The following is a 54,461-nucleotide window of genomic DNA, read 5'->3' on the forward strand; positions in this document are numbered from 1 at the left end:
CCCGCGGCCTCCCCCTCGCCTGCAGCGAGCGCCTCACCCGCTCCTGCAGCCTCGCCACCGCCCGCCGCCAGCGCCTCGCCCAGCCCGCCGCCGGCCGCCGCCGCGACCCCCGCCCCGGTTCAGACCGCCGATCCCTTTGGCCTCGAGACCATGCTCGAGTCGAAGAAGGTCGTGATGGTCAAGGGCACCGCCAATTGGGACTCCGCCTTCGACACGCTGATCGACGCCTTCAAGGCGTTGAACACGCTGCTCGACAAGCAGGGCATCAAGCCATCGGGCAATTCGATGATCGTCTACACATCGACGGACGATACCGGCTTCACCTTTCTTGCCCAGATCCCGGTCGATCAGGACCCGAAGAACCTGTCCAAGGACATGAGCATCGGCAAATCGCCTGAAGGCAAGGCGCTGAAATTCGTCCATCGCGGCTCCTACGACAACATGGACAATACGTATGAGGCGATCACCAATCACCTCGACGACAAGAGGCTGGAAGCCAAGGACACCTTCATCGAGGAGTACCTCACCGATCCCCTAAAGACGTCCGAGGACAAGCTCGTGATCAATGTTTTCGTGCCACTGAAGTGAGACTGATGAAAAAGCCTGCCCTACTCGCCGCCGCCCTCGCCGCCACGCTACTCGCCGCGCCCGCGCGCGCCGAGGATTTTCCCTCCGCAATCTCGGTGAGCGGCGAAGCCTCCGTGTCCGCGGCGCCCGATCTCGCGCAAATCGATGCCGGCGTCGCCAACGACGCCAAGACAGCGAAAGAGGCCTCCGATGGCAACAACGCCGCGATGGGCAAGGTGCTGCTGGCGCTGAAGAGCGCAGGCATCGCCGAGAAGGATTACCAGACCTCGCGGCTGTCGCTGCAGCCGCAATACGGCCAGAACAAATCCACCGGCGCCTCGCCGGTGGTCGGCTTCCGCGCGAGCAACCGCGTCACCGTCAAGATCCGCGACGTGACCAAGGTGGCCGGCATCATCGACACGCTGGTCAGCGCCGGCGCCAACGACATCGGCAACATCTCCTTCGAGGTGACGCAGGCCTCGAAGCTGCTTGACGATGCGCGCGAGCAGGCGGTGGCCGACGCGCGGCGCAAGGCGGAGATTTACGCGAAGGCCGCCGGTGTGACGCTGGGCGCGCCGCTCAGCGTCACCGAGGGCGGCGGCCCGGTGCCGCTGTTCAAGGGCCGCATGGCCGAACGGATGGCCGCCGCCCCACAGGCCGCGGTCGCGCCGGGCGAGGAGACGCTGACGGTGACGGTGAATGTGAGCTGGGCGATCAAGCCGGGGCAGTAGCCGCTTTCGTAAGAGGCGCATCGTCGCAATACCAATGGGCCGACGACCCGATCATACGTGCGGCGGCAGGGATAGCATCGTTGCCCGATCAATCATTCACGCTGATATCAGTAAAAAGGAACCCCGCCGGCGTCTTGGTAAAGACGAAGATGAGCTCGCCGCAGAAGACGAAGTAACTGTCGTTCTTATAGTCATCGCGATCGTAGACGGCCTTGCCGCGCTGGATACACGCGCGATTTCTCGCCGTGAACGAGGTCCGATAGGTCTTGGCGCCAAATTGCGCGGCGTCGCGAATTGCGTTGTCGTTCATGAACGCAATCGTGTCATACCGGCGACGGCGGCGGAATCGTTTGCCTTCAGCGCCGCGCGAAACTTCTCGATGAAGCCATCGAATTCCTTCTGCAAGGCAGGAGAAGCGACGGCGTTCTTCGCCTGGGCGACGGCCGGAGCAAGGTTCACGAGAGCGGTTGCAAGCACAATTCTCAGCAAAAATCCCACAGGCCGGCTCCATCCATCGATTAATAAAGGTCTTCCGACCAAAAGAAATCCATGGTGCTTTGTTGCGTCATGGGCTTTCTGGTTCAACGGCGCAGAACCGCACGCACCTGCCGCAATGGGAGCAAAGCGGACATTGCTTTCGTCGCATCAAGCCGCCGGGTTTATGGATACACGACCTAAATCTCCACCACCTGCCCCGGCAGCATCGCCACGAATCTTTCCTGCGGAATCTTCGCGGCATCCAGCGCCTCGACCAGCGCTGTCGCCGGCGCGTCGATCGCTTCGTCCGTCAGTTGGAACGTGCCGTGGTGATGCCCGAGCGCTTGCTCGGCGCCGCAATCGGCCAGCGCCTTCACCGCATCTTCGGGGTTCATGTGCTGGTCGCGCATGAACCAGCGCGGCTCGTAGGCGCCGATCGGGAGGATCGCCAGGCGCAGCTTGCCGTGCTTCTCGGCGACGCGGCGGAAATGGCGGCCATCGCCGTAGCCGGAATCGCAGACCACGTAGATCTTCCCGGCCGGCGTCTCCAGGACAAAGCTCGCCCACAGCGCCTTGTTGCGGTCGAACAGGCCGCGCGCGGTCCAGTGCCTTGTCGGCACTAAATGCACCGCGACGCCTTCGCCGAGTTCGACGCGATCATGCCAGTCGAACGCCTCCACCTTGATGCCGGGATCCCAGCTGCGCATGGTGACGTCGTTGCCGAGCGGGGTGACCACGCGCGGGGCGAAATTCTTGGTGAGCCGCAACAGCGTCGCGATGTCGAGATGGTCGTAATGGCCGTGCGAGACCAGCACGACGTCGATCTTCGGCAGCTTCTGGAAGGCGATGCCGGGGTCGTTGTGCCGCTTCGGCCCGGCGAAGGCGACCGGCGAGACCCGCTCCGACCAGACCGGATCGACCAGGATGTTGAGGCCGCCGGCCTGGATCAGCCAGCTGGCATGACCGACGAAGGAGAGCCGCACCTTGTCGCCGTCAACGCGCGCCGGCGGGGTGTCGGCATGGGGACTGGGCGCCCAATCCGGCCAAGTCGCCCGCTGCCGCTTGCCGCCGAGCTGCCAGCGCAGCACCTCGCGCAGCGATTTCGGCGGCGCCCCGTCCGGATCGAAGAAGGTCAGGCCGTCGAAATGATCGGAGGCGGGGCCGTCATAGGTTTTCATGCTGGACATCCAGAGGGAGGGGACGCCGACCAGCGCACCGGTTCCGGCGAATAGTCCGAAAAGGCGGCGGCGGGTGATCGGCACGGCGGGCTTCTAGGGATGGTTGGAGGGGTAAGACATCACCGCCTATATGGGCGGGGCTGGCGGAAAAGGAACCTGCGACAAAAGGATCACGTTTTCAAAACCTTGGCTTACCGAGGGCGGGCCGACACCCTAAGTTTCCTTGACTTTTGAGCGGGAGCGGCGTTTAACCCGGCCACTTTCTCGGAAAGGCTTTCTTTTCGACCCGCCGACCGGCCTCGAGGCCGGAGGTCAACGCCCGACAGCGCTGTGCGCCCTCGGGCGCAAAGGTGTTTGGAAGATGCTTATCCAGGAAGGTGTCATCGCCCGACTTGATCGGGCGATCCAGTATCCCAGAGGCGGCTCGGCTTGAACTGAGGTGCTGCGGCGTACTGGATGCCCCGCCTTCGCGGGGCATGACAGCGGTGAGTTACGGAGCGCTCTTCCCATCGGGAAGACAGCAACAGGACAACGGCATTGTTCGACAATCTGTCGGAACGGCTTGGTGGCATTCTCGATCGTCTGACGGGGCGCGGTGCGCTGACCGAAAAGGACGTCGACGCCGCGATGCGCGAGGTGCGCCGCGCGCTGCTGGAGGCCGACGTCGCGCTGGAAGTCGTGCGCAGCTTCACCGAGCGCGTGCGCGAACAGGCGATCGGCGCCACAGTCGTCAAGTCGGTCACCCCCGGCCAGATGGTGGTGAAGATCGTCCATGACGAGCTGGTCAACACGCTGGGCGCAGAAGGCCAGACCATCGACGTCAATTCCGTGCCGCCGGTGCCGATCATGATGGTCGGCCTGCAGGGCTCCGGTAAGACCACCACCACCGCCAAGCTCGCCCGCCGCCTGGTCCAGCGCGACAAGCGCAAGGTCTTGATGGCCTCGCTCGACGTCTACCGTCCGGCGGCGATGGAGCAGCTGGCCGTGCTCGGCCGCGACCTCGACATTCCCACTTTGCCAATCGTTGCCGGCCAGCAGCCGCCGCAGATCGCCAAACGCGCGCTGGAAGCCGGCAAGCTCGGCGGCTACGACATCGTGCTGCTCGACACCGCCGGCCGCACCACGCTCGACGAAGAGATGATGGCAGAGGCGGCCGCGATCAAAGCCGCGGCCAATCCGCATGAAGTGCTGCTGGTTGCGGACTCGCTCACCGGCCAGGACGCCGTGAACCTCGCGCGCTCGTTCGATCAGCGCGTCGGCCTCACCGGCATCGTGCTCACACGCGTTGACGGCGACGGCCGCGGCGGCGCCGCGCTGTCGATGCGCGCCGTCACCGGCAAGCCGATCAAGCTGATCGGCACCGGCGAGAAGACCGACGCGCTGGAAGACTTCCACCCGGATCGTATCGCCGGCCGCATCCTCGGCATGGGCGACGTGGTGTCGCTGGTGGAGCGCGCCGCCGCCAATATCGACGCCGAGAAGGCCGCGCGCACCGCCGAGCGCATGCGCAAGGGTCAGTTCGACCTCAACGACATGCGCGAGCAGCTGCTTCAGATGGCCAATATGGGCGGCATCAGCGGGCTGATGGGCATGATGCCCGGCATCTCCAAGATGAAGAACCAGATCGCGGCCGCCGGCATCGACGACAAGATCCTGAAGCGTCAGGTCGCAATCATCGATTCCATGACGCGCGAGGAGCGGCGTCATCCGGACCTCTTGAAGGCCAGCCGCAAGAAGCGCATCGCGGCCGGCAGCGGCCAGAGCGTCGAGCACGTCAACAAGCTGCTGAAGATGCACCGGAACATGGCCGACGTGATGAAGGCCATGGGATCGGGCAAGCGCGGCCCGCTCGCCGGCATCGCGCAGGCGATGGGCTTCGGCGGCGGCATGAAGATGCCCTCGCCCGAAGAGATGAAGGCGCTGCAGGAGAAGATGCAAGGCGCGGGCGGCGGACAAGGCCTGCCGAATCTGCCGAAGGATCTGCCGCCTGGTCTTCGCTCGGGCCTACCGAATTTGCCGGGACTTACGGGTCTCAGCGGCAAGCCGACCCTTCCGGGTCTGGGCGGCTTTCCCGGCAAGAAGAAATGAGGAATTCGTCGCACGGGATCATCAGCATCTCGCGCGGCGCGGAAATACCAATCAACCGAACAAAACGTACTTTGCAAACCACACTTTCAAGGAGAACTGAATGTCCGTCGTTATCCGCCTCGCCCGTGCAGGCACCAAGAAGCGTCCCGTCTATCACGTCGTCGTCGCCGATTCGCGTTTTCCGCGCGATGGCCGCTTCATCGAGCGTCTCGGCCATTTCAATCCGCTGCTGCCGAAGGACAACGAGACCCGCCTCAAGCTCGACATGGACAAGGTGAAGGCCTGGCTCGCCAAGGGCGCGCAGCCGTCGGACCGCGTCGCGCGTTTCCTCGATGCCGCCGGCGTCAAGAAGCGCGAAGCGCGCAACAATCCTGAGAAGGCCGTGCCGCGCAAGGAGCGCAAGGCGCAGGCCGAAGCCGCCGCCAAGGCGTAAGGCCGGATCATGTCGGCGCTGGTCTGCGTCGCGCGGATCGGCGCCGCGCATGGTGTGCGCGGTGCGGTCAAGCTGTGGACCTTCACCGAGGATCCCTTCGCCGTCCGCCGCTACGGGCCGCTGTCGACCAAGGACGGCAGGCGCCAGTTCGAGATCGCACAGGTGCGCGAGGCCAAAGATCATCTGGTCGCGACGTTCAAGGGTGTCGCGACCCGCGATGAGGCCGAGCGCCTCAACGGTATCGAGCTCTACGTTGCGCGCGAGAAACTGCCCGCGACGGACGAGGACGAATATTACCACACCGATCTGATCGGGCTCGCCGCCGTCACAACTGATGGCGATGCGCTCGGTCGCGTGCTCGCGATCCATAATTTCGGCGCCGGCGACATCATCGAGATCGCGCCGCCCAAGGGCCCGACGATGCTGCTGCCGTTCTCCAACGCGGTGGTGCCGGAAGTCGACCTCAAAGGCGGCCGCGTCGTGATCGCGTTGCCGCAGGAGATCGAGGCGGAGGATCGTGACGAAGCTTCTTCCGCGAGTCGTCCCGGCGAAGGCCGGGACCCATAACCACAGGCCGGAATTTTTCGCTAAGCTGATCGCTCCAGCCATCGCAAAACGGGCTGCGGTGGTTATGGGTCCCGGGCTCGCGCTTCGCGCGCCGGGACGACGAGACTAGGATGCAATGACCAATCCCTCACCCTGGCGCGCGACGGTGCTGACGCTGTTTCCGGAGATGTTTCCGGGGCCGCTCGGCGTGAGCCTCGCCGGCCGGGCGCTCGCGTCCGGGCTCTGGCAGATCGAGGCTCGCGACATCCGGGCGTCCGCGACCGACCGCCACCGCAGCGTCGACGACACCCCGGCCGGCGGCGGGCCGGGCATGGTGCTTCGGGCGGACGTTCTGGCCGCGGCGATCGATGCTGCCGAAATCGGGCAAGACCCGTCAAAAGCGCGGCCCCGCCTGCTCATGAGCCCCCGGGGTCGGCCATTGACCCAGGCGCGCGTCACCGAGCTCGCCGAGGGCCCCGGCCCCCTGATCGTCTGCGGGCGGTTCGAGGGGGTGGACCAGCGGGTGATCGACGCTCGGGGCCTGGAGGAGGTCTCGATCGGCGATTACGTGCTCTCCGGGGGCGAAATCGCAGCTTTAGCCCTCATCGACGCCTGCGTCCGGCTGCTGCCGGGGGTGATGGGCAAGGAGGCCTCGGGAACTGAGGAAAGTTTTTCGGACGGCCTGCTGGAGTACCCCCAATACACCCGCCCGCAGCTGTTCGAGGGGGTTCCGATCCCTGCTGTCCTCACCTCCGGCGACCATGCCAAGGTGGCGGCCTGGCGGCGGGCCAAATCCGAGGCCCTGACGGCCGCCCGGCGCCCGGATTTGTGGGAAAAGGCCGCGAATCGGGGGAGCGGCCAAAAAACGCCAAAAACCAAGACAGACGGGTGACAAACGCTCCGGCTTGCCTTATAGGAGCGGCCAAATCCGCAATGGCTGGATAGACGAATTTTGCGCAGCCCCCCGTTTCCAGGGCTGGGCGCGCCGATGGAGATTTACCCATGAACCTGATCAAGCAGCTCGAGCAGGAGCAATTCGACAAGCTGTCGGCCGGCAAGGACATCCCGGAATTCGCCCCCGGCGACACCGTGATCGTCAACGTGAAGGTCGTCGAAGGCGACCGCACCCGCGTGCAGGCCTACGAGGGCGTCTGCATCGGCCGTTCCGGCGGTGGCCTCAACGAGAGCTTCACCGTGCGCAAGATCTCCTATGGCGAGGGCGTCGAGCGCGTGTTCCCGCTGCTCTCCCCGATGATCGACTCGATCAAGGTGGTGCGCCGCGGCAAGGTGCGTCGCGCCAAGCTCTATTATCTCCGCAATCTTCGCGGCAAGTCGGCCCGCATCGTCGAGAAGCAGGACCGCGCTGCTGCCGTCGGCGAGTAAGCTTTCGCCACCAGGCAGGTCTTTCGAAAGCGCGGGGCTCGGCTCCGCGCTTTTTTGTTGCGTCAGCCGTGCGCGTCAAAGCACTCGCGCTTCCAATTCGGCCTGCTATATATTCCTAGAATGTTTCCAGATCTAACCAGCTTCGCCCGCATCCAGCGCATCGTCATCGACGATCGCTCGCGGCTGCCTGGCCGGTTCTTCGGACGCTTCGCGACCTCGGCAACGTCAGAGCTTAGCCGCGCAGCCTGAAGGCTGCGCTGACGATTTTGTTGCCCGCGCGCTCTGCCGCGCTCATCGCTGACACACATTCTTTGGAGCTCGAGCTCATGTCCAAGCCGACCACCCTGTACGACAAGATCTGGAACGACCATCTGGTGCACGAAGCCGAGGACGGCACCTGCCTGCTCTACATCGACCGCCATCTGGTGCACGAGGTGACCTCGCCGCAGGCGTTCGAAGGCCTGCGCGCCACGGGGCGCAAGGTCCATGCGCCCGAGAAGACGCTCGCCGTCGTCGACCACAACGTGCCGACCACCGACCGCACCAAGCCGAATCCCGACCCTGAAAGCATCGAGCAGATCAAGGCGCTGGCCGAAAACGCCAAGGAGTTCGGCATCGAATATTACAACGAGTTCGACAAGCGCCAGGGCATCGTCCACGTCATCGGCCCCGAGCAGGGCTTTACGCTGCCCGGCACCACCATCGTCTGCGGTGACAGCCACACCTCGACGCATGGCGCGTTCGGCGCGCTCGCGCACGGCATCGGCACCAGTGAGGTCGAGCACGTGCTGGCGACGCAGACGCTGATCCAGAAGAAGGCCAAGAACATGCGCGTCACCGTCGACGGCAAATTGCCGGATGGCGTGACGGGCAAGGACATCATCCTGGCCATCATCGGCGAGATCGGCACCGCGGGCGGCACCGGCTACGTGCTGGAATATGCCGGCGAAGCGATCCGTGCGCTCTCGATGGAAGGCCGCATGACGGTCTGCAACATGTCGATCGAAGGCGGCGCGCGCGCTGGCCTGGTCGCGCCCGACCAGAAGGCGTTCGACTTCCTGCGTGATCGTCCGAAGGCTCCGAAGGGCGCGGCCTGGGACGCGGCGATGCGCTACTGGGAGAAGTTGCGCTCCGATGACGGCGCGCATTTCGACCACGAGCTGCGCCTCGATGCCGCAAAGCTGCCGCCGATCGTGACTTGGGGCACCTCGCCTGAAGACGTGATTTCTGTCACCGGTATCGTGCCCGATCCTGATAAGATCGCGGACGAGGCCAAGCGCATCTCCAAGCATCGCGCGCTGAAATATATGGGCCTGACGGCGGGCACGAAGATCACCGACATCAAGCTCGACCGCGTCTTCATCGGCTCCTGCACCAACGGCCGCATCGAGGACCTGCGGGCCGCGGCGAAGATCGCGGAAGGCAAGACCGTGTCGGCGAACGTCAATGCCATGGTCGTGCCGGGCTCCGGCATCGTGAAGGAGCAGGCCGAGGCCGAGGGCCTGGACAAGATCTTCATCAAGGCCGGCTTCGAATGGCGCGAGCCGGGCTGCTCGATGTGCCTTGCCATGAACCCGGACAAGCTGAAGCCGGAAGAGCGCTGCGCCTCGACCTCGAACCGCAACTTCGAGGGCCGCCAGGGCTTCAAGGGCCGCACCCATCTGGTGTCGCCGGCGATGGCGGCAGCGGCGGCGATCGCGGGCCACTTCGTCGACGTCAGGGACTGGCGCTAAGCTGATCCCTGCAATTGTAGCAATCGCGGCAAAGCGTCGTTAATCGACGGCGCCGACGATGTCCTCGCGACGGTTTCGCGAGGACACGTCATGGCCAACAAGCCGGAATATGTCGATCTCATCAGCGAGGCCACGCGCCAGCACCGGCGGCGCGCGGCGCCCTTGCGCATCGTCGCCAAGCCCGAGGTCGAGGAGATCTCCAAGCTCAGCCGCTGGCCACCGGCGATGTTCAAGCAATGGAAGCTGGAGAACCTGATGCGGTGGAAAGCTTCGTCGTGGAAGCTGAAGGATTGGCTCTAACCAGTATCTCCGTCATGCCCGGGCTCGTCCCGGGCATCCACGAACTCTCAGCGCAAGTCCCAAGAACGTGGATGGCCGGGACATAGGCGAGCGGAAGCGACGCCGTCCTTCGGACGGCTATGCCCGGCCATGACGAATGCAGAGCCAGCAATTCACTCACGTCACCAATAGCGGTACGGATAGTGCCACCGCGGCCAGTGGCAGACGCGGCGCGGGCCGTAATAGGTCCAGATGATCCGGCAGCGGCGCGGATAAGAGTAGGAAGGATAGTAGCCGCCGACATAATAGGGCCGGTAGAAGTGACGATGCCGGAAATGGGGGCGGTGATGGCCCCAGTGCCGGTGGACCCCGCCATATCCGCCGTAGCGAAAGCCGCCATGGCGATGGATGCCGACATGTCTGTGGTGAAAGGCCGGCGCGGCGCGGAAGCCACCGCCATGGAACCCGCGGCCGATATGCCCGCCGCCGCCGCGAAAACCGCCGCCGTGAAAATGCCCGCCGCCATGCCCGCCACGGCGAACCTGCGTGACGAGATCGTCGGTCGCGGCCTTCGTCATCGGCGACGTCGCCGGATTGATCAAGGTGAGCGCTTCAGCGCGGCGCGCGCTGCCGGCCGACAGCATCAGCGTCGCGGCGGCCGCAAGCCCGAGCAAGCGCACCGAGCCGACCCGGCGGCCCAACATCCTGAGCATGGAATCCTCCCTGAATCCGGACGGCAGAGCTGCGACGTCTCGGCCGCGCATTGCCGTTCAATTGCGGTCGCTCCCGAGATCAAGTTGCGGACAGCGATGTGAACGCGCCATGAATGAACGAGGCACAGCGCCGCGCTGCGACGCCGTGCCTCGCGCGATCGCAAAGCCGACGGTCCAAGGCGGCGCCTTACCAGAAGGGCCCATAGGTGAAGACGAACGGCGCCGGCACGCCATAGGGATAGGGACGGTAATGGACAGGGCGCGCGTAGTAGCGCGGATCACGGCGCACGGCAGGCCGTGCAATGTCATAGGTTCGCGCGTGTCGTCGCACATCGAAAACCGCGATCCCTGCCGACGCCTCCGGGATCGTCGCCCTTGGCGCTGCGGACGCGCGAGGCAGCCCAGTGGCCAGCGCGACGGCAAAGGCCCATGCGATCCATCTCGCCATCACACCCTCACGAGGTCGCCGCGAAGTCAGCCCCGGCGCCAGTAGCAGCTCACGCGCGGCACGATCACCGTGCCGCTTGGCCGGTACTCCTGCACATAGGTGGCATTGCAGACCCGGACCGCGTCGGGGCCGGGATTGTAGCGGGGATAGACGCCGTCCGGGCTGTAATAGGGCGTGATGCGCAGGCGCGGCCGCTTGCGCGGCGGGGGGACATCGTCCGGCGAGACCAGTTGGGCCATCCGGATTTCGGAACTGGCGGCCTGCGCCTCGGCGCCGACGCAAAACTGCGAAAACAACCCCATGCACAGTAGAGTCAGCGCTGTTTTCGTTCGCATTTTTCCGCCCACCCTGAACCGTCCCGTTGACGACCCACGCTCCCCGTTTTGGCGGCGCCCGTCAACCTCGCCGCGCTTATAAAGCCAGATGCATCAGCGGGAAACCCGCGCTAAGAGGTGCTCATGTGGACGGAATTGAAAGCCCCTTCGCTGGCCGAAATGGAAGCGATGGCTCACGACGTGTTCGAGCGCCTGCCGGCGGAATTTCGCAAGCTTTGCGCGGGCGTGATCGTCCGCGTCGAGGACTTCCCGACCGAGGAGGTCCTGGACGAGATGGAATGCGAGAGCGAGTTCGACCTGCTCGGCCTGTTCCAGGGCGTCGGCCTGCCCCAGCAGAGCTTTGGCGACGTGGCACGGCTGCCCAACATGGTCTGGCTCTACCGCCGCCCGATCCTGGATTATTGGGCCGAGCACGACGAAAGCCTCGGCCACATCGTCCGCCATGTCCTGATCCACGAGATCGGCCACCATTTTGGTCTGTCGGACGACGATATGGCCGCGATCGAGGCTAAGGCGGAGTAGGACGCTCTCGGTCCACCTCTCCCGCACCGGGGAGAGGTGAAATTCCGATGCCGCGCCAGTTCGGCTTCAAACCCCCTACGGCAGATTAGATCTGCCGAATTCGGCCTAGGATTTCCGGCCCGATCGCGATAAATAGCCGGTTCCCTGAACCACGTGCGGGAAAGCGCAACCATGGACAAGTTCACCACGCTGGAAGGCGTCGCGGCGCCGCTGAAGATCATCAATGTCGACACCGACATGATCATTCCGAAGCAGTACCTCAAGACCATCAAGCGCACCGGACTTGGCAAGGGGCTCTTCTCCGAGCAGCGCTACAAGGACGACGGCAGCGAGAATCCGGATTTCGTGCTCAACCAGCCGGCCTATCGCAACGCGAAGGTGCTGGTCGCCGGCGACAATTTCGGCTGCGGCTCGAGCCGCGAGCACGCGCCCTGGGCGCTGCTCGACTTCGGCATCCGCTGCGTGATCTCGACCTCGTTCGGCGACATCTTCTACAACAATTGCTTCAAGAACGGCATTCTGCCGATCCGCGTGTCGCAGGAAGACCTCGACAAGCTGTTCGATGACGCCGAGCGCGGCGCCAATGCGACGCTGACGATCGACCTGCCGAACCAGGAGATCCGCGGCCCCGACGGCGGCAAGGTCAAGTTCGAGATCGACCCGTTCCGCAAGCACTGCCTGATCAACGGCCTCGACGACATCGGCCTCACCATGGAGAAGAAGGCCTCGATCGACTCCTACGAGGACAAGCTCAAGCGCGAACGCGCCTGGGCCTGATCGCAAGTTTTTGTTGAGCCCCGGTGCCGCAAGCGCCGGGGCTTTTTCTTTGTTCTGATTATCCCTTATGACTTCCCGCATGCTGCCCGAGATCGTCACCTTCTGGCATGGCCCGATGGATGCGCTGCGCCAGACCTGTCTGCGCTCGCAATTGGCTGCCGGGCACAAGGTCACGGTCTACAGCTTCGACACTATTCCCGGATTGCCGGCCGGCGTCGCGAATGCCGAGGCCGAGGCGATCCTGCCGCATGCGTTCTCCGAACGCCTGCGGCCGCCGCAGCCGGACGGCAGCTGGCGCGACTGGACCATTCTGCAATTCAGCGACTTCTTCCGCATGAAGCTGATGGCGAAGGGCCTCGGCCTCTGGTTAGATGCCGACGTGCTGCTGTTGAGGCCGGTCGAGATCGATCCGGCAAAACCCTACTTCGCCTGGGAGCGGCCGCGCCAGCTCGGCAATTCCGTGCTCTATCTGCCGCCCGCGCACGGCATCGTTGCCGCCTTCGAAGAGCTGATGGAGCAGGAGGAGCTGACGCCGAACTGGCTGTCCGTGCGCCATCGCATCACCTTCATGATGCGCCGCCTGCGCGGCGGCTCGAACCGGCTCGCCGATATTCGCGTCGCGATCTACGGGCCCGCGGCGCTCACCGCGCTCGCGCGCCGTGCCGGCGAGCTGCAGAACGCATTGCCGAAGCAATCGTTCTACGCCGTGCATGCCGAGCCAAAGCTGTTCTTCGATCCCTCGAGCTATCTTGGCCTGGTCACCGACCCCGCCATCATCGGCCTGCACATCTCGCCGAAGGGACGCGGCGGCGAGAAGCCGATTCCCGGCAGCCTGTATGCCTGGGCGGCGGAGAGATTCAGGTAGCTGCTGCGCAGGAGGTGCACTCCCTCTCCCGCTTGCGGGAGAGGGTCGGGGAGAGGGTCTCTCTGCAATGGGACAATCCCCCAGAGGAAAGAGCCCTCACCCGCGCCTTCGGCGCGACCTCTCCCGCAAGCGGGAGAGGTTGGCAACCCCGCTCTTTCCTGTTTGATCCAGCGCAACGCGCTTCTGCATCATTGTGCTTATCTCGCTCCAATTCCGACCGTCCGAATGGAGCTTTCCATGAGCACCGCAACCAGGCCCTACCCCATCGTCCAGGATCTCATCGAGTCCTTCGCGAACTGGGTGAAGCACCGCCGCGAGATCAACGAAATGCGGCAGCTCGACCGCGCCGATTTCGACCGGATCGCCAATGATCTCAGGATCGCGCCGGACGATCTGGAGGAGCTGGTCCGTCATGGCCGGCACGCCGCCGACGAGCTGCCGAAGATGCTCGAACAGCTCGGCATCAGCAGTGAGGCGCTCGGCCGCGCGCAGCCGCTGCTGCTCCGCGACCTCGAGCGGGTCTGCTCGCTCTGCAATCACAAGGGACAGTGCGACCGCGATCTCACTGAGGGCACCGCCGCGGAGAATTACCACGGCTATTGCGCCAACGCCTCGACCCTGGAGACGCTCGAGCGTGCCGACCTCGTGCCGCGGTGAGGCATTGCGCTACTCGATCCATTTCGGCGCGTAAGCCATTCCTTGGCTTTGCGCCGTATCGTGATTGATCCAGATTTCGGCGTTCTCGACGCGTAGCAGCTCGACCACCTTGGCCATCGACGCAACCGTCGCCTGCGGGTCGGCATTGAACGACGGCACGCGCATGTGCCGGAGGTTCTCCCGGTTGTGCGCGACGTCACCGCTCAGCAGCACGGCGCCGCGCCGCGGCAGCTTCACCAGCAGCGAGCAATGCCCGGGAGTATGGCCGGGCGTGAAGGTCATGCGCACCGCGCCGTCACCAAATAGGTCGTGGTCGCCATCGACAATCTCGAAAGGCCGCTCCTGCAACGCCTCGTAGTGCGGCAGTGAGTAGCCGAACTCGTCGGGGTCAGGTCCGAACATGGCTTCGAACTCGGCCCGTTGAGCGATCCATCTTGCGTTTTCGAACAGGTCGACATTTCCGATATGATCGAAATGCGCGTGAGAGAGGAGGATGGTGCCGATATCGCGGGGCCGCACCCCGATTTCATCCAATTGGTCCGCGAGAGGCCGGCGCACGATGCCGCGTATGCCGTGTGCGATGATGCGCCCTTCCGGATACTTCGCCAGCTCATCCGCTATTCCCGTATCCCAGATCAGCCACTCACCGCGGTGACGAATGAGATAGGCATTGCAGCTCAACGTCATGGGAATGCCGACATTGATGCCGGGAGAATAGATCGAACCGTCTTCGACCTCAGCAATGCCTCCGTCGAGGATGTAGATCCGGTCGATCGTCGCCATGTGAGAACTCTTCAAGCCGCCGATTCGACGCGCCGCTTCGCCTCGCGCATGTCGCGCCCAGGCGGCATGCCGAACAATCGGCAATATTCCCGCGTAAACTGCGTAACGCTTTCGTAGCCGACCCGATGAGAGGCGGTCGCGATGCTCGCGCCATCGGCCAGCATGGTGCGGCGCGCCTCGATCAGACGCAACTGCTTCTGGAACTGAAGCGGGGTCAGCGACGTGATGCTGCGAAAGTGCAGGTGAAAGGCCGAGTGGCTCATCCCCGCGGCCTTGGCGAGCCGGTCGACACGCAAAGGCTTGGCATAGTCGGCGCGAATGATCGCAACCGCACGGCCGATCCGCTGCGCATGGCTGTCGGCCATACCGAGCGCCCTGATGGCACCCCCGTGCCGACCGGCCAATAGCCAATAATGCAGCTCCCGCAGCACTTGGCTCTGGAGGATCGAGGCGGACGAGGGCCGATCGATCAGGCGCAACAACCGCAGCGCCGCATCGCTCACATCCCGCTCCGTCGGCTCGACCCGAAGCGGCTGGGACGGAACATAAGGCGCGGCCCCCATCTCGACGACCAGCCCCTCGATGACGATGGGATCGAGCTCGACGACGAGCGACAAATAGGGCACCGCGGCTGTGGCGCGCGTGATCTGGCTGACCGTCGGCACGTCGCTCGAGATCACCAGCGAATCGCCCGCACCCAGGTCGAACGACGTGGCGCCGACCGCAACACGCTTGGCACCTTGCAGCACCAGAGCGACCAGCGGCTTGGAGATCGCAAATTGGAGCGCGCTCGGCGCGGTCTCACGAATGATCGAGATGCCGGCGAAAGGCGTGCACGCAAGGCCTTTGCCGTCGGCGTGAGCTGCGGCGTAATTGCTGGCGATCTGGAGCAGCGTTTCGGTCACGGGCCCAATCTAGGCCGCGCCATGCATGCGGGCAATTGCCGAGAGGCGATCGGGCAAGAAGACGGGAGTTTCAGGCAAGGCTGCCGCCGGCCGCATTCCTGGAGGATTGGGCAAGACGATCACAGGATCCGGCAACATCGGATGCTCGATCACAGGCAGAAAGGCCCCACCGAAACTTCACGAGGAAGCCTCAAATGCCCACCATTTCGCTCGTCACCGGCGCCAGCCGGGGCCTTGGCCGCAATACCGCAATCGCCATCGCGCGTCACGGCGGCGACGTCATCGTGACCTATCGCAGCGGCGCCGCCGCCGCCCGCGAGGTCGTCACCGAGATCGAGGCGCTCGGCCGAAAAGCGGTCGCGCTCCAGCTCGACGTCACCTCCGTATCGACCTTTCCGGCGTTCGCCGCAAAAGTCGCGTCGGCGCTGGCGGAGCATTGGCACGCCGACAAGTTCGATCATCTCGTCAACAATGCCGGCCAGGGCGAAATGGCCGCCATAGCCGAGACGACGGAGCAGCAGTTCGACGCACTCTTCGACACCCATGTCAAAGGGCCGTTCTTTTTGACGCAGGCCTTGCTGCCGCTGCTTGGCGACAATGGCCGGATCGTCAACTTCTCGAGCGGGCTGACGCGCGTGTCTTTCCCCGGCTTCTCGGCCTATGCCGCCGCCAAGGGCGCCATCGAGGTTCTGACCGTCTACATGGCAAAAGAATTCGGCGAGCGCGGCATCACCGCCAACGTCGTAGCGCCGGGCGCGATCGAGACCGACTTCCTCGGCGGCGCCGTCCGCGACATGCCGGATTTGAACAAGCAGTTCGCGCAAATGACCGCGCTTGGCCGCGTCGGTGTGCCCGACGACATCGGGCCGATGGTCGCGAGCCTGCTCGGTCCGGAGAATCGCTGGGTTACGGCCCAGCGCATCGAGGTGTCCGGCGGCCAGACGATCTGAGTGCGGCGGCATTGGCGCACTCCGTCGCGAGGCGACGGAGTGTGCGAGCCCTCAGCGCTTCCGCATCACCGCGATCGCATCCGCGATTTCGTCACCGCTACCGTCACCGAGAAAGACCCGACCATCTGCCGGACCGCTGATGGCAGCGTACAGCAGAGCTTTCGCTTGTGCGCATCGTCGGATGGCAACGGGCGTAAATAGTATGACTGTTTGCGCGGCGAGGATGCGGGGAAAGCTCACCGCAAATATCCGTGCTTGATCTCGATTATTAGCTCTGTTTGGATCGCTGCCGTTCCGCAATTCGAATTTCGGATAATCATGGCGAATGAAACAGATGCTTCCCGTCGTTCGTTGGGTGCTCGTTCAACAGAGGACACCGTGACTGCCCACCGCAAGGGCATCGGGAATCGGCTATTGGCGGCGCTGCCGCCGGCGGATCTCGCTTTGCTGACGCCCCACTTCCAGAAGGTCTCGTTCGAACCCGATGCCGTCCTGGTGCGATCGGGCGACGAACTCGACCCCGTCTATTTTCCCCATAGCGGCGCGATCGCCTTCATGCTCGATATGCCGGACGGGCAAACGGTCGCGACCAGCTTGATGGGACGCGAAGGCGCTTTGGCCTCGTTCTCCGTGCTCGGCCCCTCGCCTTCATCCGTGACCGCGATTGCCCGCACAGCCGGCACTGCATCGGTGATTTCCGCCGCCAAATTTCGCGCTGCCCATGCGCAAAGCGCAGCGATCAGGAATGTCGTGCAGGTCCACGCCCGCGCCGTGTTGCTGCAGCTCCAGCATGTCGCCGCTTGCAACGCGCTGCACCGGGTGGATGGCCGCATGGCGCGGTGGCTCCTGCAGCTTCACGACCGCGTTCCCGAGGACCTGCTTCCGGTGACGCAGGAGGCGCTGGCGCAACTGGTTGGGGTCCGGCGGACGACGGTGACTTTGACGATGAGCAAGCTACGCGAGGCCGGCGCCATCCCGTCCGAGCGGCGCGGGTTTGTCGAGATCCATCGGTCGCGGCTCGAGAGGATCGCATGCGATTGCTATGCGCTCATGCAGCGCACGATCGATCGAATGTATTGCCAGGAATTGGCGGCGCCCCAGCCTGCCGATGCGCGATTCCGGCAAAGCGCCATCGCCGCCTCCCACGGAGCAGGCGGTGAATTCAAAGCCGTTTCGCGGGCGGGACGATAGAGTGCAAAACCTGCGGCGCGTGGAGAAGTGGATCTCGCGCCTCAGCCCTTCCCCATCGCAGCGATCGCGTCCGCAATCGCGATCGTGCGCCGGGCCATGTCGGCGTGCAGGCGTTCCACCATCGCACCATCCAGGCGGATCGCGCCGCGCGAGGCGTTCTCCGGCAGTTCGAACGCCGCGATGATCTTTCGCGCGCGGGCGACTTCCTCCTCCGGCGGGGTGAAGATGGCGTTGCAAGCGTCGATCTGGGAGGGGTGGATCAGCGTCTTGCCGTCGAAGCCGAGGTCGCGGCCTTGCGCGCATTCGGTGGCGAAACCGTCGGAATTTGCGATGTCGCTGTAGGGGCCGTCGAGGATCTCGAGGCCGTGCGCGCGGCTCGCCAGGATGCAATGGGTGATCATCGGGATCATCGCGGCGCGGCCCGGCAGCATCCGGATCCGCGTCTCGCGCGAGATGTCGTTCGGGCCGAACACGAAGCCCGAGAGACGGCGCGAAGGATCGCGGCCGGCGGCGGCCAGTTCCTCGGCATGCAGCACGGCGCGCGCGGTCTCGATCATGGCCCAGACTTTGACGGTCGGCGCGGCGCCGAGCTCGGCCAGCTTGCGGCCGATGGCGTCGAGATCCTCGACGCTTGAAACTTTTGGAACCAGGATGCCGTCCGGCGAGGCCTTGGCGGCCATGGCGGCGTCATCTGGCCACCAGGGCGTATCGAGGCCGTTGGTCCGGATCAGGACCTCGCGCCTGCCAAAACCCTTGGCGGCGATCGCCGCCGCAATGCCGTCGCGCGCCGCCGCCTTGGCCTCCGGGGCGACGGAATCCTCGAGATCGAGGATCAGGCCGTCGGCGGCGAGATTGCGCGCCTTTTCCAGCGCGCGCGGGTTGGAGCCGGGCATGAACAGATGGCTGCGGCGCGGGCGGGTCATGCTGGCGTTCCTTCCTGGTCTGTCGTCCCCCAGGCGATAGCATTTGGCCTGCCCATTCGAAAGGCTTGTCGGCCTTGGCGGTATGTGATTAGGCATGGGCCATGACGACATTCCCGACGCACTTGCTGGAAGGCTACAAGGCCTTCGCCACCCAGCGGCTGCCGACCGAGCAGAACCGCTATCGTGAGCTCTCGGTCAAAGGGCAGTCGCCTGAGACCATGGTGATCGGCTGCTGCGACTCCCGGGTCTCCCCCGAGGTGATCTTCGACGCGGGGCCGGGCGAGCTCTTCGTCGTCCGCAACATCGCCAATCTGGTGCCGACTTATCAGCCTGACGAAGGCGCTCACGGCGTCTCGGCAGCGCTCGAATTTGCGGTGACGGTGCTGAAGGTGAAGCACATCGTGGTGCTCGGCCACGCCCAATGCGGCGGCATCCGCGCCTTCATCGACAAGATCGAGCCACTCACGCCCGGCGATTTCATCGGCCGCTGGATGCAGATGTTCATCAAGCCGGGCGAGGTCGTGGAGCAGCGCGAGCACGAGACCATGGTGCAATTCGTCGAGCGCATCGAGAAGGCCGCCGTGTTCCGCAGCCTGGAAAACCTGATGACCTTCCCGTTCGTCCGCAAGGCCGTGGAGAGCGGCCGGATGCAGACCCACGGCGCCTATTTCGGCGTGGCGGAGGGATCGCTGTTCGTGCTGGACAAGGCGACCAAGGAATTCAGGAACGCACGCGAGGGATAATCCTGCCCACCCTACGAAATGCGGGCTATCGCATATGATTTGTGGCAGCGGCCTGCGGGCACGCCTCGTCCTTCGAGACGGCGCTTACGCGCCTCCTCAGGATGAGGCTAATCAGCGTCAGTGCTCCTTGAAACTGTTGCCGCGCACTCCGCCCTCATCATGAGGAGCCCGCCCAAGCGGGCGTCTCGAAGGACGGCCGCAGGGAAAAACTCTCAAATGCGATAGCCCTCCTTGCGCAATAGGGCATATCGGAAGTGCAAATCCTGCCTGACGAATGGCGGAGAGGCGCCTGGTTCGCTAGAGTGTTCTCCATTCGCCACTCGCCATTTGCTCCATCATGCTGATCCTTGCCATCGATACTGCGCTCGAAGCCTGCGCGGCCGCCGTTCTCGACACCGACGCCGGCGAGCTCCTCGCACGGGAATCGCAGCTGATGAAGCGCGGCCATGCCGAGGCGCTGATGCCGATGATCGCGCGCGTGATGCAATCCGCCGGCCTTTCCTTCACCTCGCTCGACCGCATCGCCGTCACCGTCGGGCCCGGCAGCTTCACCGGCCTGCGCGTCGGCATTTCGGCGGCGCGGGGCCTTGCGCTTGCGGCGAAACAGCCGGCGGTCGGGCTGACGACGCTGTCGGCCTATGCCGCTGGGGTCGTCGCCAAGAGCGGAACGGCGGCGGTGATCTCTGCGATCGATGCGCGGCACGATCACGTCTATTTCCAGATCGTCGCCGGCGACGGCAGCCAGCTGGTGCGGCCGGCTGTCGCCTCCATCGACGCGGCGATCGCGGCCTCGCAATTCGGTGCGCCGCATCTGGTCGGCAATGCCGCCGGGATCCTCGCAGGTCGCTGGTCGAAGGACGGACCGCAACCAATTGCGGTCGACGCGCAGCCCGCGCCCGACATCAGCTGGGTCGCCTGGCTCGGCGCGGCGGCCAATCCCGACACCAATCCGGCGCGGCCGTTCTATCTGAAAGCGCCCGACGCCAAGCCGGCGGCATCGACGCCGCTCGCAGCACAAGCCGCGACCTCATGATGGGATGGCTGTCGGAGTGGTGGCGCGGCGGCACCGCCGCCGTCGAGCCCGCGACCATGCGCGATGCCGCGCGCCTCGCGCAGCTGCACGGCGCCTCCTTCGCGCACGGCTGGGGCGAAGGCGAGTTCGAGAGCATGATGAGCGAGCGCAACACGCTGGTGCATCGCTTGCGGCTCGGCCGCAAGACGATCGGCTTTGCGGTGTCGCGGATCGGCGCGGACGAAGCGGAGATTCTCTCGATCGCGGTGGACGGGGCTTATCGCGGCCGCGGCCTCTCCCGCACACTGCTGATGACCCATCTCGGCCACCTCGCCGGGCGCGGCGTACGCACCATATTTCTGGAAGTGGAGGAGAACAACCAGCCGGCGCGGCGGCTTTACGATCGAGCCGGATTCGTGGTGGTCGGACGCCGCGATCGCTACTATAAGCAGCCCAACGGGGAACAATTGAACGCCCTTCTGATGCGGCGTGACTTGTCGTAACATCGGTGGCAGAAAGCGCCCGCCCAGGCAGACAACGCTATGACCACACTGAAACATTCTTCTGTGTCCAAGACATCCGAGATCGAGGCGCGCTGCGCCGCAACGGGCATGCGCATGACCGAGCAGCGCCGCGTCATCGCCCGCGTGCTGGCCGAAGCGATCGATCATCCCGATGTCGAGGAACTCTACCGGCGCTGCGTTGCGGTCGACGACAAGATCTCGATCTCGACGGTCTATCGCACCGTGAAGCTGTTCGAGGACGCCGGCATCATCGAACGCCACGATTTCCGCGAGGGCCGCGCGCGTTACGAGCAGATGCGCGACAGCCATCACGACCACCTCATCAATCTGCGCGACGGCAAGGTGATCGAGTTCACCTCCGAGGAGATCGAGAAGCTGCAGGCCGAGATCGCCCGCAAGCTCGGCTATCGCCTGGTCGATCACCGGCTCGAGCTCTATTGCGTCCCGCTCGACGACGACAAGCCGACGAATTGAGTTTAGTGCCCATCGATCTCATCATCTTCGATTGCGACGGCGTGCTCGTGGACAGCGAGGAGATCTCCTGCCGGGCGCATGCGGACGTGCTGACGCGCCACGGCTATCCGATCACGTCGGAGCAGGTGTTCGCGCGCTTCCTCGGCCGCTCGACAAAGCAGGCCAATCTCGAGATCGAGACCGAGCTTGGCCGCAAGCTGCCGGAGGCCTATCACGGCGATCTCCAGGACGAGCTGTTTCGCGCATTCGAAGCCGACCTCGAAGCGATCCGCGGCATCCACGATGTGCTGGATGTCGTCACGCAAGCCGTCTGCGTCGCCTCGAGCGGCTCGCATCAGCGGATGCGCGTGAGCCTCGGGAGCACCGGGCTCTACGAGCGCCTCGCGCCAAACATCTTCTCGGCCTCGCAGGTGAAGAACGGCAAGCCGGCCCCAGACCTGTTCCTGTTCGCAGCGAGCCAAATGGGCGTGCCGCCCGAGCGCTGCGTCGTGATCGAGGACAGTCTGGCCGGCATCGCCGGCGCCCGCGCCGCCGGCATGACGGTTTTCGGCTTTTACGGGGGCAGCCATTGCCGCGACGGCTATGCCGAAACTTTGCGCCTGGCCGGCGCCGACCTGCTCTTTGCCGACATGCATCAGCTGCCCGAGCTGGTCCGGCGGGTCGCGGCGGACGCTCTGGCGGGCTGATGTTGCCTCGAACCGTCATTCCGGGGCACGCGCGACGCGCGTGAACCCGGAATCTCGCAGTAAAACTCTGGATTCCGGGTTCGCAACTGCGTCGCGCCCCGGAATGACAGGCGGAAATGGCTCCATTCGCTGGATTTTCGGCCCTCCAGCCTATATCTGAGGGCCGTCCTCCAGCTCCATTTCGGGTTCCATGACGCCGCCGCGCAAGCTGCACATCAAATCATATGGCTGCCAGATGAACGTCTACGATGCCCAGCGCATGGTGGACACGCTGGCCCCGGAAGGATTCGTGGAGACGGCGAGCGCGGAGGATGCCGACCTCGTCATCCTCAACACCTGCCATATCCGCGAGAAGGCCTCGGAGAAGGTCTATTCCGAGCTCGGCCGGCTACGCGTCGCCAAGGACGAGGCCGCGCGTGCAGGCCGCGCGATGCAGATCGCGGTGGCGGGCTGCGTGGCGCAGGCCGAGGGCGAGGAGATCGTGCGGCGCGCGCCTGTCGTCGACGTCGTGGTGGGACCGCAGAGCTATCATCATCTGCCGGAGCTGTTGAAGCGCGCCGAGGGCGAAGGCCGCGCGATCGAGACCGAATTTCCCGCCGCCGGCAAGTTCGGCTTCCTGGCCCAGCCGAAGCCGGACGCGATCCGCGCGCGCGGCATTTCCGCCTTCGTCACGGTGCAGGAAGGCTGCGACAAGTTCTGCACCTTCTGCGTCGTGCCTTACACGCGCGGCGCCGAAGTCTCGCGCCCCGTGGCGAAGATCGTCGAGGACGTGAAGCGGCTCGCTGACAACGGCGTGCGCGAGCTCACGCTGATCGGGCAGAACGTCAACGCCTATCACGGCGAGGGGCCGGACGGACAAACCTGGCCGCTCGGCCGGCTGCTCGAACATCTGGCGGCGATTCCCGGCATCGCGCGGCTGCGCTATTCGACCAGCCACCCCCGCGACGTCGATGACAGCCTGATCGCGGCCCATCGCGATCTCGGTGCCCTGATGCCGTTCGTGCACCTGCCGGTGCAGTCGGGCTCGGACCGCATTTTGGCGGCCATGAACCGCAAACATACCGCCGATGATTACCGGCGGGTCATCGACCGTTTTCGTACCGCACGCCAAGACATTGCTTTTTCATCGGATTTCATCGTCGGCTTCCCCGGCGAGAGCGAGCAAGATTTTCTCGCCACCCTCGCGCTTGTCACGCAAATCGGCTACGCTGCGGCCTATTCGTTCAAATACTCCGCCCGGCCGGGAACGCCGGCCGCGGACATGCAGGAGACGGTGTCCCCCGCCGAGATGGACCAGCGATTGGAGCGGCTCCAGGAACTGATCGACAGCCAGCAATCGGCCTTCAACAAGGCCGCGATTGGCTCAACGGTCGACGTGCTGTTCGAGCGTCCGGCGCGCAAGGAGGGCCAGATCGTGGGCCGCACCGCCTACCTCCAGCCCGCCCACGTAATGGCCGCGCCCGACATCATCGGACAGATCCTGCCCGTCAGAATCGACAGCCTCGAGCGCTACAGTTTTCTCGGCGAGCTCGTGACGCCGCGCAAGGCGCGCGAGCCCGCTTTATCGCAAGCCAGTGGAGCCTGAACCCTTGCCCAAAAGCGCATCGGATTCGTCTTCGTTCGCTCCCAGCCGCAAATTTGACCGCGACATGCAAGTTCCGCCCGAGACCCAGGTCGTCATCGACTTCGACGACAACCGCGCCGCTTCCGCGCTGGTCGGCCCCTACGGCCAGCACCTGGCGCAGATCGAGCGGCGGCTCGGCGTCATCGTCGATTCCAAGGGCAACCACATCACAATCGGCGGCACCCGCGACGGCTGCGACGCTGCGCGCCGCGTGCTGGAGATGCTCTACGCGCAGGCCGCGAAGGGGCACGATCTCGACCAGGGCGAGGTAGAGGGCGCGATCCGCGCCGTGATCGCGCAGGGCTCGCTGTTCGAGTTCGACGCCAAATCGGCCAAATCGACCTTCGACAGCATCAACTTGCGCAAGCGTCCGGTGCGGGCACGCACGGCGGCGCAGGATTCCTACATCCGCGCGCTGAAGCGGCACGAGCTGGTGTTCGGCATCGGCCCCGCCGGCACCGGCAAGACCTGGCTCGCCGTCGCGCATGCCGCGCAGCTGTTCGAGCGCAAGGAGGTCGACAAGATCATCCTGTCGCGCCCGGCGGTGGAAGCCGGCGAGCGGCTCGGCTTTCTGCCCGGCGATCTCCGCGAGAAGGTCGACCCTTATCTGCGGCCGATCTACGATGCGCTCTACGACCTCATGGATGCGCGCATCGTCGAGCGCGCGCTGCAGACCGGCGAGATCGAGATCGCGCCGCTCGCCTTCATGCGCGGCCGCACGCTGACCAACGCCGCCATCATCCTGGACGAGGCCCAGAACACCACGTCGATGCAGATGAAGATGTTCCTGACGCGTCTCGGCGAGAACAGCCGCATGATCGTGACGGGCGATCCCTCGCAGATCGACCTGCCGAACGGCCAGACCTCGGGCCTGGCCGAGGCGACCCGCCTCCTGAGCGGCGTCGAGGGCATCGCCCAGGTTCATTTCAAGGCCGAGGACGTGATCCGCCACGAGCTCGTGGCGCGGATCGTCGCCGCCTATGAAGGGCCGCCGCAGCGGCCGGCCACCGGTCAATCCTGACGAGGCAGCACCGGACCAAACAGGGCGCGAGCACGGCACCCTTCGTCCGAGACAACACAATGTCCCATTCCAACCTTCCCATGACCGAGGTCCTCGTCGTCGCCGATTGCTGGCAGCGCGAGCCCGATTCTGAAGCCGTGATCCAGCGCGCACTGGCGGCGGCCGCCGAGAGCGTCGACGAGGACGTTGCCGACGCCGAAGTGGCCGTGATGCTGACCGATGATGCCGGCATCCGCACGCTCAACAGCAACTGGCGCGGCATCGACAAGCCGACCAACGTGCTGTCGTTCCCGGCGCTGCAGCCGGAGGGCGCGTGGAAGCCGGGCGATGCCCCGCGCATGCTCGGCGATATCGCGATCGCCTATGAGACCATGCGGCGCGAGGCGGACGAGGAGCACAAGCCGTTCGACCATCATCTGAGCCACCTCGCCGTGCACGGCTTCCTGCACCTGATCGGCTACGACCACGAGAACGAGGGCGACGCCGAGGAGATGGAAGCGCTCGAAACCGAGATCCTCGCCCATCTCGGCATCCCCGATCCCTATGCCGACCGCCCGGGGACGCACTGAGATGCCGGATTCCGAGCCTACCCACGACAATCCCCGCACCACGGCCAATTTGCCGGTTGTGGTGACGCCGGGCGAGGTGCTGCGCCCGAGCGCCGAAAGCTGGCTGCTGCGCGCCATCCGCACGCTGTTCGGCTGGAAGGCGGGGTCGGTGCGCGACGACCTCCAGGTCGTGCTCGACGCCTCGACGCCCGACGACACCGGCTTCTCCGCGGTCGAGCGCACCATGCTGCGCAATATCCTCAGCCTGCACGAGCGCCGCATCGCCGACGTCATGGTGCATCGCGCCGACATCGTCGCGGTGAAGCGCGACATCCCGCTCGGGGAATTGATGGACCGCTTCGAGAGCGCCGGCCATTCGCGCCTCGTCGTCTTCAACGAGACGCTCGACGATCCCGTCGGCATCGTCCACATCCGCGATTTGCTCGCCTTCATGACCGCGCGCGCCCGCGTGTCGGAAGCCACCAAGACCAAGCGCAAGAAGCCGCTGCCGGCCGGGCTCGATTTGCGCGCGGTCGATCTCGCGCTGCCGCTTCACGAGGCGCACATCATCCGCAAGCTGCTCTACGTACCCCCGTCGATGCGGGCGATCGACCTGCTCGCGCAGATGCAGGCCTCGCGCATCCATCTGGCGCTGGTGGTCGACGAATATGGCGGCAGCGACGGGCTGGTCTCGATCGAGGACATCGTCGAGCAGATCGTCGGCGAGATCGACGACGAGCACGATAGCGACGAGCCGCCCTCGATCGTGCGCCTGCCCGACAACGCCTTCATCGCCGACGCCCGCGCCAGCCTCGACGACGTCCGCTCGGTGATCGGCGAGGATTTCGTCACCGGCGAGGCAGGCGAGGAGGTGGAGACGCTGGGCGGCTATCTCGTCAGCTTCGTCGGGCGCCTGCCGGTGCGCGGCGAGGTGATCTCGGGCCCCGGCAATTACGAGGTCGAGGTGCTCGATGCCGATCCGCGCCGCGTCAAGCGGCTGCGCATCGCGACGCGGAAGGAACGCCCGGCGCCCCGCACCCAGCGCGAGAGCCGGCGGCGTGAAGCCACGCCGGAGAGCGGACAAGCGCCGGCCAGCGACACGCCGACATCGCCGCCGCGCGACGGGGCCGCCTCGCAGTGAGCCCATCGCAGCGCCTTCGGCAAATTGCGCTCGCCATCATCCTCACCTGGGGATGGCAGCGCGCAGTCGTCGCCATGGCGTCCGGAGCGCTGTCGGTGCTGGCGCTGGCGCCGTTCAACCTCTTTCCGGTGCTGTTCGTCACCTTCCCGGTGCTGGTCTGGCTGATCGACGGCGCCGGGGCCGGCCGCTATGGCGGCGTGCCCGCCGCCGCCCTGACCGGCTATTGGTTCGGGCTCGGCTATTTCGTGCCCGGCCTCTACTGGATCGGCTACGCCTTCTTCGTCGAAGCCGACACATTCGCCTGGCTGACGCCGTTCGCGGTGCTGGGCCTGCCGGCCTATCTCTCGATCTTCACGGCGATCGGCTTTGCGCTGGCGCGCCTGCTCTGGAGCAAGAACGCCACGCGCGTGCTGGCGCTCGCAGCGAGCCTCACCATCAGCGAATGGCTGCGCGGCCATGCGCTGACCGGCTTTCCCTGGAACACGTTCGGCTATGCGCTGTCCGAGCCATTGCCGCTGGCGCAGACGGCCTCGCTGATCGGCCTGTGGGGCGTGACGTTCCTGACGATTGCGATCTTCGCGAGCCCGGCGACGCTGATCGACCGCACGCCGGATCGGCGCCTGCAATGGCGGGTGCCGGCCGCGGCCGTCGCGCTCCTGCTCGTCATGAGCATCTTTGGCGCAATCCGCCTGTCGCTGCATCCGACCACGATCGTATCCGGCGCCAAGCTGCGCCTGATGCAGCCCAACCTGCAGCAGGACGAGAAATTCAACTATGCCGCCAAGCCGGAGGTGATGAAGAAGTACCTTGCGCTGTCGGACCGCGCCTCCGGCCCGCAATCGACCGGCGTGCGCGATGCCACCATCCTGATCTGGCCGGAATCCGCCTTCCCGTTCTTCCTGACCCGCGAAGCCGACGCGATGGCGCAAATCGCCGATCTGTTGCCGAAGGGCACGGTGCTGATCACGGGATCGGTCCGCGCGCCCGATGTGCCGCGGGGCACGCCGATCACGCGCGCCTACAACTCGATCTACGTGATCGATCACGACGGCAGCGTGCTCGCCGTCTACGACAAGCTGCATCTGGTACCGTTCGGAGAATTTCTTCCGTACCAGTCGCTGATGGAGAAGCTCGGTTTCGAGCAACTGACGCGTGTGCGCGGCGGCTTCATTCCAGGCACCGTGCGGCATGCGCTCCCCGTTGCCGGCGCGCCGCCCGCGTTGCCGCTGATCTGCTACGAGGCGATCTTTCCCGACGAAGTGGCTGTACGCAACGAACGTCCGGGCTGGATCGTGAACCTGACCAATGACGGCTGGTTCGGCATCTCGACCGGTCCCTACCAGCACCTGGAGCAGTCGCGGATGCGCGCGATAGAGCTCGGATTGCCGCTGGTCCGCTCGGCCAATACCGGCATCTCCGCAGTGATCGATCCGGTCGGCCGCACCGTCGCGAGCCTCGGTCTCGGCCTCGAAGGCATTTTGGACGCAAACCTGCCGGCCGCGATCCCACCGACCGTTTATGCACGGGTGGGTGATGTGCCCGCAATCATGCTCGTCGCGGTGGCCGTGCTGCTGGCGGTCCGCCGACGAATAGGCAAACGCCAGCCCTGATCGCACCGCCGCCGCAGCGGCCGGAATCCTTTGACAACCGTAGTCCCACGGTTGACAGACTGCACGCGGGCTCCCCATTCTGCACCGGCTGCGAAAGATGGCGGTGCATTGCTAAATTTCTCCGCAATGTTTCCCAATAACAGGGTTTGATTTTGACGGTGCTGCACCCGAGGCATGCTTGATCATTGCGCCGAAGGTGGTGTTTGGAGGGCTGAGGAAATGTCGAAAGCGCCCAACCCTGTTGACAAATATGTCGGCAGTCGCGTGCGCATGCGCCGCATCATGTTGGGCATGAGCCAGGAGAAGCTCGGTGAAGCTTTGGGCCTGACTTTCCAGCAGATTCAGAAGTACGAGAAGGGCACCAACCGGGTCGGCGCAAGCCGCATCCAGCAGATCGCGGAGATTCTCCAGGTGCCGGTGTCCTTCCTGTTCGAGGGCGGCCCGAGCGGCGTGCCGGGTCCGGATGGCTTCAGCGAAGGCGCCTCGCCCTCTTACGTCTCGGACTTTCTCGCCACCTCCGAAGGGCTCGCTTTGACCAAGGCGTTCACGCGAATCACTGATTCGAAGATGCGCCGCTCGATCGTCGATCTCGTCGAGCAGATTGCGGCCCGCGAAGGTCCGGACAAGCGTTGAAGCTCATGTCCCCCGCGATTTGAGACTGCATCAAATCTGGCCTATGTCGTCATTTACGACCGCGCTTTGATGCGCGTCCGCTTCGATGATGCGATTCCAAGGCACAGATGCGTCCATGACCGGCTCCAATTGGTTCGATTCACAAACTATTCTCGATGGCATCCGCCGCTGGGTGGAGATCGAGACGCCGACGGAAGCACCTGAACAGGTCAACAAGCTGGTCTCCGTGGTCGCGGAGCAATACGGCGACCTGCCCGTCACGCTCGAGCGCATCGCCGGCACGGACGGCTGCGGCGATCATCTCGTGGCGCGCACGAATTGGGGGCAGGATCAGCCGGGCATCCTGGTGCTGAGCCATCTCGATACCGTCCATCCCATCGGCTTCATCGAGCGCCTGCCGTTCAAGGTCGAAGGCGACGTCGCGTTCGGTCCGGGCATCTACGACATGAAAGGCGGCGCCTACATCGCCCACCACGCCTTCCGCGCGCTTTGCGCGACGGGCGATCGCTCGCCGCTCGGCATCACGCATCTGTTCACCTCCGACGAGGAGATCGGCAGCCCGACCTCGCGTGCGCTGATCGAGCAGGAAGGGCGCAACGCCAAATACGTGCTGGTGACCGAGCCGGCGCGCGACGGCGGCAAGATCGTCACCGGGCGCAAGGGCGTCGGACGCTTCCGGGTATTCATCAAGGGCGTGCCCGCGCATGCCGGCTCGCGGCCCGAAGACGGCCGCAGCGCCGTCCGCGAACTCGGCAACGTCATCCTGGCGCTGGAAGGAATGAACGATGTTGCGCGCGGCGTGACCGTCAATGTAGGCGTGGTGCGCGGCGGCACGCGCCCCAACGTCACGCCCGAGGAGGCCTATGCCGAAGTCGATCTGCGCGTCGTGAGCCTCAAGGACGCGGACGAGTTCGTCGGCAAGATTCTCTCTGTGACCTCGAAGACCGATGGCGTCACGGTCACGGTCACGGGCGAGCTCAACCGGCCGCCTTACGAGAAGAGCAATGCAGGTGCCGCGCTGTACGAGCATGCCAAGACGCTCGCCAGCGAGATCGGCTTCGAGCTGATCGACACCCACACCGGCGGCGGCTCGGACGGCAATTTCACCGCTCCCTTCACCGCAACGCTCGACGGGCTCGGCGTCGACGGCAAGGGTGCACACACCCATTATGAGCAGCTCTATGTCTCCTCGCTGGCCCCACGCGCGCGGCTGCTCCATCGGCTTTATCAGACGCTGCGATGAGCGAACGTAAATCAAGCCCCGACCGCGACGACAGCGAGCGCGCCTTCTTCGGGCGCCGCAAGGGCCACAAGCTGAGGCAACACCAGGCCGGCTTGATCGAGCAGCTGCTGCCGCATCTTGCCCTCGATATCGACGGTGAGGCGCCGGCGGACGCGCGCGACATCTTCGATCCCGCAGCCGACGACGTCAGGCTCGAGATCGGCTTCGGCGGCGGCGAGCATCTCGCGGCCGAGGCACAGAACTTCCCCACCACCGGCTTCATCGGCTGTGAGCCCTATGTCAACGGCATGGCCAAGATCCTCGCGCAGATCGAGGCGGCCAACATCGGCAACATCCGCCTGTTCGCGGGCGATGCCGCCGAGCTCTTGGCTTGGCTTCCCAAGGAGTCGCTGTCGCGGATCGACCTGATCCATCCCGATCCCTGGCCGAAGCGGCGACACTGGAAGCGGCGCTTCGTCCAGGACCGCACCATTGCCGCGATGGCGCGCGTGCTCAAGCGAGGCGGCGAATTCCGCTTCGTCTGCGACATCGACGATTACTGCGCCTGGACACTGTCGCATCTTGCGCGCTCGCAGGACTTCGTCTGGCTGGCCGAACGCGCCGACGATTTCCGGCTTCCATGGCCGGGCTACACCATGACGCGCTACGGCCGAAAGGCCGCGCGCGAGGGACGCAAGGCGGCTTATCTGCGGTTCAGGCGGGTGTAGATTTCGCGTGCACTCCATCTGCAGTCGTCATGCCCGGGCTTGCCCCGGGCTTCCACGCACTTCCTCTCCGTGTGACGAAGAACGTGGATGGCCGGGACATAGGCGAGCGCGAGCGACGCCGTCCTTCGGACGGCTATGCCCGGCCATGACGACAAAGCCTGTTCTTCAAATCGTCTGCCGGTTGCGCCAGAAATTCACGACGCGTTCGGCGGTCGTCGGCATCAGGCGCGTGAAGTTGATGCGGGCGGCCTCGATGTCGGCGTCGGCCGGCGCGCGGTTCGAGCCGTACCAGAGCAGGACAAGCGCGCGTACCGTGGGCCAGCCGAGGTTCAGCACCCGACCGAGGATCAGCAGCGGATCGTAGCGGTCTCCTGCGATCAGGCGGTCGAGGACCTGGAGGCGAACGCCCGACATCGCCGACAGCGCGGCGACCGATTCCTCGTATTTGTGCGCCTTGGCGAAACCGAGCAGCGCGCTCTCGCCGAGATGGCCTTCGCGATTCAAGGTCAGCACCGTGCGCTGTGCCGCGGAGAAATCGCGGCGCGGACCCGGCGGCAGCGCGGCCTCCTCGATCGCCGCCATCGCGCGCTTGATCTCGACCTGGCGCGCGGGATTGACCACGGTGGAGAGGCGGCGGCGGATGACGTCGAGCGTGCCATCGAGCAGCTGCTTCAGGTGCTCGCCGGAAAGGTCGTTGCGCTGGCCGATCTTCAGCGTCAGCACGCCGTCCTGCGCCGCGCGCTTGATCATCTCGGAATAGCTGCCCGGCGAGAACACCGCACCGGCATTGGCGGCGGCACGGCGCACCACGTCGCGATCGCCGCGCTCGACCAGCACGTCGGTGACGGCGGGAGACAAAGCTGGACGCTCAGTCATCGCCAACAGATGACCCTGGCCCTTCAAGCGCGCGATCTCGACCAGCGCCGCCTCCTCGAGCACGGGCGAGCGGCGAAGCACAGGGCCGGCCACCATGATCTCGTTCTCGCGCGCGAGCTGATTGACGAGGTGCGGCGGCGCGTTGTTCAGGCGCGAGAAACGCTCGGCCAGATCGGCGCGCGAGGCCAGCTCGGCATGCGGGACGAGATCGATCAGGACATTGTCGAAGAGATCGATCAGTTCAGGGCGGAGCTTTTCCGCGTCCTGGAAGAACAGCTGGGAAATGGCGCGCGCGATCTCGCCACGACGCCTCGGGTCGCCGCGCTTGACGATATCGTCCAGTCCAGGAATGAGCGACGTGGCAACGGTCATGAAAACGCAACTCGAACGGGGCACGCCGCGGGTGCGCCCTTGGTCCAAGCCGCCCCACAATCGGGGAATCTAGGCCTGCTTGATGAAGGAAGCGTTGCGCAGGGTCCGACGGGCGCAAAAAGGCCCCGTTCCCGCTGCAATGGGCCTTGTCCGGAGAAGCGGAAAGGGCTATATCAGCGCCAATTCATCTTCTCATACGATCCGCGTAGTGAGAGTGGGCCCGCAAGGACCCGCTCTTTTTTATTACCTGAACGCGGCTCGGCGGGAGATGCGCCCGACGTGTGGTCGGGAAAGTTCCGAAGCGGGCTTTGAAATCGTAACCAAGCCTTAACCATCGAGCGCTCTGACCCTGGACATGACCGAACCGAACCCTGGTTCCACGGATGCCGAATTGCTGGCCGAGCCGCGGCTCGTGGTCGAGCCCGGCGTCGCGGCACGGGTGTCCGCGGTGGCAGGTCCCGTGCTCCAGGGCATGGGCTACCGCCTGGTCCGGATCCGCATTTCCGGCGAGGCCGGCTGCACCGTGCAGATCATGGCCGAGCGGCCGGACGGCTCGATGCAGATCGAGGATTGCGAGGCGATCTCGCGGGCCCTGTCGCCCGTGCTCGACGTCGCCGATCCCATCGACCGAGCCTATCGCCTCGAGATCTCTTCGCCGGGAATCGATCGCCCCCTGGTGCGCCGCTCCGATTTCGAGCGCTATTCCGGGCACCTGGTGAAGATCGAGATGGCGGTCGCGCATGATGGGCGCAAGCGCTTCCGCGGCACGCTCGGCGCGGTCGAGGGCGACCGCGTGCATCTGCATCGCGACGATGCCAAGGCCGGCGACGATGCCGACGTTCTCCTGACCATGGAGGATATCGGCGAGGCACGCCTGGTGCTGACCGACGAGCTGATCGCGGAATCCATGCGCCGTGGCAAGGCCGAGGAGCGCAAGATGCGCAGAGATCTCGGACTGGAGCCGCCGGCTGCACCGCACGCGGAGATCAGTGCGAAGATCACCAAGAACACCAAGCCGAAGAAGAAGCCGGCCCCGACCAACACGAAGAAACATCGCCTTGCCGCCGAACGCGCGCGGCGCGGCGAGATCGAGCCTGACCAAGGAGACTAGCCATGGCAGTCAGCGCCAACCGACTCGAATTGCTTCAGATCGCCGACGCCGTCGCACGCGAAAAGTCGATCGACCGCGGCATCGTCATCGCGGCCATGGAGGACGCCATCGCCAAGGCGGCGCGCGCCCGTTACGGCAGCGAGACTGACGTTCATGCCGAGATCGACCCGAAGAAGGGCGAGCTGCGGCTGTCGCGCCACATGCTGGTGGTCGACAAGGTCGAGAATCACTCCAACCAGATCTCGCTGGTGGACGCGCAGCGCGCCAATCCCGGCGCCCAGGTCGGCGACACCATCGCCGACACCCTGCCGCCGCTGGAATATGGCCGCATCGCCGCGCAATCGGCCAAGCAGGTCATCGTGCAGAAGGTGCGCGAGGCCGAGCGCGACCGGCAGTACCAGGAATTCAAGGACCGCATCGGCGACATCGTCAATGGCGTCGTCAAGCGCGTCGAATATGGCAGCGTGATCGTCGATCTCGGCCGCGGCGAAGCCATCATCCGCCGCGACGAGATGCTGCCGCGCGAAGTATTCCGCAACGGCGACCGCGTTCGCGCCTACATCTTCGACGTCCGCCGCGAGACGAGAGGCCCGCAGATCTTCCTCTCCCGCACCCATCCCCAGTTCATGGCGAAGCTGTTCGCGCAGGAAGTGCCGGAGATCTATGACGGCATCGTCGAGATCAAGGCGGTGGCCCGCGATCCGGGCTCGCGCGCGAAAATCGGCGTGATTTCCCGCGATTCCTCGGTCGATCCGGTCGGCGCCTGCGTCGGCATGCGCGGCTCGCGCGTGCAGGCCGTGGTCAACGAGCTGCAGGGCGAGAAGATCGACATCATTCCGTGGTCGCCCGACATCGCGACCTTCGTGGTCAACGCGCTGGCGCCGGCGGAAGTCTCCAAGGTCGTGATCGACGAGGACCGCGAGCGCATCGAGGTCGTGGTGCCCGACACCAACAACCAGCTCTCGCTCGCGATCGGCCGCCGCGGCCAGAACGTGCGCCTGGCCTCGCAGCTCACCGGCTGGGATATCGACATCCTGACCGAGCAGGAGGAATCGGAGCGCCGCCAGGCCGACTTCGAGAACTCGACCCGGGTCTTCATGGAATCGCTCAACGTCGACGAAGTGGTCGGCCAGCTGCTGGCGTCCGAGGGCTTCACCTCGGTCGAGGAGCTCGCGATGGTGGACGTCAAGGAGCTCGCCGGCATCGAGGGCTTCGACGAGGAGACCGCGCAGGAGCTGCAGAACCGCGCCCGCGAATATCTGGAGCAGCAGGAAGCCGAGCTCGAGGCGAGGCGCAAGGAGCTCGGCGTCGAGGACGCGCTCAAGGACGTGCCCGGCGTGACCTCGAAGATGCTGGTGAAGCTCGGCGAGAACGACATCAAGAGCGTCGAGGACCTCGCCGGCTGCGCCACCGACGATCTGGTCGGCTGGACCGAGCGCAAGGAAGGCAGCGAGCCGACCAAGCACGCCGGTGCGCTGGATGGCATCGACATCTCCCGTGACGACGCCGAAGCGATGATCATGCAGGCCCGCGTCAAGGCCGGCTGGATCACCGAAGCCGATCTCGCCAAGCCCACCGAGGAGGCCGAGGCGACCGAAGATCAACCGGCTTAAGGGCAAAGGAGAATGTCGCCCGGATGCTTGCAGATTCCGACCTCGAACTTGACCATGGGCCGCGGACCGAAAGGTCCGCGACCATGCGCATGTGCGCGGTCAGCCGCGAGGTCCGGCCGATCGACGAGCTGATCCGCTTCGTTGCATCGCCTGACGGACAAATAGTTCCCGATCTCAAGCGCAAGCTGCCCGGACGCGGGATGTGGCTCACCGCCTCCCGCAAGACGGTTGCGGAAGCGGTGCGGCGTCACCAATTTAGCAAGGCCTTCAAGCGCGAGCTGCGCATCCCTCAGACGCTTCCCACCGACATCGAGGCGCTCCTGGTCCGGAGCGTGACCGAAGCCCTTGGGATCGCCGCCAAGGCGGGCCAGGTCGTGGCCGGTTTCGGCAAGGTCGAGAGCGCCCTTCGGGAAGGAACGGTCGAGGTCCTGATCCATGCCAGCGACGGGGCCGCGGACGGAATCCGCAAATTGGACATGCTGGCGCGTCAGAATGCCGGGAATCGCGGTGCTAAGGCGCAGATTCCCGTCGTCACCGCTCTGAAATCGGTAGAATTGGATTTGGCACTGACCCGGTCAAATGTGATACATGCTGCCCTGCTCGCGGGCCCGGCGAGCAAGTCATTCCTGTCACGTAGCCAGATCCTGGTCCGATACCGGATGGCGGACGACGACAAGACTGCCGAAAAACCCGGCCAGGATTTCTGAGAGACAACGACGACCCGATTGGATGGTGCGGCAACGCACAACACTGATAAATCAGGATTAGGACTGCTGAATGGTTGATACCAAGACCCCTGGCGACAAGAAGCTGAGCGTTCCGAGCAAGACGCTATCGCTCAAGCCGCGCGTCGAAACGGGCACCGTGCGCCAGAGCTTCAGCCATGGCCGCAGCAAGCAGGTCGTGGTCGAGAAGCGCGGCAAGCGCCGCATTGGCGATGGACCCGAGCCGCACGCGCCCGAGGTGACGGCAAAGCCGGCGCCGGCCGCACCCGCCGCGCCGCCGCGTCCGGCTCCGCCCCCGCCGCGCAACGCCGGTTCCGGCGTGGTGCTTCGCACCCTCACCGAGGATGAGCGTTCGGCCCGTGCCAGTGCGCTGGCCGATGCCAAGCTGCGCGAGGTCGAGGAACGCCGCCAGGCCGAGGAAGAGGCCCAGCGCCGCGCCGCCCGTGAGGCTGCCGAGCGCGCCGAGCGCGAAGCCGCCGAATCCCGCCGCAAGGCCGAGGAAGAGCGCCACCGTCACGAGGACGAAGCCAAGCGCAAGGCCGAGACCGAGGCCAAGAAGCGTTTCGGCGAGGGTGAGCAGCCGACATCCGCCGCGCGCCCCGCGACCGCAACACCCGCCGCTTCCGCACCGCGCCCCGGTGCGCCTGCGTCCCGGCCTGGAACCACCACCACAGCGCGTCCGGGAACCACGACGGCGCGCCCTGCAACCACGACCGCGCAGCGTCCGGGTGGACCGGCTGGCCGCGGCCCCGCCGTTGCGGCCGAAGCTGACGACGACGAGGCGCCGCGCCAGATCCGCCGCGGTCCCGGCGGCGCCGCGCGTCCCGTGGTAGCCCCCAAGCCCACCCACAAGCCCGGCCCGCAGAAGGAGCGCGGCCGCCTGACCGTCGTCACCGCGCTCAATGCCGATGAGGTGCGCGAGCGCTCGATCGCCTCGTTCCGCCGCCGCACCCAGCGCCTGAAGGGCCACGCTTCGAACGAGCCCAAGGAAAAGCTCATCCGCGAAGTGGTCATTCCGGAAGCGATCACCATCCAGGAACTCGCCAACCGCATGTCCGAACGCGCGGTCGACGTCATCCGCATGCTGATGAAGCAGGGCGCGATGCACAAGATCACCGACGTGATCGACGCCGACACCGCGCAGCTGATTGCCGAAGAGCTTGGCCACACCGTCAAGCGCGTTGCCGCCTCCGACGTTGAAGAAGGTCTGTTCGACGCTACCGACGATTCGACCGACACCGAGACCCGTTCGCCCGTGGTGACCGTCATGGGCCACGTCGATCACGGCAAGACTTCGCTGCTCGACGCGCTCCGTCACGCCAACGTGGTCTCCGGCGAAGCCGGCGGCATCACCCAGCACATCGGCGCCTATCAGGTGACATCGCCTGAAACCGGCAAGAAGATCACCTTCATCGATACGCCCGGCCACGCCGCGTTCACCGCGATGCGTGCCCGCGGCGCCAAGGTGACCGACATCGTCGTGCTGGTGGTCGCGGCCGATGACGGCGTGATGCCGCAGACGGTCGAAGCCATCAATCACGCCAAGGCGGCCGGCGTGCCGATCATCGTTGCCATCAACAAGATCGACAAGCCCGATGCCAAGCCCGAGCGCGTGCGCACCGAGCTGCTCCAGCACGAGGTGCAGGTGGAATCTTTCGGCGGCGAAGTCGTCGACGTCGAGGTGTCCGCCAAGAACAAGACCAATCTCGACAAGCTGCTCGAGATGATCGCGCTGCAGGCCGAAATCCTCGACCTCAAGACCAATTCGGAGCGTCCCGCCGAAGGCACCGTGATCGAGGCCAAGCTCGATCGCGGCCGCGGTCCGGTCGCGACCGTGCTGGTCCAGCGCGGCACGCTTCGCGTCGGCGACATCATCGTCGCCGGTGCCGAAATGGGCCGCGTCCGCGCGCTGATCTCCGATCAGGGCGAGACCGTGCAGGAGGCCGGCCCCTCGGTGCCGGTCGAGGTGCTCGGCTTCAACGGCCCGCCCGAGGCCGGCGATCGTCTCGCGGTGGTCGAGAACGAAGCCCGCGCCCGCCAGGTCACCAGCTACCGCGCGCACCAGAAGCGCGAGAACGCGGCAGCCTCGATCTCCGGCATGCGCGGCTCGCTCGAGCAGATGATGTCGCAATTGAAGACGGCGGGCCGCAAGGAATTCCCGCTGATCGTCAAGGCCGACGTGCAGGGCTCGCTGGAAGCCATCCTCGGCTCGCTGGAGAAGCTCGGCACCGACGAGGTCGCCGCCCGCATCCTGCATGCCGGCGTCGGCGGTATCTCGGAATCCGACGTGACGCTGGCCGAAGGCTTCAACGCCGCAATCATCGGTTTCTCGGTTCGCGCCAACAAGGAGGCCGCTGCGGCCGCCAAGCGCAACGGCATCGAGATCCGCTACTACAACATCATCTACGACCTCGTGGACGACGTGAAGAAGGCGATGAGCGGTCTGCTCGCGCCGACCTTGCGCGAAACCATGCTGGGCAATGCCGAGATCCTGGAGATCTTCAACATCTCCAAGGTCGGCAAGGTAGCCGGCTGCCGCGTCACCGACGGCACGGTGGAACGCGGCGCCAATGTGCGCCTGATCCGCGACAACGTCGTCGTGCACGAAGGCAAGCTGTCGACGCTGAAGCGCTTCAAGGACGAAGTGAAGGAAGTCCAGTCCGGCCAGGAATGCGGCATGGCCTTCGAGAACTATCACGACATGCGTGCCGGTGACGTGATCGAGTGTTATCGCGTGGAGACGATCCAGCGCTCCCTGTAAGTCCAAATCTTACCGAAGCGTTCGGATCTTTTTGAACTGAGATTGCGGGAGTGCGATGGCCGGATGTTTCCGGCCATCCACCCCCTCTTCGTTTCAACAGGACAAATGACAATGCCCGTGTCCCAGATGCGGGCATGACGAGGTGATTTTCGAAAAAATGCCACGGCATCATCAGAAGAAGAGTTCCGCGCCCGGCGGCTCGCAGCGTCAGCTGCGCGTCGGCGAGCAGGTTCGCCACGCGATGGCCGATATTCTGGCGCAAGGCAATGTGCATGATGCCGACCTCGAAGGTCACATCATCACCGTGCCGGAGGTGCGGATGTCGCCCGACCTGAAGCTCGCAACGGTCTACGTGATGCCGCTCGGTGGCCGCGACACCGAGATCGTCATCGCTGCGCTCGAGCGCAACAAGAAGTTCTTGCGCGGCGAGGTCGCGCGGCGCGTTAACCTGAAATTTGCACCTGACATTCGCTTCCGCGTCGACGAACGATTCGACGAAGCGGAACGGATCGAGAAGCTTTTGCGAACGCCTGCGGTGCAGAAGGACCTGGAACAGGATCCGCATTCGGATCGGGAAGAAGAGCAATGACCATGGACCCCGCTCACGGCACGATCGGCGGCAACGACACCGATCAGCGCGACGCGCAGACCAACGATTTCGCGGAGATGGGCGGCAATTCGCAGCCGCATCAGGAGCCGCGCCGCGTCAACAACGATCCGCGCGCCAAGCAGCAGAAGGGCAACCAGGTCCGCCGCGACCGTCGCGACGTCCATGGCTGGGTCGTGCTCGACAAGCCGATCGGCATGACCTCGACGCAGGCCGTCGCCGTGCTCAAGCGCCTGTTCAACGCCAAGCGCGCCGGACACGCCGGCACGCTCGATCCGCTCGCCTCGGGGGGCTTGCCAATCGCGCTCGGGGAAGCCACCAAGACCGTCCCCTTCGTGATGGACGGCCGCAAGCGCTACCGCTTCACGGTCTGCTGGGGCGAGGAGCGCGATACCGACGACATCGAGGGCCGGGTGACCGCGACCTCGGACCAGCGTCCGAGCCGGGAGGCCATCCTGGCGCTGCTGCCCCGCTTCACCGGGGTGATCGAGCAGATCCCGCCGCGCTATTCGGCGATCAAGGTCCAGGGCGAGCGCGCCTATGACCTCGCCCGCGACGGCGAGGTTGTGGAACTGGCGCCCCGCCCGGTCGAGATTCACCATTTAACCCTTGTCGATCAACCAGATAACGACCGGGCCGTGTTCGAGGCCGAATGCGGCAAGGGCACCTATGTGCGGGCGCTCGCCCGCGATATGGGCCGGATTCTCGGCACTTACGGCCATATCTGCGCGCTGAGGCGGACCCTGGTCGGCCCATTTGGCGAAAACGACATGATTCCGCTGGATCAGTTGGAGGCTTTGTGCGATAGAGCCGCGTCCGGCGAGGGCAGCCTCGCCGACGCGCTTTTGCCCGTTGAGACCGCGCTGGACGACATCCCGGCACTGGCCGTCACTCGGGCTGATGCGGCAAGGCTCCATCGGGGCCAGGCCGTTTTGTTGCGCGGACGGGATGCGCCCACTTGTAGCGGCACAGTCTATGTCACGGTGGCAGGCCGTCTTTTGGCGCTTGCCGAAGTTGGCAATGGCGAAATCATCCCCAAGCGTGTGTTCAACCTGACCGGCCTGACTGCCAGCCCCGGTCGCAACGAGAGAAATTGACGATGTCGATTGCCGCAGAACGCAAAGCGGAAGTCATCAAGACGAATGCCACCAAGGCCGGCGACACCGGCTCGCCCGAGGTTCAGGTCGCGATCCTGTCGGAACGCATCAACAACCTCACCAACCATTTCAAGACCCACGTGAAGGACAACCATTCGCGTCGCGGCCTCTTGAAGCTGGTCTCGACCCGCCGCTCGCTCCTCGACTATCTCAAGAAGAAGGACGAGGCGCGGTACAAGGCGCTGCTCGAGAAGCACAATATTCGTCGTTAAGAGTTCCTGCGCGCGCCACCGGCGCGCGTTTTCGCGCGTGGTTTCGAACGAAAGCGCTTGTTTTAAGCTTTTTGATCGAGGTTGCGTGCGCGTCGGATGCGGATTGTTGATTCGCCTCCGGGCATGATGAGCGAAGATCGAAGTTTCGGTGTTTGCATTCGTGCCGACTGACAGTCCAGCAGCAATCCGGCGGCTGGGCACAACGGGCAAGGCGCCCGTATGACCCGAAAGGATGGACGCCATCCGACATCCAAAAACCATGGCAGGATCGCAGGACGCTGATCATCCGCTCCGATCAGCGTCCCGCAATCTTGCGCATGGTTTTTGTTTTTCGAGAGCCGTCCCTTCTTTCGAGAACCCATGAAAGAAGACCTCTATGTTCAATAAGCATTCAGTCGAGATCGACTGGGGCGGACGCCCACTCAAGCTCGAAACCGGCAAGATCGCCCGCCAGGCCGACGGCGCCGTCGTCGCCACCTATGGCGAGACCGTGGTGCTCGCCACCGTCGTCGCGGCGAAGGCGCCGCGCGAGGGCGTCGACTTCCTGCCGCTGACCGTCGATTACCAGGAAAAGGCCTACGCTGCGGGCCGCATTCCCGGCGGCTATTTCAAGCGCGAGGGCCGTCCGACCGAGAAGGAGACGCTGGTCTCCCGCCTGATCGACCGACCGATCCGCCCGCTGTTCGTCGACGGCTGGCGTAACGAGACCCAGGTGATCGTCACCGTGCTGTCGCACGACATGGAGAACGATCCCGACGTCGTGGCGATGGTCGCGGCCTCCGCGGCGCTGACGCTGTCCGGCGTGCCGTTCAAGGGCCCGATCGGCGCGGCCCGCGTCGGCTTCGCCAACGACGAGTTCATTCTCAATCCGACGCTCGACGAGATGGTCGACACCCAGCTCGACCTCGTCGTCGCCGGCACTGCCGACGCCGTGCTGATGGTGGAATCGGAAGCCAAGGAACTGAACGAAGACATCATGCTCGGCGCGGTGATGTTTGGTCACCGCCACTTCCAGCCTGTCATCAACGCGATCATCGAGCTCGCCGAGAAGGCCGCCAAGGAGCCGCGCGAAGTCACCGTCATCGACAACGCCGCGCTCGAGAAGGAGATGCTCGGCCTGGTCGAGCAGGAGCTGCGCGCCGCCTATGCGATTCCGATCAAGCAGCAGCGTTATGCCGCCGTCGGCGTCGTCAAGGAAAAGGTGATGGCCCACTACTTCCCGGAGGGCCAGGAGCCGAAATACGACAAGCTCCGTGTCGCCGGCGTGTTCAAGGAGCTCGAGGCCAAGATCGTTCGCTGGAATATCCTCGATACCGGCAAGCGCATCGACGGCCGCGACAGCAAGACGGTCCGCAACATCGTCGCCGAGGTCGGCGTGCTGCCCCGCGCCCACGGCTCGGCGCTGTTCACCCGCGGCGAGACCCAGGCGATGGTCGTGACCACGCTCGGCACCGGCGAGGACGAGCAGTACATCGACGCGCTGTCCGGGACGTACAAGGAAACGTTCCTGCTGCACTACAACTTCCCGCCCTATTCGGTCGGCGAGACCGGCCGCCTCGGCGGCACCAAGCGCCGCGAGATCGGCCACGGCAAGCTGGCCTGGCGCGCGATTCGTCCGGTGCTGCCGCCGCACCATGAATTCCCCTACACCACGCGCGTGGTCTCGGAGATCACCGAGTCCAACGGCTCGTCCTCGATGGCTTCGGTCTGCGGCGCCTCGCTGGCGCTAATGGATGCGGGCGTGCCGCTGAAGCGGCCGACCGCGGGCATCGCGATGGGCCTGATCCTCGAAGACAAGCGCTTTGCGGTTCTCTCGGACATCCTCGGCGACGAGGACCATCTCGGCGACATGGACTTCAAGGTCGCCGGCACGGAAGCGGGCATCACCTCGCTCCAGATGGACATCAAGATCGAGGGCATCACCGAAGAGATAATGAAGGTCGCGCTGGCTCAGGCCAAGGACGGCCGCATCCATATCCTCGGCGAGATGGCCAAGGCCCTCACCGCGGCCCGCGCCGAGCTCGGCGAATATGCGCCGCGCATCGAGACCTTCAAGATCGCCACCGACAAGATCCGCGAGGTGATCGGCACCGGCGGCAAGGTGATCCGCGAGATCGTCGAGAAGACCGGCGCCAAGGTCAACATCGAGGATGACGGCACCGTGAAGGTCGCCTCCAGCGACGGCGAGGCGATGAAGGCGGCGATCAAGTGGATCAAGTCGATCGCGTCCGATCCGGAAGTCGGCCAGATCTATGACGGCACTGTCGTCAAGGTGATGGAGTTCGGCGCCTTCGTGAACTTCTTCGGTTCCAAGGATGGTCTCGTCCACATCAGCCAGCTCGCGGCCAACCGCGTGCAGAAGACCTCCGACGTCGTCAAGGAAGGCGACAAGGTCAAGGTCAAGCTGCTCGGCTTCGACGATCGCGGCAAGACCCGCCTGTCGATGAAGGTGGTCGACCAGACCACGGGCGAAGACCTCGAAGGCAAGGACAAGGGCGGCGAGGGCGAGAAGGCCCCGCGCGAAGCCGCCGGCGAGTAAGGCCTCGCGACAGTCCGGAAACGCGAAGGGCGGCCGAGAGGCCGCCCTTTTTCTTTGCCATGCCGCCTGCATCATCGCGGGCCATGCGCGCTTCCGCCGCAGCGTCGGAGTGACCGCGTTCGAAACCCAGAATGGTTGGTGTTGCGTAACTATCGTACCGCCGTACGCTTCATCAGCGGATCGTCCCAAGACAGGAGAACCAAATGACGTCCATATCCCGGCGCCGCCTCATGTTCACTGCAACCGGCCTCGTCGCGGCTGCCGCTGCCCCGCGCATGGCGTTTGCGCAAGCCGCCGCAGGGCCGTTCAAGCTCGATCCTTTGGCCTATCCGGCGAATGCGCTGGAACCGCATATCGATGCCAAGACGATGGAGATTCATCACGGCCGCCATCATCAGGCGTTCATCACCAACCTGAACAATTTCGCCAAGGACAATCCGCAGATCGCGGGAAAGCCGGTCAGCGAAGTGCTCGGCAATCTCGGCGCCGTTCCCGACGCGATCCGCACTGGCGTCCGCAACAACATGGGCGGCCACGCCAACCACACGATGTTCTGGCAGATCATGGGACCGAACGGCGGCAAGCCGGAAGGTGCCCTGCTCGCCGCGATCGACAGCGATCTCGGTGGCATGGAGAAATTGCAAACGGACTTCAACGCTGCCGGCGGACGGGTCTTCGGCTCGGGCTGGGTGTTCGTGACTGTCAGCAAGGATGGCAAGCTCGCCATCGAAACGCGACCCAACCAGGACAATCCGATGATGGACGGCAAGCGGGCGCTGCTCGGCAATGACGTCTGGGAGCACGCCTACTATCTGAACTACCAGAACCGGCGCGCCGATTATCTCAAGGCATGGTGGAACACAGTGAACTGGAAGGCGGTGGGCGAGCGCTACGCTGCCGCGAAGGCCGGCACACTCGACGTGTAACGCCGATCCGGATGATGAAAAAAGGGCGGCCTCTCGGCCGCCCTTTTGTTTGCGGGCCCCCGATCAGGATCGCGCCGCGATGTCGTAGCGGTCGAGGTTCATCACCTTGGTCCAGGCTTTCGCAAAGTCCTTCACGAACTTCTCCTTGGAGTCCGATGTGGCATAGACCTCGGCGAAGGCGCGAAGCTGCGAGTGCGAGCCGAAGATCAGATCGACGCGCGTTGCGGTCCACTTGACGGTGTTGGTCTTGCGGTCGTGGCCTTCGTAGACGCCGTCCGCGCCGGGCGGTGCCCACTGCGTGCTCATGTCGAGCAGGTTGAAGAAATAGTCGTTGCTTAGCGTTCCCACCTTCGAGGTGAAGACGCCGTGCTTCGACCCGCCGGCATTGGCGCCGAGCACACGCAGGCCACCGACCAGCACCGTCATCTCCGGACCGGTCAGCCGCAGCAGCTGGGCGCGGTCGACGAGGGCCTCTTCGGGCTGCATGAACTGATGCCGCTTGCCGATGTAGTTGCGGAAGCCATCTGCGCGCGGCTCCAGCGGCGCGAAGGAGGCCGCGTCCGTCTGCTCCTGCGAAGCATCCATGCGGCCCGGCGTGAAGCCGACCTTGACGTCGACGCCGGCATCCTTGGCAGCCTTCTCGACGGCGGCGGTGCCGCCGAGCACGATCAGGTCCGCCAGTGAGACCTTCTTGGCGCCGGATGACGCGTTGAAGTCCTTCTGGATGGCTTCAAGCTTGCCGAGCACCTTAGCGAGTTGGGCCGGCTCGTTGACCTCCCAGTCCTTCTGCGGAGCAAGGCGGATGCGCGCACCGTTGGCGCCGCCGCGCTTGTCCGAGCCGCGGAACGTCGAGGCCGAGGCCCAGGCCGTCGAGACCAACTCCGGCACCGTCAGGCCCGAGGCCAAGATCTTGGACTTGAGAGCCGCGATGTCCTGCTCACTGACCAACTCGTGGTTCACGGCCGGAATCGGATCCTGCCAGATCAGCGTCTCCTTCGGCACCAGCGGGCCGAGATAGCGCTGGATCGGCCCCATGTCGCGATGGGTGAGCTTGAACCAGGCGCGGGCGAAGGCGTCCGCGAACTGATCCGGGTTCTCCAGGAAGCGACGCGAAATCTTCTCATATACGGGATCGAAGCGCAGCGAGAGGTCGGTCGTCAGCATGGTCGGCCGATGCTTCTTCGACGGATCGAACGCGTCCGGAATGATCGCTTCGGCGTTCTTGGCGGTCCATTGCTGAGCGCCGGCCGGGCTCTTCGTCAGCTCCCATTCGAAGTTGAAGAGATTTTCGAAGAAGTTGTTGCTCCACTTCGTCGGCGTCTTCGTCCAGGTCACTTCCAGACCGCTGGTGATGGAGTCGGCGGAGTGGCCCGCCCCATGCTTGCTCTTCCAGCCGAGGCCCTGGTCTTCAAGCGCACCGGCTTCCGGTTCTGGACCGACCAGCGAGGGATCGCCGGCACCGTGGGTCTTGCCGAAGCTGTGGCCGCCAGCGATCAGCGCGACGGTCTCCTCGTCGTTCATCGCCATGCGGGCGAAGGTCTCGCGGATGTCCTTGGCCGCGGCGACCGGGTCCGGCTTGCCGTTCGGACCTTCCGGATTGACGTAGATGAGGCCCATCTGCACCGCGCCGAGCGGCTCCGCCAGCTGGCGTTCGCCGCTGTAGCGCTCATCACCGAGCCAGGTGCCTTCCGGACCCCAATAGAGCTCTTCCGGCTCCCAGACGTCGACGCGACCGCCGGCGAAACCAAAGGTCTTGAAGCCCATCGATTCGAGCGCGACGTTGCCGGCGAGCACCATCAGGTCGGCCCAGGAAATCTTCTGGCCGTATTTCTGCTTGATCGGCCAGAGCAGACGGCGCGCCTTGTCGAGATTGGCGTTGTCGGGCCAGCTGTTGAGCGGGGCGAAACGCTGCTGACCGGCGCCGGCGCCACCGCGGCCGTCGGTGGTGCGATAGGTGCCGGCGCTGTGCCAGGCCATGCGGATCATGAGGCCGCCATAGTGGCCGAAGTCGGCCGGCCACCATTCCTGAGAATCCGTCATCAACGTGGTCAGGTCCTTGATGACCGCGTTCAGGTCGAGCGACTTGAACTCCTTGGCGTAATCGAAGTCCTTGTCCATCGGATCGGACTTGTCGGAATTCTTGTGCAGCACCTCGATGTTGAGCTGCGTCGGCCACCAATCGCGGTTTGAGCGCGTGGGTTTTCCGCCCGAAAACGGGCACTTCGAAGTGTCGTCCATGAATACCTCCTCTGGCGGCGTCGAACTCGCGCCCTTGGCCAGGTAGAACCACTCTAAGCGTCGCGTCCTATCAGGGGAAGTTGACTTTAGTGATCGCTGCGATAGGATTTTCTGATGATAAACCTGACGCTGCGCCAGCTCCGGTATTTCGATGCGCTGGCGCGCCACGGCCATTTCGGCCGTGCCGCCGAGGCCTGCTCGATCTCGCAGCCGGCCCTGTCGATGCAGATCAAGGAACTGGAGGAGACGCTCGGCGGCCTGTTGCTGGAACGCAGCGCGCGCCAGGTCGCGCTGACCCGGTTCGGCGAGGAGCTGGCGCAACGGGTTCGCGACATCCTGCGCTCAGTCGACGAGCTCGGCGATTTCGCGCGCGCTTCGCAGGACCGCTTCGCCGGCCGCCTGCGCATCGGCATGATCCCGACCATCGCGCCCTATTTGCTGCCCAAGATCACCAAGAACCTCACGCGCATGCACCCGGAGCTCGACATCCGCGTGCGCGAGACCATGACGCCGCGGCTGATCCAGGAGCTGGTGGAGGGCCGGCTCGACACCGCCATCGTGGCGCTGCCGGTGTCGGAGCCCTCGCTCACCGAGGTCGCGCTGTTCGAGGAGAAGTTTCTGCTGGTGCGGCCGGGCGCCGATGAAGGCACGCCGGTGCCGTCGCGCGAGATGATGCGCGAGATGCGGCTTCTGCTGCTCGAGGAAGGGCACTGTTTCCGCGACCAGGCGCTCTCCTTCTGCAACATGCAGGCTGCGCCGCCGCGCGAGATGCTCGATGCGAACTCGCTATCGACGCTGGTGCAGATGGTCAGCGCCGGCATCGGCGTCACGTTGATCCCGGAGATGGCGGTGCCGGTGGAGACGCGCTCCGCCTCGGTCTCGCTGGCGCGCTTCCGCGACCCCGAGCCGTCGCGCACCATCGGCATGGTCTGGCGCAAGACCAGCCCGCTGGCGCGGCAGCTGCTGCAGATCTCCGAGGTGGTGTGCCTGTCCGCGGGCAAGGTGCGCGCGCGGCAATCCCTGCGCGGCCAGAAGGCTTGACCGACTGATGTCGCATCCGGTCATCCGCCTCGCCCGCTCCGACGAATACGATGAGATCGGCCGCGTCTGGATGGAGAGCTGGGCCTCGACCGGGCTCGCCGAAGCCAGCGACTTCCTGCTGGCGAACTTGCGTGCGCGGATCAGGCGCGAGATCGAGAACGGCTGGAGCCTGTTCGTCGCCGACGATCGCGGCACGATCGCCGCGATGCTCGCGCTGCACCTGCCGAAGCTCTATCTCGACATGCTGTTCGTCGCGCCTGCCCATCAGGGCCGATCGCTCGGCCGGCAATTGCTCGCCTTCACGCGCACGCAAATGCCCGACGAGATCTATCTGCGCTGCGTCCGCGAGAACGAGAAGGCCTGGCGCTGGTACGAGCGCGAAGGTTTTGTGTTCGAGAAGGAAGAGATCGAGCCGTCGAACGGGTTCGTGATGAAGTGTTACCGGTGGAAGCGGCAACGGCCAGGCGGCGGGTAGGACGAGCGGGTCTTCACCTTGCGGTTGTCATCGGCGCGCACTAGTAGATGTCTCTCGTCGATGAGAATATCCTGGAAACCGCAACCTGCATCAGCCGTCCCATGTTTCGCATCTGCTTGACTACGATCTTTCTGTTAGGGCTCATCGCAGGCGCGGCGGCCCAATCCGCTCCATCGCCGGCTCGGCCAGCCAAGAGCACCACGCCGAAAGCCGCCCCGAGCTCCAAACAGGCTGTCGCTGCGGATGCAGGACCGTGCGGGATTGGTCTCATTTCCGTCGTCGGCAACCGGTTCGGTGTTCAGCAGGTTGGCTTCACCATGTTTGGCAACGAGTACGTGCCCGTCGCGATCGATGGCTGGGGACTTGATGACATCGTCATGTCGCGGGTTCGCGCGGCCGCAGCCGGCAAATCTGTCAAGCGCCTCGCTTATTCACCGAGCGCCTGGGCGCAGGCTGGCGGATCCGGATCGCCGATGCTGAGACGAAACCAGGAGCGGCAGGAATTCGTTCAGCAGAGCGCGGCAGGCACCAAATGTCAGCTCTATGTCCTGGTCGAGAGATTTCAGAACGGCTTCAGCAACACGAATCAATCCGTCGAAGGATTTGGCATCGTGAAGTGGGGCAATCCCATCAAGCGACGCACGTTCCTGTTCGCGCTGACCTATATCACCGTGTACGACGGACAGTCGTTCGAGGTCGTCAAGAAGGGCGCGGCGTCAACGGATGCCGAACCCATGATGTCACGCTTGATCGGGATCAACCCGATCAGCGGCCCCAACAAGGAATTGGATGAGACGGCCTTTCCGGCGTCTGCCAACGAGGTGGCGGGCAACCAAGCGCTGCGCGATGGTGTCCGCACGCTGCTGACGACGAGTCTCGACAAAACGCTACCTCAGCTGCTCCAGCAATAAAGGTTCCCGCCATGATCAAGCTCTATTGGTCGCCCCGCTCGCGCTCGTTCACGACGCTCTGGCTGATGGAGGAGAGCGGCCTGCCCTATGAGCGCGTGCTGACCGACATCTCGACCGGCGCGCAGAAGGCGCCGGACTATCTGAAGATCAACCCGATGGGCAAGGTGCCGGCGCTGATCGACGGCGATGCGGCGCTCGGCGAAGCCGCCGCGATCTGCGCCTACATCGCCGATCGTTATCCCGAGACCAGGCTCGCGCCCGCCGTGACCGACCCGCGCCGCGCGCGCTATCTGCAATGGCTGTTCTTCTCGCCGGGCTGCATCGAGCCGGCCATCACCCAGATCTTCACCAAGATCGAGATCCCGACCTCGACGGCGGCCTGGGGCAGCGCCACGCAGGTGTTCGACGTGCTGGAAGCCGCGCTCGAAAAAGGTCCGTGGATTCTCGGCGAGGAATTTTCCGCCGCCGACGTCGTGATCGGCTCGGGCCTGAACTTCGCGGTGCGCCTGTTCAAGATGGTGCCGTCGCGCCCCGCGTTCGATGCCTATCTCGCGCGCTGCACGGCGCGGCCGGCGTTCCAGCGCGCGGAGAAGATCGCGGCGGGTTAAGCAAGCTCTCGTAGGGTAGGCAAAGCGAAGTAGCTGCAGTAGCCCGGATGGAGCGCAGCGCAATCCGGGGCAATCGCATCCGGGGATGAGCCTGTCCCGGATTTCGCTGCGCTCCATCCAGGCTACGAAGCTATTCCGACTTCAAATCATCCGGCCGCGGCATCAGGATGACGTTGTAGCCCGAATCCACATAATGGATCTCGCCGGTCACACCGCCGGAGAGATCCGACAGCAGATACAGCGCCGAGCCGCCGAGCTCGTCGAGCGTGACGCCGCGGCGGAGCGGCGCGTGCTTCTGCATGAAGCCGAACATGGCCCGCGCCTCGCCGATGCCGGAGCCGGCGAGGGTGCGGATGGGGCCTGCGGAAATCGCGTTGACGCGGATGCCGCTCGGTCCGAAATCGGCGGCGAGATAGCGCACGGAGGCCTCCAGCGCCGCCTTGGCCACGCCCATGACGTTGTAGTTCGGCATCGCGCGCTCCGAGGCGCCGAAGGTCAGCGTGATCATGCTGCCGCCTTCCGTCATCAGCTCGGCGGCGCGCTTTGCGACCTCCGTGAACGAGAAGCAGGAGATCACCATGGTGCGCGAGAAATTCTCGCGGCTGGTGTCGGCATAGCGGCCCTTCAGCTCGTTCTTGTCGGCAAAGCCGATCGCGTGGATGACGAAGTCGAGCTTGCCCCACTTTTCGCGGAGCACCGCGAAGGCGGCATCGACACTGGCGATGTCCTCGACGTCGCAAGGCAGCACCAGATCGACGCCGAGCTGCTCCGCCAGCGGCTTGACGCGCTTGCCGAGCGCCTCGCCCTGGAAGGTGAAGGCAAGCTCGGCGCCATGGGCATGAAGCGTCCGCGCCATGCCCCAGGCGATGGAATGATCATTGGCGATGCCCATGATCAGACCGCGCTTGCCTTTCATCAAACCTTCCATTGCCGCCATCGCTCCTATTTTCGACGTCATCGCCCGCGCAGGCGGGCGATCCAGTATTCCAGAGACCGTCGTGATAAATAGAGAAGCCGCGGCGTACTGGATGCCCCGCCTTCGCGGGGCATGACAAAGTCAGAGATCACGCATCCAGCCGGCTGAACACCAGCGTGGCGTTGGTGCCGCCGAAGCCGAAGGAGTTCGACAGCACGGTGCCGATCTTGGCGTTGTCGATGCGCTTGCGCACGATCGGCATGTCGGCGAACACGGGGTCGAGCTCCTGGATGTGCGCGCTCTCGCAGATGAAGCCGTTGTTCATCATCAGCAGCGAATAGATCGCTTCCTGCACGCCGGTGGCGCCGAGCGAATGGCCGGTCAGCGCCTTGGTCGCCGAGATCGGCGGGCACTTCTCGCCGACGCCGAATACTTTGCGGATCGCCTCTATCTCCGGCGGATCGCCGGCCGGCGTCGAGGTCGCGTGCGGGTTGATGTAGTCGACCTTGGTTTTCACCGTCGACATCGCCATGCGCATGCAGCGCTCGGCGCCTTCGCCCGACGGCGCCACCATGTCGTGGCCATCAGAGGTCGCGCCATAGCCGACCACCTCGCCATAGATGCGCGCGCCGCGCGCCTTGGCATGCTCGAGCTCCTCCAGCACCAACACGCCGGCGCCGCCGGCGATGACGAAGCCGTCGCGATTGAGATCGTAGGGACGCGAGGCCGTGGCCGGCGTGTCGTTGTACTTCGAGGACATCGCGCCCATGGCGTCGAACAGCACCGACAGTGACCAGTCCAGCTCCTCGCAGCCGCCGGCGAAGATGACGTCCTGCTTGCCGATCTGGATGGTCTCATAGGCATTGCCGACGCAATGGTTGGAGGTCGCGCAGGCCGATGAGATCGAATAGTTCACGCCCTTGATCTTGAACCAGGTCGCGAGCGTCGCGGACGCCGTGGAGGACATCGCCTTCGGCACCGCAAACGGGCCGACGCGCTTCGGTCCCTTGGAGCGGGTGATGTCGGCGGCTTCGACGATGGTGCGCGCCGAGGGGCCGCCGGAGCCCATGATGATGCCGGTGCGGATGTTGGAGACTTCGTCGGGCGACAGGCCGGAATCCTGGATCGCCTGCTCCATCGCGATGTGATTCCACGCCGCGCCCTGGCCGAGGAAGCGCATCGCGCGGCGGTCGACCACCGTCGACGGATCGAGCGACGGCTCGCCTTGCACCTGCGAACGGAAGCCGAGCTCGGCATATTTCTCAGCCCGCGAAATGCCCGACTTCGCCTCGTGAAGGCTCGCAAGCACTTCCTGGGTGTTGTTTCCGATCGACGAGACGATGCCCATCCCGGTGACCACAACCCGCCTCATGACAGCCTCGCCTCAATCGTTGTCTTCTTAGTGATGCGCTCAGCCCAGGCTCGTGCCCTGCTTGAACAGGCCGACCTTCAGATCCTTGGCGCGATAGATAATCTGGTCATCGACCGAAAGCCACCCGTCGGCGATGCCGAGCACGAGCTTCGAACGCATCACGCGCTTGATATCGACGTTGTACACAACCTTGCGGGCGTCGGTCAGCACCTGGCCGCCGAACTTCAGCTCGCTCAGGCCAAGCGCCCGGCCGCGCCCTTCACCCCCGCTCCAGCCGAGGTAGAAGCCGACCATCTGCCACAGCGCATCGAGGCCGAGGCAGCCGGGCATGACCGGATCGTTCTTGAAATGGCAGCCGAAGAACCAGAGGTCGGGCTTCACGTCGAGCTCGGCGCGCACCAGACCCTTGCCGAACTCACCGCCATTGTCGTTGATGTCGGTGATGCGGTCGAACATCAGCATCGGCGGCAGCGGCAGCTGGGCGTTGCCTGGGCCGAACATCTCGCCGCGGGCACAGGCCAGCAGATCTTCATAGTCGTAACCGTTGCGCCTGTTCAGCATTCACGAGCCTCTGTTCAAATCCCGATTGAGCGGCGTTCCTGGCGAAAATGGGCCCGTCTCGATCGGACCGCCAATCTCCACCGCCGGCCGCGACTTGCGCAAGCTTCGCATGGATTGCCAACCGGGCCTCCATGCCCGGCTGCGCCAAAATCGGCTAAGCGGAACCGCGCGCTCTCTAACACAGGCCATTTCGGGTAGCAAAGCGCAGAGATGAAGGTAAAATGACGGGCTCCCCCAACCGGTTCCGAGCCTAATTAGAACGTCTCTAGTTGCGAGAAACTTGCATCTGCATCTTTCTCTTCTTATGTTACAGGGAGATATTGTTCACGCGTGCCCGAAATCTTGGAAATGAACGAGAATACCGCGTCCCAACACGACGACGACCATGCCGCGGCCCTCCTGTCCGGCCGCCAGCCGGCCCTGACCGGGTGTCCCTGGCACGACGTCAACGAAATGCTGCAGTCCGCGGGGTTGCGGCCGACGCGCCAGCGCATGGCGCTGGGCTGGCTGCTGTTCGGCAAGGGCGCACGCCACCTCACGGCTGAAATGCTCTACGAGGAAGCCACCCTCGCCAAGGTCCCGGTGTCGCTGGCGACCGTCTACAACACGCTGAACCAGCTCACCGATGCCGGCCTGCTGCGCCAGGTCAGCGTCGACGGCACCAAGACCTATTTCGACACCAACGTCACCACCCACCACCACTATTATCTCGAGAACAGCCACGAGCTGGTCGACATCGAGGATCCGCATCTGGCGCTGTCCAAGATGCCGGAGGTGCCCGAGGGCTACGAGATCTCCCGCATCGACATGGTCGTGCGCCTGCGCAAGAAGCGCTGATCTAATCCTGCATCACTGATTTGGTCGTCATGGCCGGGCATAGCCGTCCAAAGGGACGCTTGCGCTCGCCTATGTCCCGGCCATCCACGTTTTGGGACTAGTCAGAAGAGCGTGGATGCCCGGGACAAGCCCGGGCATGACGTTGGGGCGGCAGATTGCTCCGCCGCCCGACGGCGTCAGTTGACCTGCTCGTCCGAATAGACGCCCCAGAGGCGCTCCTGCTGGATCCAGCCGTCGAAGCCATTGCCGATGACGCGGCACCAGCCTGCGGCGCATTTCTTGACCTGGGTGACGACGCCGGCCTGGAGCTTGGCCGCAACCGCGCTGCCGGGATCGGGCCGGTCATAGATCGGAGCGAGATCGTCCTTGTGCTTCATGGTGACGACCGCGGTGCGGCGGCCCGACAGCAGGGAATGATAGACCCAGCCCTCGGCGCCTTCGGAATCGCGCACCCGGCGCCAGTTCTCGAACTCGGCGGTAATTTCGACCGGCAGGCCGGCACGGGTGTAGACCCAGGCGACGTCATTGTCCTTGGTCGGGCCGGCGCGGACGTTCACGTGATCCGATTTGAGGCTGACATAGCGCGGCACCGGCAAGCCGCTGGTGGTCTGCGGGGTATTGTCCTTCGCCGCATGCGAGGGCCCGACCGAGGCGCTCAACCAGGTGCAAACGAGCGCCATCACCCAACAAAAACGCCCCAACGCCATCAACCCGTCTCCTTCGAAGACCCGGCACACCGGGCCCTCACCCCAAATTCCAAACCCTGCCGCGCCTGCCCCTTCTCCCCGCCCCACGCGGGTTCCAAGCCTTGAGCCGTGGTTCTTGTCTTGGCCCGGCCTTCTGCTAGAGAGAACGGGCACTTGAGCAACCAATTGGCCCCGATTTTCCGGCCGGAAATGTCGGGTGAGCTTGGAGGAAACGCCGGGGACGGACACGGCAAGGGCAGTGTCGAACAACCGGGTTAATGAGGCCTCAACGACCGGCCTTTGGCGACAGAGGCGGCCTGCGATGTCTCATGAGAGCAGGACATGTCGGTGAAGAAAAAGCCCCTCGTCGTGGTGACGCGCAAGCTGCCGGATTCGATCGAGACGCGGATGCGCGAGCTGTTCGACGCGCGGATCAATCTCGACGACACGCCGATGTCGCCCGAGCAGATCGCGGAAGCCGCCCGCACCGCCGACGTGCTGGTTCCGACCGTGACCGATCACATCAGCGCCGAGGTCGTCAACCAGCCCGACTGCAAGCTCCGCCTGATCGCCAATTTCGGCAATGGCGTCGACAATATCGACGTCGCAGCTGCCCATGCCCGCGGCATCACCGTCACCAACACGCCGAAGGTGCTGACCGAAGACACCGCCGACATGACCATGGCGCTGATCCTCGCGGTGCCCAGGCGCATGATCGAAGGCGCCTCGATCCTGACCGAAGGCAAGCCTTGGGCCGGCTGGTCGCCGACCTGGATGCTCGGCCACCGCATCGGGGGCAAACGCCTCGGCATCATCGGCATGGGCCGCATCGGCCAGGCGGTGGCACGCCGCGCCCGCGCCTTCGGCCTGCAGATCCACTATCACAACCGCCGTCCCGTCGCCCCCGTGATCGCCGAGGAGTTAGGCGCGACCTATTGGGAAAGCCTCGACCAGATGCTGGCGCGGATGGACATCATCTCGGTGAACTGCCCGCACACGCCGGCGACCTATCACCTGCTCTCGGCGCGGCGGCTGAAGCTGATCCGAAAAGACGCCTATATCGTCAACACCGCGCGCGGCGAGGTCACCGACGAGGACACGCTGATCAAGCTGATCGAAGGCGGCGAGATCGGCGGCGCCGGCCTCGACGTCTACGAGCACGAGCCCGCGGTCAATCCGAAGCTGGTGCGGCTCGCCAGAGCCGGCAAGGTGACGCTGCTGCCGCATATGGGCTCGGCCACGATCGAAGGCCGCGTCGAGATGGGCGAGAAGGTGATCATCAACATCCGCACCTTCCTCGACGCCCACAAGCCGCCGGACCGCGTGCTGCCGAGCATGCTTTGAGGTTTACTTCCCGCGCCCTTCGCGCTTGCGCCAATCCGCAACGAAATCGATGAACGCGCGCAGCGCTGGCGGCGTCTGGCGCCGGCTCGGATAATACAGGAACGGGCCTGGAAACGGCTCGCA

Annotated in this window: 59 protein-coding genes (1 of these 59 running past the window's edge); 43 read left to right on the plus strand and 16 right to left on the minus strand. The window is 65.0% G+C overall.

Annotation, left to right across the window (positions count from 1 at the left end):
* A partial coding sequence (locus tag I6F31_RS30025; protein WP_225186551.1) for a GyrI-like domain-containing protein occupies positions 1-588 on the plus strand: 588 nt, incomplete at its 5' end.
* 5 nt (positions 589-593) lie between these two features.
* A complete protein-coding gene (locus I6F31_RS30030) occupies positions 594-1,298 on the plus strand; it encodes an SIMPL domain-containing protein (RefSeq protein WP_225186552.1) in 705 nt (234 codons plus the stop codon).
* A gap of 88 nt (positions 1,299-1,386) precedes the next feature.
* On the opposite strand, the gene I6F31_RS30035 is transcribed toward I6F31_RS30030, so the two are convergent.
* The 3 genes from I6F31_RS30035 to I6F31_RS30045 form a co-directional block, all read right to left on the minus strand.
* On the minus strand, positions 1,387-1,608 hold the full coding sequence (locus tag I6F31_RS30035; RefSeq protein ID WP_225186553.1) for a hypothetical protein: 222 nt from the start codon (positions 1,606-1,608) through the stop codon (positions 1,387-1,389).
* A complete protein-coding gene (locus I6F31_RS30040; RefSeq protein ID WP_225186554.1) occupies positions 1,605-1,883 on the minus strand; it encodes a hypothetical protein in 279 nt (92 codons plus the stop codon). Before I6F31_RS30040 ends, I6F31_RS30035 begins: the two co-directional genes overlap by 4 nt.
* Before the next feature lie 89 nt (positions 1,884-1,972).
* Positions 1,973-3,037, minus strand: coding sequence for an MBL fold metallo-hydrolase (locus I6F31_RS30045; RefSeq protein WP_225186555.1), 1,065 nt, complete (start codon positions 3,035-3,037; stop codon positions 1,973-1,975).
* Between the two features lie 453 nt (positions 3,038-3,490).
* Between I6F31_RS30045 and ffh the strand changes: the two genes are divergently transcribed.
* The 7 genes from ffh to I6F31_RS30080 all read left to right on the plus strand — a co-directional run bounded on the left by ffh (position 3,491) and on the right by I6F31_RS30080 (position 9,436).
* On the plus strand, positions 3,491-5,041 hold the full coding sequence (gene ffh, locus I6F31_RS30050; RefSeq protein ID WP_036024559.1) for a signal recognition particle protein: 1,551 nt from the start codon (positions 3,491-3,493) through the stop codon (positions 5,039-5,041).
* A 100-nt stretch (positions 5,042-5,141) separates the two neighbouring features.
* Complete coding sequence (gene rpsP / locus I6F31_RS30055; RefSeq protein WP_025032875.1) at positions 5,142-5,474, plus strand: 30S ribosomal protein S16; 333 nt, start codon at positions 5,142-5,144, stop codon at positions 5,472-5,474.
* Positions 5,475-5,483: 9 nt separating this feature from the next.
* On the plus strand, positions 5,484-6,041 hold the full coding sequence (rimM, locus tag I6F31_RS30060; RefSeq protein ID WP_225186556.1) for a ribosome maturation factor RimM: 558 nt from the start codon (positions 5,484-5,486) through the stop codon (positions 6,039-6,041).
* Positions 6,042-6,156: 115 nt separating this feature from the next.
* Complete coding sequence (gene trmD / locus I6F31_RS30065) at positions 6,157-6,912, plus strand: tRNA (guanosine(37)-N1)-methyltransferase TrmD (RefSeq protein WP_225186557.1); 756 nt, start codon at positions 6,157-6,159, stop codon at positions 6,910-6,912.
* A gap of 110 nt (positions 6,913-7,022) precedes the next feature.
* Positions 7,023-7,403 (plus strand): 50S ribosomal protein L19, encoded by a 381-nt coding sequence (rplS, locus tag I6F31_RS30070; RefSeq protein WP_036008895.1) that lies wholly within the window; start codon positions 7,023-7,025, stop codon positions 7,401-7,403.
* Between the two features lie 326 nt (positions 7,404-7,729).
* Complete coding sequence (gene leuC, locus I6F31_RS30075) at positions 7,730-9,136, plus strand: 3-isopropylmalate dehydratase large subunit (protein ID WP_036024581.1); 1,407 nt, start codon at positions 7,730-7,732, stop codon at positions 9,134-9,136.
* Between the two features lie 90 nt (positions 9,137-9,226).
* Positions 9,227-9,436: a hypothetical protein gene (locus I6F31_RS30080; RefSeq protein WP_225148315.1), complete on the plus strand. Its 210-nt coding sequence runs from the start codon at positions 9,227-9,229 to the stop codon at positions 9,434-9,436.
* Positions 9,437-9,597: 161 nt separating this feature from the next.
* Here I6F31_RS30080 and I6F31_RS30085 read toward each other — a convergent pair whose 3' ends face one another.
* The 3 genes from I6F31_RS30085 to I6F31_RS30095 all read right to left on the minus strand — a co-directional run bounded on the left by I6F31_RS30085 (position 9,598) and on the right by I6F31_RS30095 (position 10,878).
* The gene (locus I6F31_RS30085; protein WP_225135291.1) at positions 9,598-10,128 is read right to left on the minus strand and encodes a hypothetical protein; all 531 of its coding nucleotides are present in this window, start codon (positions 10,126-10,128) and stop codon (positions 9,598-9,600) included.
* A gap of 187 nt (positions 10,129-10,315) precedes the next feature.
* Positions 10,316-10,576, minus strand: coding sequence for a hypothetical protein (locus I6F31_RS30090; RefSeq protein ID WP_225135289.1), 261 nt, complete (start codon positions 10,574-10,576; stop codon positions 10,316-10,318).
* Between the two features lie 26 nt (positions 10,577-10,602).
* A complete protein-coding gene (locus I6F31_RS30095; RefSeq protein WP_036008907.1) occupies positions 10,603-10,878 on the minus strand; it encodes a hypothetical protein in 276 nt (91 codons plus the stop codon).
* Between the two features lie 156 nt (positions 10,879-11,034).
* On the opposite strand from I6F31_RS30095, the gene I6F31_RS30100 reads away from it, so the two are divergent.
* The 4 genes from I6F31_RS30100 (at position 11,035) to I6F31_RS30115 (ending at position 13,732) form a co-directional block, all read left to right on the plus strand.
* Positions 11,035-11,433 (plus strand): metallopeptidase family protein, encoded by a 399-nt coding sequence (locus I6F31_RS30100; RefSeq protein WP_225186558.1) that lies wholly within the window; start codon positions 11,035-11,037, stop codon positions 11,431-11,433.
* A 171-nt stretch (positions 11,434-11,604) separates the two neighbouring features.
* Entirely contained in the window at positions 11,605-12,210 is a 606-nt protein-coding gene (leuD, locus tag I6F31_RS30105) for a 3-isopropylmalate dehydratase small subunit (RefSeq protein WP_027573022.1), read from the plus strand.
* Between the two features lie 79 nt (positions 12,211-12,289).
* Positions 12,290-13,075 (plus strand): hypothetical protein, encoded by a 786-nt coding sequence (locus I6F31_RS30110; RefSeq protein ID WP_036040796.1) that lies wholly within the window; start codon positions 12,290-12,292, stop codon positions 13,073-13,075.
* A gap of 237 nt (positions 13,076-13,312) precedes the next feature.
* On the plus strand, positions 13,313-13,732 hold the full coding sequence (locus I6F31_RS30115; protein WP_036008979.1) for a hypothetical protein: 420 nt from the start codon (positions 13,313-13,315) through the stop codon (positions 13,730-13,732).
* 9 nt (positions 13,733-13,741) lie between these two features.
* On the opposite strand, the gene I6F31_RS30120 is transcribed toward I6F31_RS30115, so the two are convergent.
* Positions 13,742-14,515 carry an N-acyl homoserine lactonase family protein gene (locus tag I6F31_RS30120; RefSeq protein ID WP_225186559.1) on the minus strand — a complete coding sequence of 258 codons (774 nt, stop codon included), beginning with the start codon at positions 14,513-14,515 and terminating at the stop codon, positions 13,742-13,744.
* Positions 14,516-14,526: 11 nt separating this feature from the next.
* Positions 14,527-15,420 carry an AraC family transcriptional regulator gene (locus tag I6F31_RS30125; RefSeq protein WP_225186560.1) on the minus strand — a complete coding sequence of 298 codons (894 nt, stop codon included), beginning with the start codon at positions 15,418-15,420 and terminating at the stop codon, positions 14,527-14,529.
* Between the two features lie 194 nt (positions 15,421-15,614).
* On the opposite strand from I6F31_RS30125, the gene I6F31_RS30130 reads away from it, so the two are divergent.
* Both I6F31_RS30130 and I6F31_RS30135 read left to right on the plus strand, forming a co-directional pair.
* On the plus strand, positions 15,615-16,370 hold the full coding sequence (locus I6F31_RS30130) for an SDR family oxidoreductase (RefSeq protein ID WP_225113778.1): 756 nt from the start codon (positions 15,615-15,617) through the stop codon (positions 16,368-16,370).
* Between the two features lie 378 nt (positions 16,371-16,748).
* Positions 16,749-17,561: a Crp/Fnr family transcriptional regulator gene (locus I6F31_RS30135; protein ID WP_036024531.1), complete on the plus strand. Its 813-nt coding sequence runs from the start codon at positions 16,749-16,751 to the stop codon at positions 17,559-17,561.
* Positions 17,562-17,602: 41 nt separating this feature from the next.
* Here I6F31_RS30135 and I6F31_RS30140 read toward each other — a convergent pair whose 3' ends face one another.
* Positions 17,603-18,484, minus strand: coding sequence for a CoA ester lyase (locus I6F31_RS30140; protein WP_036008938.1), 882 nt, complete (start codon positions 18,482-18,484; stop codon positions 17,603-17,605).
* A gap of 101 nt (positions 18,485-18,585) precedes the next feature.
* Here I6F31_RS30140 and I6F31_RS30145 point away from each other — a divergent pair, with 101 nt between their 5' ends.
* The 13 genes from I6F31_RS30145 (at position 18,586) to trmB (ending at position 30,450) form a co-directional block, all read left to right on the plus strand.
* On the plus strand, positions 18,586-19,227 hold the full coding sequence (locus tag I6F31_RS30145) for a carbonic anhydrase (RefSeq protein WP_225186561.1): 642 nt from the start codon (positions 18,586-18,588) through the stop codon (positions 19,225-19,227).
* Positions 19,228-19,564: 337 nt separating this feature from the next.
* Positions 19,565-20,260: a tRNA (adenosine(37)-N6)-threonylcarbamoyltransferase complex dimerization subunit type 1 TsaB gene (gene tsaB, locus I6F31_RS30150; protein WP_225186562.1), complete on the plus strand. Its 696-nt coding sequence runs from the start codon at positions 19,565-19,567 to the stop codon at positions 20,258-20,260.
* Positions 20,257-20,742, plus strand: coding sequence for a ribosomal protein S18-alanine N-acetyltransferase (gene rimI / locus I6F31_RS30155; protein WP_036008947.1), 486 nt, complete (start codon positions 20,257-20,259; stop codon positions 20,740-20,742). Before tsaB ends, rimI begins: the two co-directional genes overlap by 4 nt.
* Before the next feature lie 39 nt (positions 20,743-20,781).
* Positions 20,782-21,237, plus strand: a complete 456-nt coding sequence (locus tag I6F31_RS30160; RefSeq protein ID WP_225128085.1) for a Fur family transcriptional regulator — start codon at positions 20,782-20,784, stop codon at positions 21,235-21,237.
* 5 nt (positions 21,238-21,242) lie between these two features.
* Entirely contained in the window at positions 21,243-21,923 is a 681-nt protein-coding gene (locus I6F31_RS30165; protein ID WP_225186563.1) for an HAD family hydrolase, read from the plus strand.
* Positions 21,924-22,113: 190 nt separating this feature from the next.
* Positions 22,114-23,508 (plus strand): tRNA (N6-isopentenyl adenosine(37)-C2)-methylthiotransferase MiaB, encoded by a 1,395-nt coding sequence (miaB, locus tag I6F31_RS30170; protein WP_225186564.1) that lies wholly within the window; start codon positions 22,114-22,116, stop codon positions 23,506-23,508.
* A gap of 64 nt (positions 23,509-23,572) precedes the next feature.
* The gene (locus I6F31_RS30175) at positions 23,573-24,568 is read left to right on the plus strand and encodes a PhoH family protein (protein ID WP_036008958.1); all 996 of its coding nucleotides are present in this window, start codon (positions 23,573-23,575) and stop codon (positions 24,566-24,568) included.
* 59 nt (positions 24,569-24,627) lie between these two features.
* Positions 24,628-25,137 carry an rRNA maturation RNase YbeY gene (gene ybeY / locus I6F31_RS30180; RefSeq protein WP_036008983.1) on the plus strand — a complete coding sequence of 170 codons (510 nt, stop codon included), beginning with the start codon at positions 24,628-24,630 and terminating at the stop codon, positions 25,135-25,137.
* A 1-nt stretch (position 25,138) separates the two neighbouring features.
* Complete coding sequence (locus I6F31_RS30185; RefSeq protein ID WP_036008986.1) at positions 25,139-26,257, plus strand: hemolysin family protein; 1,119 nt, start codon at positions 25,139-25,141, stop codon at positions 26,255-26,257.
* Positions 26,254-27,867, plus strand: a complete 1,614-nt coding sequence (lnt, locus tag I6F31_RS30190) for an apolipoprotein N-acyltransferase (protein ID WP_225186565.1) — start codon at positions 26,254-26,256, stop codon at positions 27,865-27,867. Before I6F31_RS30185 ends, lnt begins: the two co-directional genes overlap by 4 nt.
* Positions 27,868-28,086: 219 nt before the next feature.
* Entirely contained in the window at positions 28,087-28,500 is a 414-nt protein-coding gene (locus I6F31_RS30195) for a helix-turn-helix transcriptional regulator (protein ID WP_018319423.1), read from the plus strand.
* An 85-nt stretch (positions 28,501-28,585) separates the two neighbouring features.
* The gene (locus I6F31_RS30200) at positions 28,586-29,743 is read left to right on the plus strand and encodes a M20 family metallopeptidase (RefSeq protein WP_225186566.1); all 1,158 of its coding nucleotides are present in this window, start codon (positions 28,586-28,588) and stop codon (positions 29,741-29,743) included.
* Entirely contained in the window at positions 29,740-30,450 is a 711-nt protein-coding gene (gene trmB / locus I6F31_RS30205) for a tRNA (guanosine(46)-N7)-methyltransferase TrmB (protein WP_225186567.1), read from the plus strand. Before I6F31_RS30200 ends, trmB begins: the two co-directional genes overlap by 4 nt.
* Positions 30,451-30,615: 165 nt before the next feature.
* On the opposite strand, the gene I6F31_RS30210 is transcribed toward trmB, so the two are convergent.
* Positions 30,616-31,698, minus strand: coding sequence for a DUF2336 domain-containing protein (locus I6F31_RS30210; RefSeq protein WP_225186568.1), 1,083 nt, complete (start codon positions 31,696-31,698; stop codon positions 30,616-30,618).
* A 355-nt stretch (positions 31,699-32,053) separates the two neighbouring features.
* Here I6F31_RS30210 and rimP point away from each other — a divergent pair, with 355 nt between their 5' ends.
* The 9 genes from rimP to I6F31_RS30255 all read left to right on the plus strand — a co-directional run bounded on the left by rimP (position 32,054) and on the right by I6F31_RS30255 (position 43,349).
* Positions 32,054-32,809, plus strand: a complete 756-nt coding sequence (rimP, locus tag I6F31_RS30215) for a ribosome maturation factor RimP (protein WP_036040842.1) — start codon at positions 32,054-32,056, stop codon at positions 32,807-32,809.
* A gap of 2 nt (positions 32,810-32,811) precedes the next feature.
* Entirely contained in the window at positions 32,812-34,422 is a 1,611-nt protein-coding gene (nusA, locus tag I6F31_RS30220; RefSeq protein ID WP_036008974.1) for a transcription termination factor NusA, read from the plus strand.
* Between the two features lie 23 nt (positions 34,423-34,445).
* On the plus strand, positions 34,446-35,129 hold the full coding sequence (locus tag I6F31_RS30225; protein WP_025032907.1) for an RNA-binding protein: 684 nt from the start codon (positions 34,446-34,448) through the stop codon (positions 35,127-35,129).
* Positions 35,130-35,199: 70 nt separating this feature from the next.
* Positions 35,200-37,908: a translation initiation factor IF-2 gene (infB, locus tag I6F31_RS30230; RefSeq protein ID WP_225144089.1), complete on the plus strand. Its 2,709-nt coding sequence runs from the start codon at positions 35,200-35,202 to the stop codon at positions 37,906-37,908.
* Positions 37,909-38,065: 157 nt separating this feature from the next.
* Entirely contained in the window at positions 38,066-38,497 is a 432-nt protein-coding gene (gene rbfA, locus I6F31_RS30235; protein WP_036008998.1) for a 30S ribosome-binding factor RbfA, read from the plus strand.
* Positions 38,494-39,612: a tRNA pseudouridine(55) synthase TruB gene (gene truB / locus I6F31_RS30240; protein WP_036009001.1), complete on the plus strand. Its 1,119-nt coding sequence runs from the start codon at positions 38,494-38,496 to the stop codon at positions 39,610-39,612. The genes rbfA and truB overlap by 4 nt, the downstream gene beginning before the upstream one ends.
* A gap of 2 nt (positions 39,613-39,614) precedes the next feature.
* Entirely contained in the window at positions 39,615-39,884 is a 270-nt protein-coding gene (rpsO, locus tag I6F31_RS30245) for a 30S ribosomal protein S15 (RefSeq protein ID WP_008540131.1), read from the plus strand.
* A gap of 376 nt (positions 39,885-40,260) precedes the next feature.
* The gene (pnp, locus tag I6F31_RS30250) at positions 40,261-42,423 is read left to right on the plus strand and encodes a polyribonucleotide nucleotidyltransferase (RefSeq protein ID WP_036009004.1); all 2,163 of its coding nucleotides are present in this window, start codon (positions 40,261-40,263) and stop codon (positions 42,421-42,423) included.
* Between the two features lie 203 nt (positions 42,424-42,626).
* Entirely contained in the window at positions 42,627-43,349 is a 723-nt protein-coding gene (locus I6F31_RS30255; protein WP_276573221.1) for a superoxide dismutase, read from the plus strand.
* A 63-nt stretch (positions 43,350-43,412) separates the two neighbouring features.
* On the opposite strand, the gene katG is transcribed toward I6F31_RS30255, so the two are convergent.
* Positions 43,413-45,587, minus strand: a complete 2,175-nt coding sequence (gene katG, locus I6F31_RS30260) for a catalase/peroxidase HPI (protein ID WP_225186569.1) — start codon at positions 45,585-45,587, stop codon at positions 43,413-43,415.
* A 114-nt stretch (positions 45,588-45,701) separates the two neighbouring features.
* Between katG and I6F31_RS30265 the strand changes: the two genes are divergently transcribed.
* From I6F31_RS30265 to I6F31_RS30280, 4 genes are read left to right on the plus strand one after another with little or no spacing between them, the layout of a single operon-like run.
* Positions 45,702-46,628, plus strand: a complete 927-nt coding sequence (locus I6F31_RS30265; RefSeq protein WP_225157642.1) for a hydrogen peroxide-inducible genes activator — start codon at positions 45,702-45,704, stop codon at positions 46,626-46,628.
* Positions 46,629-46,635: 7 nt separating this feature from the next.
* Positions 46,636-47,103: a GNAT family N-acetyltransferase gene (locus tag I6F31_RS30270; protein WP_225186570.1), complete on the plus strand. Its 468-nt coding sequence runs from the start codon at positions 46,636-46,638 to the stop codon at positions 47,101-47,103.
* Positions 47,104-47,150: 47 nt separating this feature from the next.
* Positions 47,151-48,014 (plus strand): hypothetical protein, encoded by an 864-nt coding sequence (locus tag I6F31_RS30275; RefSeq protein ID WP_146207651.1) that lies wholly within the window; start codon positions 47,151-47,153, stop codon positions 48,012-48,014.
* Positions 48,015-48,025: 11 nt separating this feature from the next.
* The gene (locus I6F31_RS30280) at positions 48,026-48,622 is read left to right on the plus strand and encodes a glutathione S-transferase family protein (RefSeq protein ID WP_225186571.1); all 597 of its coding nucleotides are present in this window, start codon (positions 48,026-48,028) and stop codon (positions 48,620-48,622) included.
* Positions 48,623-48,752: 130 nt separating this feature from the next.
* Here I6F31_RS30280 and fabI read toward each other — a convergent pair whose 3' ends face one another.
* From fabI to fabA, 3 genes are all read right to left on the minus strand, one after another.
* Positions 48,753-49,550: an enoyl-ACP reductase FabI gene (gene fabI / locus I6F31_RS30285; protein WP_225186572.1), complete on the minus strand. Its 798-nt coding sequence runs from the start codon at positions 49,548-49,550 to the stop codon at positions 48,753-48,755.
* 136 nt (positions 49,551-49,686) lie between these two features.
* The gene (gene fabB, locus I6F31_RS30290; protein WP_036024480.1) at positions 49,687-50,910 is read right to left on the minus strand and encodes a beta-ketoacyl-ACP synthase I; all 1,224 of its coding nucleotides are present in this window, start codon (positions 50,908-50,910) and stop codon (positions 49,687-49,689) included.
* Between the two features lie 39 nt (positions 50,911-50,949).
* Positions 50,950-51,471, minus strand: a complete 522-nt coding sequence (fabA, locus tag I6F31_RS30295) for a bifunctional 3-hydroxydecanoyl-ACP dehydratase/trans-2-decenoyl-ACP isomerase (RefSeq protein ID WP_036009034.1) — start codon at positions 51,469-51,471, stop codon at positions 50,950-50,952.
* 348 nt (positions 51,472-51,819) lie between these two features.
* Here fabA and irrA point away from each other — a divergent pair, with 348 nt between their 5' ends.
* Complete coding sequence (gene irrA / locus I6F31_RS30300; RefSeq protein ID WP_036009037.1) at positions 51,820-52,308, plus strand: iron response transcriptional regulator IrrA; 489 nt, start codon at positions 51,820-51,822, stop codon at positions 52,306-52,308.
* Positions 52,309-52,484: 176 nt separating this feature from the next.
* Here the strand turns inward: irrA and I6F31_RS30305 are convergent, their stop codons facing one another.
* On the minus strand, positions 52,485-53,015 hold the full coding sequence (locus I6F31_RS30305) for an SH3 domain-containing protein (RefSeq protein WP_225135252.1): 531 nt from the start codon (positions 53,013-53,015) through the stop codon (positions 52,485-52,487).
* A gap of 321 nt (positions 53,016-53,336) precedes the next feature.
* Between I6F31_RS30305 and I6F31_RS30310 the strand changes: the two genes are divergently transcribed.
* Positions 53,337-54,338 carry a D-glycerate dehydrogenase gene (locus I6F31_RS30310; RefSeq protein ID WP_036009043.1) on the plus strand — a complete coding sequence of 334 codons (1,002 nt, stop codon included), beginning with the start codon at positions 53,337-53,339 and terminating at the stop codon, positions 54,336-54,338.
* Between the two features lie 3 nt (positions 54,339-54,341).
* Here the strand turns inward: I6F31_RS30310 and I6F31_RS30315 are convergent, their stop codons facing one another.
* Positions 54,342-54,461 carry the 3' portion of a LysR family transcriptional regulator gene (locus I6F31_RS30315; RefSeq protein WP_225186573.1) on the minus strand. 792 nt of this gene lie beyond the right edge of the window, so the window shows 120 of its 912 coding nt (coding positions 793-912); the start codon falls outside the window, past its right edge; its stop codon occupies positions 54,342-54,344.

This window comes from Bradyrhizobium sp. NBAIM01 (assembly GCF_020194115.1).
Taxonomy (GTDB): Bacteria; Pseudomonadota; Alphaproteobacteria; order Rhizobiales; family Xanthobacteraceae; genus Bradyrhizobium; species Bradyrhizobium yuanmingense.

What these genes read in the sequence shown, in the direction of transcription:
- I6F31_RS30030 (WP_225186552.1), top strand. Translation starts at nt 594, where the DNA reads ATGAAAAAGCCTGCCCTACTCGCCGCCGCCCTCGCCGCCACGCTACTC.
- I6F31_RS30035 (WP_225186553.1), bottom strand. Translation starts at nt 1,608, where the DNA reads ATGAACGACAACGCAATTCGCGACGCCGCGCAATTTGGCGCCAAGACC.
- rpsP (WP_025032875.1), top strand. Translation starts at nt 5,142, where the DNA reads ATGTCCGTCGTTATCCGCCTCGCCCGTGCAGGCACCAAGAAGCGTCCC.
- rimM (WP_225186556.1), top strand. Translation starts at nt 5,484, where the DNA reads ATGTCGGCGCTGGTCTGCGTCGCGCGGATCGGCGCCGCGCATGGTGTG.
- trmD (WP_225186557.1), top strand. Translation starts at nt 6,157, where the DNA reads ATGACCAATCCCTCACCCTGGCGCGCGACGGTGCTGACGCTGTTTCCG.
- rplS (WP_036008895.1), top strand. Translation starts at nt 7,023, where the DNA reads ATGAACCTGATCAAGCAGCTCGAGCAGGAGCAATTCGACAAGCTGTCG.
- leuC (WP_036024581.1), top strand. Translation starts at nt 7,730, where the DNA reads ATGTCCAAGCCGACCACCCTGTACGACAAGATCTGGAACGACCATCTG.
- I6F31_RS30080 (WP_225148315.1), top strand. Translation starts at nt 9,227, where the DNA reads ATGGCCAACAAGCCGGAATATGTCGATCTCATCAGCGAGGCCACGCGC.
- I6F31_RS30085 (WP_225135291.1), bottom strand. Translation starts at nt 10,128, where the DNA reads ATGCTCAGGATGTTGGGCCGCCGGGTCGGCTCGGTGCGCTTGCTCGGG.
- I6F31_RS30090 (WP_225135289.1), bottom strand. Translation starts at nt 10,576, where the DNA reads ATGGCGAGATGGATCGCATGGGCCTTTGCCGTCGCGCTGGCCACTGGG.
- I6F31_RS30095 (WP_036008907.1), bottom strand. Translation starts at nt 10,878, where the DNA reads ATGGGGTTGTTTTCGCAGTTTTGCGTCGGCGCCGAGGCGCAGGCCGCC.
- I6F31_RS30100 (WP_225186558.1), top strand. Translation starts at nt 11,035, where the DNA reads ATGTGGACGGAATTGAAAGCCCCTTCGCTGGCCGAAATGGAAGCGATG.
- leuD (WP_027573022.1), top strand. Translation starts at nt 11,605, where the DNA reads ATGGACAAGTTCACCACGCTGGAAGGCGTCGCGGCGCCGCTGAAGATC.
- I6F31_RS30110 (WP_036040796.1), top strand. Translation starts at nt 12,290, where the DNA reads ATGCTGCCCGAGATCGTCACCTTCTGGCATGGCCCGATGGATGCGCTG.
- I6F31_RS30115 (WP_036008979.1), top strand. Translation starts at nt 13,313, where the DNA reads ATGAGCACCGCAACCAGGCCCTACCCCATCGTCCAGGATCTCATCGAG.
- I6F31_RS30120 (WP_225186559.1), bottom strand. Translation starts at nt 14,515, where the DNA reads ATGGCGACGATCGACCGGATCTACATCCTCGACGGAGGCATTGCTGAG.
- I6F31_RS30130 (WP_225113778.1), top strand. Translation starts at nt 15,615, where the DNA reads ATGCCCACCATTTCGCTCGTCACCGGCGCCAGCCGGGGCCTTGGCCGC.
- I6F31_RS30140 (WP_036008938.1), bottom strand. Translation starts at nt 18,484, where the DNA reads ATGACCCGCCCGCGCCGCAGCCATCTGTTCATGCCCGGCTCCAACCCG.
- I6F31_RS30145 (WP_225186561.1), top strand. Translation starts at nt 18,586, where the DNA reads ATGACGACATTCCCGACGCACTTGCTGGAAGGCTACAAGGCCTTCGCC.
- tsaB (WP_225186562.1), top strand. Translation starts at nt 19,565, where the DNA reads ATGCTGATCCTTGCCATCGATACTGCGCTCGAAGCCTGCGCGGCCGCC.
- rimI (WP_036008947.1), top strand. Translation starts at nt 20,257, where the DNA reads ATGATGGGATGGCTGTCGGAGTGGTGGCGCGGCGGCACCGCCGCCGTC.
- I6F31_RS30160 (WP_225128085.1), top strand. Translation starts at nt 20,782, where the DNA reads ATGACCACACTGAAACATTCTTCTGTGTCCAAGACATCCGAGATCGAG.
- miaB (WP_225186564.1), top strand. Translation starts at nt 22,114, where the DNA reads ATGACGCCGCCGCGCAAGCTGCACATCAAATCATATGGCTGCCAGATG.
- I6F31_RS30175 (WP_036008958.1), top strand. Translation starts at nt 23,573, where the DNA reads ATGCAAGTTCCGCCCGAGACCCAGGTCGTCATCGACTTCGACGACAAC.
- ybeY (WP_036008983.1), top strand. Translation starts at nt 24,628, where the DNA reads ATGTCCCATTCCAACCTTCCCATGACCGAGGTCCTCGTCGTCGCCGAT.
- I6F31_RS30185 (WP_036008986.1), top strand. Translation starts at nt 25,139, where the DNA reads ATGCCGGATTCCGAGCCTACCCACGACAATCCCCGCACCACGGCCAAT.
- I6F31_RS30195 (WP_018319423.1), top strand. Translation starts at nt 28,087, where the DNA reads ATGTCGAAAGCGCCCAACCCTGTTGACAAATATGTCGGCAGTCGCGTG.
- I6F31_RS30200 (WP_225186566.1), top strand. Translation starts at nt 28,586, where the DNA reads ATGATGCGATTCCAAGGCACAGATGCGTCCATGACCGGCTCCAATTGG.
- trmB (WP_225186567.1), top strand. Translation starts at nt 29,740, where the DNA reads ATGAGCGAACGTAAATCAAGCCCCGACCGCGACGACAGCGAGCGCGCC.
- I6F31_RS30210 (WP_225186568.1), bottom strand. Translation starts at nt 31,698, where the DNA reads ATGACCGTTGCCACGTCGCTCATTCCTGGACTGGACGATATCGTCAAG.
- rimP (WP_036040842.1), top strand. Translation starts at nt 32,054, where the DNA reads ATGACCGAACCGAACCCTGGTTCCACGGATGCCGAATTGCTGGCCGAG.
- nusA (WP_036008974.1), top strand. Translation starts at nt 32,812, where the DNA reads ATGGCAGTCAGCGCCAACCGACTCGAATTGCTTCAGATCGCCGACGCC.
- I6F31_RS30225 (WP_025032907.1), top strand. Translation starts at nt 34,446, where the DNA reads ATGCTTGCAGATTCCGACCTCGAACTTGACCATGGGCCGCGGACCGAA.
- infB (WP_225144089.1), top strand. Translation starts at nt 35,200, where the DNA reads ATGGTTGATACCAAGACCCCTGGCGACAAGAAGCTGAGCGTTCCGAGC.
- rbfA (WP_036008998.1), top strand. Translation starts at nt 38,066, where the DNA reads ATGCCACGGCATCATCAGAAGAAGAGTTCCGCGCCCGGCGGCTCGCAG.
- truB (WP_036009001.1), top strand. Translation starts at nt 38,494, where the DNA reads ATGACCATGGACCCCGCTCACGGCACGATCGGCGGCAACGACACCGAT.
- rpsO (WP_008540131.1), top strand. Translation starts at nt 39,615, where the DNA reads ATGTCGATTGCCGCAGAACGCAAAGCGGAAGTCATCAAGACGAATGCC.
- pnp (WP_036009004.1), top strand. Translation starts at nt 40,261, where the DNA reads ATGTTCAATAAGCATTCAGTCGAGATCGACTGGGGCGGACGCCCACTC.
- I6F31_RS30255 (WP_276573221.1), top strand. Translation starts at nt 42,627, where the DNA reads ATGACGTCCATATCCCGGCGCCGCCTCATGTTCACTGCAACCGGCCTC.
- katG (WP_225186569.1), bottom strand. Translation starts at nt 45,587, where the DNA reads ATGGACGACACTTCGAAGTGCCCGTTTTCGGGCGGAAAACCCACGCGC.
- I6F31_RS30265 (WP_225157642.1), top strand. Translation starts at nt 45,702, where the DNA reads ATGATAAACCTGACGCTGCGCCAGCTCCGGTATTTCGATGCGCTGGCG.
- I6F31_RS30270 (WP_225186570.1), top strand. Translation starts at nt 46,636, where the DNA reads ATGTCGCATCCGGTCATCCGCCTCGCCCGCTCCGACGAATACGATGAG.
- I6F31_RS30275 (WP_146207651.1), top strand. Translation starts at nt 47,151, where the DNA reads ATGTCTCTCGTCGATGAGAATATCCTGGAAACCGCAACCTGCATCAGC.
- I6F31_RS30280 (WP_225186571.1), top strand. Translation starts at nt 48,026, where the DNA reads ATGATCAAGCTCTATTGGTCGCCCCGCTCGCGCTCGTTCACGACGCTC.
- fabI (WP_225186572.1), bottom strand. Translation starts at nt 49,550, where the DNA reads ATGGAAGGTTTGATGAAAGGCAAGCGCGGTCTGATCATGGGCATCGCC.
- fabB (WP_036024480.1), bottom strand. Translation starts at nt 50,910, where the DNA reads ATGAGGCGGGTTGTGGTCACCGGGATGGGCATCGTCTCGTCGATCGGA.
- fabA (WP_036009034.1), bottom strand. Translation starts at nt 51,471, where the DNA reads ATGCTGAACAGGCGCAACGGTTACGACTATGAAGATCTGCTGGCCTGT.
- irrA (WP_036009037.1), top strand. Translation starts at nt 51,820, where the DNA reads ATGAACGAGAATACCGCGTCCCAACACGACGACGACCATGCCGCGGCC.
- I6F31_RS30305 (WP_225135252.1), bottom strand. Translation starts at nt 53,015, where the DNA reads ATGGCGTTGGGGCGTTTTTGTTGGGTGATGGCGCTCGTTTGCACCTGG.
- I6F31_RS30310 (WP_036009043.1), top strand. Translation starts at nt 53,337, where the DNA reads ATGTCGGTGAAGAAAAAGCCCCTCGTCGTGGTGACGCGCAAGCTGCCG.